Genomic DNA, 57,671 nt, shown 5'->3' with positions numbered 1-57,671 from the left:
CGCGATGAGCTCGACCGCGTAGGAGAGCAGGGTGCTGCTCTGCTCGAAGATGATGTTCTGCTGCGAGGGGGCCGCGTTCGGGTTCTCCAGGATCGCGGGGAGGGTGGAGTCGAGCGCGCTCGCCTGACCGATCGCGAGGGGGACCGCGGCCAGCGCGGCGACGATCGCCGACAGGCCCAGCACGCTCTTGGGGTTGGAGCGCATCAGCTTGATCGCGCCGTCGAGGATGTCGCCCAGGCCGAGCGGGCGCAGCGGGATGACGCCGGGACGCATCGCGGGCGGCGGCCCGCCCGCGCCGTAGGGACCCTGCGGGTAGGGGTACGGCTGCTGGTGGGGGCCCTGCTGGTACGGCTGCCGGTGCGGGGCCTGGCCGTGGGGCTGCCCCGGACCGGGCGGAGGACCCTGCGGGAACCCCTGAGTCGGGCCTTGCGGACCTTGCGGACCTTGCGGGCCTTCGGGGGCGCCGGACGCGGGGCCGGGCGCGGTCCACGGCGATCCCGGGGTGTTCCCGTACGGCGGGGGTTGGTTGGGCGCCCACCCAGGGGGCGTACCGGAAGCGCCGGGAGTGGAGCCGTGACCGTCTGACATATCCCAATCCTGACATGTGGACCCGCTCTCCGTGGTGATCGGGCGATCACACGGACGTTTCATCTCCCTCGGAGGGGCGGAGATGCCGGAGGGATGGCCGAGACGCCGTGGTTTACCGCAGACTGTGACCGTGGTCATCACCGCCCGGCGTCCGCAGTCGCCGGGGCCGGCGGCGGCTGTAGGGGGGCACCACTGCGCGTTTCACGTTGCGTGCGCCTAAAATTCGTCATTTGGACGCCCGGTCGTCGACCGGTGTCATCCAGTAGGCGGACAAGGGTAATCTTCGACGATCGAGCGGTTTATCCCAATAACTCCCGAACTGCGTAAACCGAATGAGGGGCCATGAAAGGACGCGTGCTGGTCGTCGACGACGACGCCGCTCTCGCCGAGATGCTCGGTATCGTGCTGCGCGGGGAGGGCTTCGAGCCCTCCTTCGTCTCCGACGGTGACAAGGCGCTGGACGCGTTCCGCGACACCCGTCCGGACCTGGTCCTGCTCGACCTGATGCTGCCCGGCGCCGACGGGATCGACGTCTGCCGCCGCATCCGGGCCGAGTCCGGGGTGCCGATCGTCATGCTGACGGCCAAGAGCGACACCATCGACGTGGTGCTCGGGCTGGAGTCGGGGGCCGACGACTACATCGTCAAGCCCTTCAAGCCCAAGGAGCTCGTCGCCAGGGTCCGCGCCCGGCTGCGCCGCACCGACGAGCCGACGCCGGAGATCCTGCAGATCGGCGACATCACGATCGACGTCGCCGGGCACTCGGTCAAGCGGGAGGAGGAGACCATCAACCTCACCCCGCTGGAGTTCGACCTGCTGGTCGCCCTCGCGAGGAAGCCGCGCCAGGTCTTCACCCGCGAGGTCCTGCTCGAACAGGTCTGGGGCTACCGCCACGCGGCCGACACCCGCCTGGTCAACGTGCACGTCCAGCGGCTCCGGGCGAAGATCGAGAAGGACCCCGAGCACCCCGAGATCGTCGTGACGGTCCGCGGGGTCGGCTACAAGGCCGGACCGGCCTAGCCGACGACCTCCCCCGGACCCCGAGATGCCTCCCGCACCGAAGAAACGCCGTCGCACCCCGCGCCAGCTGCTGCGGGGTGTGCGGCGCCGTACCCGGCGCGTGGCCGGCCGGGCGCGCCGCGTCTTCTGGCGCTCGCTCCAGCTGCGCGTGGTCACCAGCACGATGGTCATCTCCATCGTGGTCGTCGCCGTGCTCGGCGTCTTCCTCATGCAGCAGATCATCAGGACCACCCTGGAGACCAGGGAGAGCGCGGCCAAGAGCGAGGCGCAGGCCGACAGGAACGCGGTGCTCGGCTATCTCAGCCAGCCGACGGCGGAGGCCGCCAAGCAGCCCGTCGAGCCTGGCCAGGCGCCGCAGGCGGCGGGGGACAGCCCGCTCGGCCAGGCCACGGAGGCGCTCGCGCGGCGCGCGGGCTCGGCCAGCCGCTACTCGGTGATCATCCGCAACGAGTTCCTGCCCGGGGCGTTCTACGGGACCACGGACATCGACCCCCGCAGCATCCCCTCCAGGCAGCACGACGAGCTGTTCAAGAAGGCGGCGGGCGAGGACAGCACCTGGTACACCCCGCTGTACTACAAGGGACAGCCCGAGCAGGCGGTGCCCGGCATGATCATCGGTACCCGCCTCGACTCGTCGTACGAGATCTACCACCTGGTCCCGCTGGACAAGGAGGAGCGGACCCTCGCCTCGGTGCAGCAAATGATCATCCTTGTCGGCGCCGGTCTCGTGCTGCTGCTCGCCGCGATCTCCTCCCTGGTCACCCGCCAGGTCGTCACGCCGGTGCGGCTGGCCAGGCAGGCCGCCGAGCGGCTGGCCGCCGGGCGCCTGGACGAGCGGCTGAAGGTGCGCGGGGAGGACGACCTGGCCCGCCTGGCCACCTCCTTCAACGAGATGGCCGCCAACCTGGCGCTGAAGATCCACCAGCTGGAGGAGCTCTCCCAGGTGCAGCGCCAGTTCGTCTCGGACGTCTCGCACGAGCTGCGCACCCCGCTGACCACCGTGCGGATGGCCGCCGACCTGCTCTTCGACGCCCGCGAGGACTTCGACCCGATGGCCGCCAGGTCGGCCGAGCTGATGCAGAACCAGCTCAACCGGTTCGAGGCGATGCTCGCCGACCTCCTGGAGATCAGCCGCTACGACGCGGGCGCGGCCGACCTCGACGTCGACCCGGTGGACGTCAGGGACGTGGTGCTGCGCGCCGTCGCCGACTCCGAGGCGCTGGCCGAGCGCCACTCCACCCGCTTCGACCTGCGTCTCCCCGGCGAGCCGTGCATGGCGGAGATGGACAGCCGCCGGGTCGAGCGCATCCTGCGCAACCTGCTGTTCAACGCGATCGAGCACGGCGAGGGCCGCGACATCGTCGTCTCGGTCGCCGCCGACAGGGACGCGGTGGCGGTGGCCGTACGGGACCACGGGGTGGGACTGAAGCCCGGCGAGGAGAACCTGGTCTTCGACCGGTTCTGGCGGGCCGACCCGTCCAGGGCGCGCACGATCGGCGGCACGGGCCTGGGGCTGGCCATCTCCCGCGAGGACGCCATCCTGCACGGCGGCTGGCTGCAGGCGTGGGGCTCGCACGGCGAGGGGTCGCAGTTCCGGCTCTCGCTGCCCAGGGTGGCCGGGGCGGTGCTCAGGGGATCGCCCCTGCCGCTCGTACCCCCGGAGGTGGAGATGCGACGCACGTGGCGAGGGCACGTGACGCCGGTGCTGTCACCGGCGGCGGCCGACGGGGGACGCGATGCGGACTAGAACCGAGCGGACCGGTACTCGCGAGACGCGGTACGGGCGGACCGTGACCGAGCCGGCCGGAAGCGGGCGGGCCGTGACCGGGCGGATCGTGACCGAGCCGACCGGAAGCGGGCGGGTGCGACGACGGCCGGAGCCGGTGGGGGGCGCCGCGCGGGCCGGAACCCGCGAGACGCGGCACGAGCGCACGCGGCCCCCGGGCGGGGGGCGACGCGGGCCGGTGCCGCGCCGGGGCGTGCGGAACGCGGGAACGGTGCTCCTGGCGATCGCCCTGGTCTACGGGATGACCGCCTGCTCGGTCATCCCCACCGGCGGCAAGTCCGTCGTCGCCGTGGACAACGAGGGCAAGGGCAGCCCGCTGGGCGACCCGTACGCGCGCGTCATCGCGATGGCGCCGAAGGCGGAGTGGTCGCCGGAGGAGGTCGTCACCGGGTTCCGCGCGGCGATGGCGAGCCTCGACGACTCCGGGTTCCAGGTCGCCCGCAAATACCTCACCGGCGACTTCGCCGCCAAGTGGAACCCGAACAGCGGCGTCACGGTCTACCGGCAGGGCGGCTACGACAAGTTCGCTCCCCCCAGGGAAGAGGACAAGCAAGCTCAGGTTACTCTCAAGGGCACCAAAACCGCCATCATTGACCAGGATGGTCGATACCGCCCGAGTGGCGGGCCGCTGAACCAGCCCTTCACCCTCGCCAAGGGACCGAACGGCGAGTGGCGCATCAGCGCGGCCCCCGACGGCCTCCTGCTGTCCGAGGCCGACGTCGCCCGCGGCTACCTGCCCGTCGACCTGTACTTCCTCGACTCCCAGTGGAAGGGGCTCGTGGTCGACCAGGTGAGAGTGCCGATCGACCCGGGCGCCAACTTCGCCAAGACGACGGTCGAGCGGCTGCTGCGCGGGCCGAGCAGCTCCCTCAGGGACGCGGTGCGCACCGCCTTCACCGACACCGAGCTCATCGACGTCACCATCCAGAACAACAGGGTCGTCGTCGACCTCACCAGGCGGGTGGACCCCGACCTGATCGACCCGATGTCGGCCCAGCTCGCCGCGACCCTCGCCGCGCTCACCAAGGGCGGCTGGGGCTTCGAGGTCACGGTGAACGGCGAGCCGTACTATCCCGACGCGCCCCTCCAGATCGACGCCCAGGAGCAGTCGAACTTCGACCCCTGGACGACCCCCGACTCCGTCTACCCGTTCTATCTCGCCGACGGGACGCTGCGGCTGCTGGACAAGGAGAACGTCGGGCGGCCCGTGCCGGGCAGGGCCGGTCAGAAGGGGGTGGGGTTCACCCGACCCGCGATCAGCGGCCAGCCCGTGCAGCAGGTGGCGGCGCTCTCCGGGGGCGGCAGGAGCGTCTCCGTCGCGCCGCTCGGCGCGGGCGGCGAGTGGCGGGTGTGGGCCACCGGGGTCTCCCTCGCCCCACCGGCCTGGGACCGCTACCACACGCTGTGGACGGTCGACCGGCCCAACGACCACACCTCGGTCATCACCCGGCACGACGGCGACAACAAGCACCGGTACCGGGTGTCCGCCCCCGACCTGGAGACGTTCCACATCGAGTCGCTCAAGATCGCGCGGGACGGCGTGCACGTCGCGGTGGTCGTCAGGGACGGGCTGGGCGAGCAGGTCCAGGTCGGAACCGTCATCGGGGAGCGGGAGGGCACCCGCATCGCCAACCTCCAGACCGTGGTCGACACCGACGGCAACCGGACGATCAAGGACATCGCCTGGAAGGACGGCAAGACCCTGTACGCGCTCACCGGCAAGTCGGAGCTGCTGGAGGCCTCGGTCACCGCCGCGACCAAGTCCCTGCCGTTCGACTCGCGCATCGAGAGCATCACCGCCCTGGACGGCACCCTGCTCGCCGGGGCCGTGGACGAGCAGGGCGACCGGCAGGTCCTGTTCTGGAACTCCACCAAGTGGGAGCCACTGGTCAAGAACGAGACCGGGACCACGGACTTCACCGAGAACGGCCCGTCGTCCCCGGCCTTCCCTCTGGGGTGACCCGTGGGCCTTCCCCCTTGGCCGACCCGTCCTTAACTGTCCTGGCCTTCGTCCTGGGCGAGGCGTTCTTCCGGTACGGCCCGTCCGGCTCCGGACGGGGCAGGCCCAACGCCTCCCGGCGGGCACCGAACCCCCCTCCGGTACTCTGGGCTGGGCTTTTTGTCGGTGCCGTCTGAAACCTTGGATCCGTGACGATCGCCATGCTCGACCTGATCCTGCCGCCCCGCTGCGCCGGATGCGACGCGCCGGGCGCCCTCGTCTGTCCCCGATGCGCCGCCGAGCTCCACGGGGCGCCCGCGCTCCGGATGCCGGACCCCGTCCCGCCCGGCCTGCCCGAGTGCTGGTCGGCGGCCGAATACACCCCCGCCGTGCGGCGGGCGATCATCGCCTACAAGGAGCGCGGCCGCACGGCCCTCGCCCCTCCCCTGGCCGGGGCGCTGGCCCTCGCGGTCGCCACCGCGGCCGGTGAGCGGCCGGTGCTGCTGGTGCCGGTGCCCAGTGCGCGCCCGGCCCTGAGGCGCCGCGGGCACGACCCGGTGGCCCGGCTCGCGGGGCTCGCGGCCGGTTATCTCCGCGAGGCCGGATGGCCCGCGAGCGTGGCGAGGATTCTCGCCCAGCGCCGCCGCGTCGCCGATCAGGCGGGGCTGAGCTCCCTCCAGCGGGCCGCGAATCTGTCGACCGCCTTCACGGTCACGGTCGGTCGCAACGCGCCTGTGCCGCGCTCCTGGGGCGGCACGGAGGCGATCGTGCTGGTCGACGACATCGTGACCACCGGTGCGACGCTCGCGGAGGCCGCGAGGGCGCTGCGCGAGGCGGGGGTGACGCCGTCCCTCGCCGCCACGGTCGCCGCGACACGCCGAAGATCCAAAACCGGCGACCGTGACGGAGGGTGAGACGGGGTTCCGATCCTCGCCTCACCCGGGAGCCACACCTCGGTGTCCTGGCAGTGTCTTTTGGCTGTTCAACGAATGCGAAAAGCCTTCGTCTGTGACGCCGCTCACCCCCGGGTGCAGGGAGGGCGGGGTTGCTCGCCCGGCTGTGAATTACGCAAAGTGATCCTTTGGGCCGATCGTCAGGCTGACATTCGGCCGGGATGCGGATAGCGTCTGAGCCATGGCACCCGCTCGGGTCCGTGGTTGCACCGGACCGACCTCCGCGAGGAGGCCGGCCCGGCTAGCCGATGCCAGCCGCAGGCCAAACGGTCCACGTAAGACGACTTTTCGTCGATCGATCACGGTGCGGCTTAGAGGTAAGTCCTGCCTTCCCAAGGAGCCAGATGTTCCTTGCCAGAAGAGAAGGGCATGTAGTGGCAAAGAGCTGCGAAACCCTCAGCAGGCGGATGTGGGGACGAAGACCAGGTCGGCCGAGCGGGTGTCGCAATACCACCGTCGAGATTCGAAGGGGGGCTGTGCATGGAGATCATCGTCAAGGGTCGGCACACCGGAGTGAGTGACCGATTCCGTGACCACGTGAACACCAAGCTGGCCAGGATCGAGCGTTTGGACCACAAGCTCATTCGCGTTGACGTGGAGGTGTCCAAGGAAAGTAATCCCCGTATCGTCGACCAGCGAGAGCGAGTCGAGCTCACCATCCACTCACGTGGTCCCGCGGTCCGGGCGGAGGCTTCGGCCGACGACCGTTTCGCCGCCCTTGACATCGCACTCGGCAAACTCGAGGGACGACTGCGGCGGCTCGCCGACCGCAGGAAGATCCATCACGGGAACCACTGCCCTCCGTCGGTCGCGGAGCTGACCGCCACCGCGCTCGCCGAGTCGTTCGAGAGCGCCCCGGCCCACCTGCTCACCGAGCAGTCCCTGGTCGAACCCCAGGCCGAGGCCGAGGCCGACGTCGCGGAGGACAAGAGCATCATCCCGATCCAGATGGACGGGGACGGGCCGCTGATGGTCAGGGAGAAGTTCCACGAGGCCGATCCGATCACCATCGATCAGGCACTTCTCGAGATGGAACTGGTGGGACACGATTTCTATCTCTTCCGTGACAAGGAGAGCGGGCAGCCGAGCGTCGTATACCTCCGACAGGGGTACAACTACGGCGTGCTGCGGCTCGTTGAGCCCTGACGAACGCGTTCGAAGATCCTCTCCGACCAACCGAGGACCATGAAACCCGTGTAATCATGGCGGTCCACCGGCTCTGGCCCCCCGAGGAGGAGGCGTGACGGAACCCGACGACGCAACCGGCCCGACCGGACGCGGCGAACCGATTCGCGTGCTGATCGTTGACGATCACGCGCTGATCCGCCGCAGTCTGGAGATGGCGCTGGCCGCGGAGACGGACATCGAGGTTGTCGGCGAGGCGAGCGACGGACAGGAAGCGGTCGAACTCGCCGACCGCCTCACTCCGGATGTCATGCTCATGGACGTCCGGATGCCACGGAGGAGCGGCATCGAGGCCACACGTGAGATCAAGGCCTCGGTGCCGAGCACACGGATCATCATGTTGACGGTGAGCGACGAGGAGGAGGATCTCTTCGAGGCGATCAAGGCGGGTGCCACCGGCTACCTGCTGAAGAACGTCCAGCTCGACGAGGTCCCGGAGGCCGTACGCGGTGTCCACGAAGGACAGTCGCTGATCAACCCGGCGATGGCCGCCAAGCTGATCAGCGAGTTCGCCAACATGAGCCGTAAGGAGGCCGAGCGGCCCCCGCAACTCCCCGTTCCACGCCTGACCGAACGGGAGATGGAGGTGCTCCGCCTCGTCGCGAAGGGAATGAACAACCGCGAGATCGCCAAGCAGCTGTTCATCTCCGAGAACACCGTGAAGAACCACGTCAGAAACATCCTGGACAAGCTTCAGCTGCACTCCAGGATGGAGGCGGTGGTCTACGCGGTCCGCGAGCGGATGCTCGAGATCACCTGACACGCGCCGGTGCGGTGACCGTCCGACGGTCACCGCACTCCGGCCCGGGGCCCCCGGGTGCGGCCTTCCGCGCGATCTTCTGGCGCGGTCTTCCGCACGACCTTCTTGCGCGGCCTTCCGCCCCGAATTCCCGGCGCGGGTTCCGGAACGCGATGTCCATCACCCCCGGCACGCTCACCCGACGCGGCGGCGCGATGCGGCGTCCGACGGGGTGTTCCGAATCAGGGGCGGGCGGCCCGGTCCGGGCGTCCGGCAGGTTTTCCCCTTTCCCTTTCCCTTTCCCCTTTTCTCCGCTCAGGGAGCTTCCCTTTCAGAAACCCCCGGCAGGCGCCCAGCGGATTCCCACTCCCAGGTCTCAGGGGGCGTCCCTGTTCAGGGCGTCCTGGAGAGGGCCGGACAGCAGGGGATCGACGCGCTCGACCCGGACGGCCTCGCAGCCGACCCAGCTCGCGGCCTCCCAGAGGGCGTCGGCCAGTGAGGCGGCCCCCTTGCCCGGTGTGACGTCGGGTTCGAGGCTCACCTGTCGGGCCACCAGCGTCGCCCCCTCGCGGGCCGGGTCGATCCGCCCGATCAGTCTGCCCCCGGCCAGCACCGGCATCGTGAAGTAACCGTGGACGCGCTTCTCCTTGGGCACGTACGCCTCAAGACGGTGGTTGAAGCCGAACACGCGGGCGGTGCGGGCGCGGTCCCAGACGAGGGAGTCGAACGGGGAGAGCGGGGTCGTGCGGTGACGGCCCCTGGGCTCGGTCTCCAGCGCGGCCGGGTCGGCCCAGGCGTCGGCGGCCCGCTCGGGCCACCCGGCGACACGGACGGGCACCAGCCCGGTGGAACCGTCGAGCAGGTGCGCGTCGAGCAGCCGCGCCTCGGGCGCCTTCAGGCGCAGGAAGTCGACGAGGTCGGCTCGGGTGGCCACGCCGAGCGCGACCCCGGCCATCCCGGCGAGGCGGGTGACGCACTCGGCGTCGGTCAGGTCCTCGGCCAGCAGGTCCGCAGGGACCGCGCGCTCGGCCAGGTCGTAGACGCGTCGCCAGCCCACCCTGCGCGTGCAGACGACCTCGCCGGTGTCGAGCAGCCACTCGATGGCGATCTTGGAGTCGGACCAGTCCCACCAGGGGCCGCCCTTCTTGGCGCCGCCGATGTCGGCGGTGGTGACCGGGCCGCTCTCGCGGACCAGGTTCAGCACCTTGCCGACGCTGTCGGGCACCTCGTGCCAGCGGAACTTCCTGTCGCGGAAGTATCTCCGCCTGAAGGCGTACAGCGCCCAGTCGCCGATCGGGAGGATGCAGGCGGCGTGACACCAGTATTCGAAGGCCCGCGCGGGCTCGTCCCAGTAGGCGCGCTCGACCTCCTGCCTGCCGACGGCGCCGAGCCGGGCGTACGCGACCAGCTCGTGGGAGCGGGCCAGCACGGAGATCGTGTCCAGCTGGACGGCTCCGAGGCGGCGCAGGGTCGCGGGGGCGCCGCCTCGCCGCGCCTCGGCGCCCAGGAAACCCTGGGCGCGCAGGATGACACGGCGGGCCTCGTCGGATGAAAGTTCCATGACCGCCCCAGGGGGAGACAACACGTCGTGGACCGAGGCTAGCGCCTGACACCGACGAAAAGGCTACGCCGGTGTCAGGGTATCCGTGGCCGGGGTGAATCAGGGCAAGTCACGCCGAGCGCCGAGCCAGGGGTGAGGCCAGGGCCAGGGGTGAAGCCAGGGTCGAAGTCAGCCCAGGATGCCCCGGTCGAACGCCCTGCGCCCGGCCGCGAAGAAGATCCGCTGGTGAAGCCAGGGTCGAAGTCAGCCCAGGATGCCCCGGCCGCCTCCGTCGCCCATCGCGCGGGGGGCCTCGACGACGATGTCCTGGAAGACGCGGAAGACCAGCGTGAGGATGCCGCCCATGACGCAGACCGCCGTGCCCATCCATAGGAGGGGCCAGTTCGGGCCGAGGCAAAGGGCGACTCCCGCGATGGTGAAGCCCAGCAGGATCACGGTCACCGCGAGCCAGGACGACGCCCTGCCCCCGTGACCGCCGGAGCTCGGGTGGACGGCGGGACCGCCGTCGCCCCCCTGGCCCTCGTGGGTACCGCCATCCGCCATCACGGCTTCTCCTCCCAGGCACGGCGACGCGCCCGCGCGGGGGATCCATCGCGGGCGTGCCAAAGGGCGACATACCCTTTGAAGCTGGTCGTACTCTCTCAAAGAAGCGGGCAAGGAACTCCATGGGCCACAAGAGCGTCTTTCAGGGTGGCTGTGTCTGGTGGCGGAACCGCCTACGATGGCAGCGGAGAACCATGTCTCGTCCTCAGCCGGGCCGGTCCGGCCGCGGAAGACCTGCGAGGAGCTTTACCTAAAGTGCCAGCCTTTCTCGATAGAATTCTTCGCGCCGGCGAAGGCAAGCTTCTGCGCAAGCTCAAGCGGATCGCCGACCAGGTCAACTCCATTGAAGACGACTTCACGAGCCTGACCGACGCCGAGCTTCGCGCGCTCACCGACGACTACAAGCAGCGCTACGCCGAGGGCGAGTCCCTCGACGACCTGCTTCCCGAGGCCTTCGCCACCGTCCGTGAGGCGTCCCGGCGGGTGCTGGGCAAGCGCCACTTCGACGTGCAGATCATGGGCGGGGCCAACCTGCACATGGGCAACATCTCGGAGATGCGCACGGGTGAGGGCAAGACCCTCACCTGCACGCTGCCCACCTACCTCAACGCCATCTCCGGCAAGGGCGTCCACGTCATCACGGTCAACGACTACCTGGCCAAGCGTGACGGCGACGAGATGGGCCGGATCCACCGCTTCCTCGGTCTCGAGGTCGGCGTGATCCTGGCCAACATGCCGTCCGACGAGCGCCGCAAGCAGTACAACGCCGACATCACGTACGGCACGAACAACGAGTTCGGCTTCGACTACCTGCGCGACAACATGGCGTGGTCGCTGGAGGAGTGCGTCCAGCGCGGCCACCACTTCGCCGTCGTCGACGAGGTCGACTCGATCCTCATCGACGAGGCCAGGACGCCGCTGATCATCTCCGGCCCCGGCGAGCAGTCCGGCAAGTGGTACGCCGAGTTCGCCAAGATCGTCCCCCGGCTCCGCAGGGGCACCGAGGGCAAGGACGGCGAGGAGAACACCGGCGACTACGCCGTCGACGAGAAGAAGCGCACGGTCGGCATCTTCGAGTCCGGCGTGGAGAAGGTCGAGGACTGGCTCGGGATCGAGAACCTCTACAAGCCCGAGCACACCCACCTGGTCGGCTTCCTCAACAACGCGCTGAAGGCCAAGGAGCTCTACAAGAAGGACAAGGACTACATCGTCGTCGAGGGCGAGGTCCTGATCGTCGACGAGTTCACCGGTCGCGTCCTGCACGGCCGCCGCTACAACGAGGGCATGCACCAGGCCATCGAGGCGAAGGAAAGCGTCAAGATCAAGGACGAGAACCAGACGCTCGCCACGATCACGCTGCAGAACTACTTCCGCCTCTACGAGACGCTCTCCGGCATGACCGGCACCGCGGCGACCGAGGCCAACGAGTTCCACCAGACCTACAAGCTCGGCGTCGTCCCGATCCCGACGAACCGGCCGATGATCCGCAAGGACCAGGCCGACGTGGTCTACAAGACCGAGGACGCCAAGTTCATGGCGAGCGTCGAGGACATCAAGGAGCGCTACGAGCGGGGGCAGCCGGTCCTGGTCGGCACCACGAGCGTCGCCAAGTCCGAGCGCCTCGCCAAGGAGCTCAAGCGCAAGGGCGTCAAGCACGAGGTCCTCAACGCCAAGAACCACGCCCGTGAGGCGGCGATCATCGCCGAGGCGGGCCGCAAGCACGCCGTCACCGTGGCCACCAACATGGCCGGTCGAGGCACCGACATCATGCTCGGCGGCAACCCCGACTTCCGCGCCGACCTGGAGCTGCGCAGCCGCGGCCTCGACCCGGTCGAGACCCCGGAGGAGTACGACAAGGCCTGGGGCGAGGCGCTGGAGAAGGCCAGGGCGGCCGTGCAGGCCGAGCACGACGAGGTCACCGAGCTCGGCGGCCTCTACGTCCTGGGCACCGAGCGGCACGAGTCGCGCCGCATCGACAACCAGCTCCGCGGCCGTTCCGGCCGTCAGGGCGACCCGGGCGAGTCGCGCTTCTACCTCTCGCTAGAGGACGACCTCATGCGCCTGTTCAACTCGGCCAGGGTCGAGATGATCATGACGCGCCTCAACATCCCCGACGACGTCCCGATCGAGTCGGGCATCGTCTCCAAGGCGATCGCCTCCGCCCAGCACCAGGTCGAGCAGCAGAACTTCGAGATCCGCAAGAACGTTCTGAAGTACGACGAGGTCATGAACCGGCAGCGCAAGGTGATCTACGCCGAGCGCCACCGGGTGCTGGAGGGCGCGGACCTGCACGAGCAGATCCGCGGCTTCGTCAACGACGTGATCGACGAGTACATCGCGGGCGCCACCGCCGAGGGCTTCGCCGAGGAGTGGGACCTCGACAAGCTGTGGAAGGCGCTCGGCCAGCTGTACCCCATCAGCATCACCGCCGAGCAGCTCATCGAGGAGGCCGGGGGTCGCGAGGAGCTGACCGCCCAGTTCCTCGACGAGAAGATCAAGGCCGACGCGATGGCCGCCTACGACCGTCGCGAGGAGGAGATCAACGCCCAGGCCATGGACCCGGAGGGCATGCGGGTGCTGGAGCGCCGCGTCATCCTCTCGGTCCTCGACCGCAAGTGGCGCGAGCACCTCTACGAGATGGACTATCTCCAGGAGGGCATCGGCCTGCGCGCGATGGCCCAGCGCGACCCGCTGATCGAGTACCAGCGCGAGGGCTTCGAGATGTTCTCCCAGATGCTGGAGGGCATCAAGGAGGAGTCGGTCGGCTACCTGTTCAACCTCGAGGTCGAGGTGCAGAGCAACCCGATCGTCGAGGAGCACGACCACTCCGAGGACGCCGCGATCGCGGAGACCCGCTCGATCATCGCTCGCGGCCTGCGCGGCCCGCAGCGTCCCACCGAGCTGGAGTACACGGCTCCGGGCGAGAGCGGCGAGGTGGAGCACACCCGGATCAGCACCAAGGCCGAGCGTGACGCGTACGGCAACGTCGAGCGCAACGCCCCGTGCCCCTGCGGCTCCGGGAAGAAGTACAAGCGCTGCCACGGCGACCCCAAGCACGTCGAGGTCTGACCGCCACCAGGAGGGCCCGCACCACTCGTGGTGCGGGCCCTCCGGCATGTCCGGCCATGGTTGTCCGGCCGTGGTTCAAAGGCTTTCAGGGGGCCGGGGGTCTCGCCGCCTCCCGGGCCGGGGTGGGCCGGTGGCCGGTCGGTGTGTCACGCACGCCTCCCCGTACGGGACGCGGGTCGGGGGTCGTCTCGAACTCGGTGCACAGCCAGCGCACGCCTCTGCGTTCCAGCCTCAGCGCCAGGACGCGCGAGCGGTCGCCGCAGTCGACCACGGCGCACATCTCCACCACCCCGTCCTCCGGCTGGGAGACGTGGGCCCGGCCCACCCGGGGCGGGCGCACGCTGGTGATGACCTTCCCGCTCCGCACCAGCTCGGCGTGGGCCCTGCCGGTCATGTGGCAGGAGACGCTCGCCGGAGGGCGCCTGCCGGACAGGGTCTCGGCGACGGCCTGCGCGAGGGCCCGCAGCCGCCGCTCGTCGGGAACCGCGCCGGGCGGGCCCCAGACCGGCGGCTTCCCGGCCGGCGGGCCCGGCGCTCCGGGATCGAGGGCGAGGGCGAGGGTGCCCTGCACGTACGGCGGCATGGCCGGGGCGTCACCGGCGGGGCGGTCGTCGTCGTAGGGCGGCTCGGCGGTGGGGGAGGGCGCGATCCTGGGGAGCGATGCCGGACGTCGTGGGGGCGACATGGGAACTCCGTGTGCTCGGCGGGGGCGGAGGAACTGACACATCAGGGAGTTTCCGGCCCGCCGCCCAGATACGCCGCTCGCCAACTTCCGGTGAATCCCGGGCGCTTCGCCCTGTTGGGCGGAGAAGGTCACCCTGGGTTGGAGCGGTCGGCCCTCGTGAGGAAGCGGGTTGTGGCCAGAGCCGTGATCTCCGGCGGACGGCCGAAACCACTCGGCGCACCTTCTTGGACGTCTCACCGAGGTGGAGAGCGGTACGTCTTTCGGGCGGAGGTGACCCAGGTGTGGAGGTGATCCAGGTAGGGACGGTGCGCCGCTCAGGCGGGGACCTGTTCAGGCTGAGACCGGCTCAGGGGAGGGGGAGGGTGGCGCACCTCTAGACGGAGAAAGGCGTTCTCAGGCGGTGGGAGGGCCGGTGTCCGCCCTGCCCTGCGCCGGGGGCGAGGGGTCGCCGGGGCCGACCCGCTCGCCCCGCGCGGAGGTCGAGGGCTCGCCGGGGTCGACGTCCCTCTCCTGCGCCGGGGGTGAGGGTTCGCGGGAGTCGACGTCCCTGCTCTGCGCCGGGGATGAGGGTTCGCCGGAGTCCACGTCGGGTTCGGGTTCGCGGCCGGGGGTCATGATGTTCAGTTTCCTGATCAGGAAGCTGAACACGGTGTAGTAGATCACCGCGTAGACCAGCCCCATCACGATGATGATCGGCACTCCCCGGGCGTTGGGCGCGGTGCCGTACAGGCCGAGGTCGATCAGCCCGGAGGAGAAGCTGAAGGCGAGCTTGACGTCCAGCGCGGAGGCGAGGGCCATGGAGACGCCGGTCAGCAGGATGTGGATCACGAACAGGACCGGCGCCACGAAGATGAAGGCGAACTCGATCGGCTCGGTGATCCCGGTGAGGAACGCGGTGAGCGCCGCCGAGATCATGATCGAGCCGACCGCGGTACGGCGGTGCGGTGGCGCGGCCCGCCAGATGGCGATCGCGGCGGCGGGCAGGCCGAACATGAGGACCGGGTAGAAACCCGCCTCGAAGCCGCCGTAGCCGACGGCGCCGTTGTTGAAGCAGATCAGGTCTCCGGCGAGCTTCTTGCCGTCGACCACGCACTCGGGGACCTGGGTCCAGATCACGTTGTTGACGATGTGGTGCATGCCGAGCGGGAGCAGGGCGCGGTTGATCATGCCGTAGATCCCGGCGCCGAGCTCGCTGTTGGAGGCGAGCCAGGTCCCCGAGGCGCGGACCCAGCCGCCCAGCACCGGCCAGACGAAGCCGAGGAGCACGCCGATCACCAGCCCGGCGAAGGCGGTGAGGATCGGCACGAGGCGGCGCCCGCCGAAGAAGGCGAGCCAGGTCGGCAGCTTGGTGCGGTGGTAGCGCTGCCAGAGCAGCGCCGAGACCAGGCCCATGACGATGCCGCCGAGCACCCGGGTCGGGTTCTGCGCGCCGAGGTTCAGGACCGCGTCGGGGACGCCGGGATCGGCCCTGTCGAACACCTCCGTGGTGATGGACTCCCTCAGGTCGGCGTCGAAGAGGATGAAGAACATGTTCATGCTGACGGCGTGGAAGACCAGATAGCCGACGAGGGCGGCCAGCGCGGTGGAGCCGTCGGCCTTGCGGGCGAACCCGATGGCGACGCCGATCGCGAACAGGATGGGCAGGTTGTCGAACAGGGCGCCGCCCGCGGTGCCGACGACGCGGGCCACGTCGTCGAGCAGGGCGCTGTCGGTCCGGCCGAGGAGGTCGTCCTGCCCGAGCCTGAGCAGCAGGCCCGCGGTCGGCAGGACCGCGATCGGCAGCATCAGGGAACGTCCCAGGCGCTGGAGCACGCTCATCACGGCGGACCCGGGGCGGGTGGCGGGCGGGCCCGCGTCCGCCGGGAGAGGGCTCATCGGGCTTTCCTCCAAGGGCTGGAAGGGAGGAGGGCGGCGAAGGGGGCGGTCGCGCGGGACAGGGCGGGGTGTGACGGCGGCGGTGCGGGGTCGTAAGGCGGCCGAAAAGCGGCAGGAACGGGTGCGGCGGGTGGACCTGGTCCGAAGGTGACCGGAACGGGTGGACGTGGTGGAGATGATCGGGACGGGTAGGCGTGGTCCGGAGGTGGTCCGGGACGGGTGGAGGTGATCGAAACGGGTGGGCGTGGTCCGGAGGCGGTCCGGGACGGGTGGGCGTGGTGGAGGTGATCGGGACGGGTGGGCGTGGTCCGGAGGCGGTCCGGGACGGGTGGACGCGATGGAGGTGATCGAAACGGGTGTGGCAGGTGGGACGTGGTCGGGTGGGCGGGCGTCGGGTCAGGTGCGGCGGGCCGGTATCTCCAGGATCGTACGGAGCTGGTAGCGGTCGGCGCGATAGGTGGACACCCCGAGTTCGGCGCAGACGCCTCCCGCGAAGGAGCGCCGCTGGAGCAGCAGCACGGCCCCGCCGCGCGATAACTTCAGCAGGTCGGCGTCCCCGGGGTCGGCGATGCCGCCGTCGATGGTGAGCTCGCCGGCGTCGAGCACCAGGCCGTAGCGGGTCTCCAGGAGGGCGTAGAGGGAGCGGCCCGTCAGGTCGTGGGTGTCGAGGTCGGGCGCGAGGGAGACGGGGATGTGGGCCCGCTCGATGCACATGGGCTCGTCGGCCGCGGTCCGCAGCCGCTCGATGAAGTGAACCTCGTCACCCGGCTGGATGCCGAGCTCCCTGGCCAGGTGCGCGCTCGCCCTGACCACCCGCCGGTCCAGGTCGCGGGAGCCGGGTTCCATGCCCCTGGCGCGCATCTCGTCGCTGAAGGAGGTGAGCCGCAGGGACATCTCGATCTTGGGGCGGGCCACGAAGGTGCCCTTGCCCGCCACCCGCTGGAGCCTGCCCTCGGAGACCAGGTGGTCCACGGCCTGCCGTACGGTCATGCGGGAGAGGCCGAAGCGCTGGCAGAGCTCGCGTTCGGACGGGATCGCCGTGCCGATCGCGAGCTCGTTGTTCTCGATGAGATCGAGCAGGATCTCCCGGAGCTGGAAGTACTTGGGCACCGGGCTGTCCGGATCGATCTGGGCCACAGGATCCTCCCCCCTCGATCTGAGATGTCGCATGAGTTATGGTTCGTACTGGTCTAGTCCGGACTAGACCACAGGCCGGAAAAGGGTGTCAACGTACGGACCGGAGACGGATCGATAACGGCCCGGTCTCGTCCGTCCGAACCGAAGGATGAGCGCGAGATGACGACCAAGATGCGCAGCGAGATCGCCGAGCAGCCCGCCGCGCTGCGAGCCACGCTCGACGCCCTCCTCCCCAGGGTCGGGGAGGTGGAGCGGCTCGCGGGGGAGACCCGCCAGCTGCTGTTCGTCGCCCGTGGCACCTCCGACAACGCCGCAGTCTACGGTCGCTACCTGGCCGAGGCCCACACGGGCAGGCTCTCCACCCTCGCCGCCCCCTCGATCGCCACGACCTACCGGCGCAGGCTGGACCTCGACGGCGTGCTGGCCGTCGCCCTCTCCCAGTCGGGCAGGACCGAGGAGATCGTCGAGACCCTCGCCTGGGCGAAGGACTGCGGGGCCAGGACCGTGGCCATCACCAACGGCGGCGAGCAGAGCCCGCTGGCCCAGGCCGCGGACCTCGCCCTGTGCACGGTCGCGGGCGAGGAGAAGGCCGTCCCGGCCACCAAGACGTACACCACCCAGCTCGCCGCGCTCGCGGTGCTCGCCCTCGGCCTCGGCGCGGACGTCGACGCGGCCGACCTGCAGCGGGTGCCGGACGCGGTCGAGAAGCTGGTCGGCGACCCGGGTGACCTGGAGGCGATCGTCGAGGGCCTGGCCGACAAGCCGGGCGTCGTGGTCTCCGGCCGCGGGCTCGCGTTCTCCACCGCGCTGGAGCTGGCGCTCAAGCTCAAGGAGGCGTGCTACCTGCACGCCATGGGCCTGTCGTACGCCGACCTGCTGCACGGCCCGATCGCCGTGGTCGACGAGGACACCCCGGCCATCCTGGTCGCGGCGGGCGAGGGCCCGACCCTGGCCGGCACCGTGGCGCTCGCCGAGCGGGTGACCGGCGCGGGTGCCTCGGCCTACACGGTCGGCGGCGGCACCGCGCTCTCCTCGGTGTCCACCGCGGCGCTGAACGGCCCGGACCTGCCCGAGTGGGTCGCCCCGCTGGGCCTCATCGTCCCCGGTCAGCTGCTCACCGAGGCGCTCGCGCGCAGGCTGGGGATCGACCCCGACGCCCCCCGCGGTCTCAACAAGGTGACGCAGACCGACTGATCGCGGCCTGTCCTTTAGCCTGGTCATAGCCTTGGGGACAGGGTGATCACATCTGGAGGGCGACATGGCGGCCGACGCCGACGCGATCATCGCTGGACTCGGTGGTGCGGACAACATCATCGAGATCGAACCGTGCATCACCCGGCTCCGCACCGAGGTGCGCGACGCCTCCAAGGTCGACCAGGTGGCCCTGCGGGCGGCCGGCGCGCACGGTGTGATGGCGGCGGGCAACGTCGTCCAGGTCGTGGTGGGTCCCGAGGCCGACACGATCGCCAGCGACATCGAGGACATCATCGGCTGAGGGCGGGGCCGGGCAGCGGCTGATCAGGGCTGACAGGAGCCGGAGGGCTGACAGGGACGTTCTCGCGGGCGGGGCGCGTCGGACGGCACGCGTGGGCGGCCGGGGCGCGGATGGGCCGTCCTCGCGGGCGGCGGCATGCCGAGGGGGGTGCGGTGACCACAGTTCTGGCACCGGTCGCGGGGGTGGCCGTGAGGCTCGGCTCGGTGCCCGACCCTGTCTTCTCCGAGGGGCTGGTCGGGCCCGGCATGGCGATCGAGCCGGACAGGACGCCCGGACGGGTGCTCTCCCCCATCGCGGGCACCATCGTCAAGCTGCACCCGCACGCGTTCGTGGTCGTCGGCGACGACGGCCGGGGGGTTCTCGTCCACCTGGGCATCGACACGGTCGAGCTCAGGGGGGAGGGCTTCGAGCCGCTCGCCGCCGAGGGCGACCGGGTGAGCGCCGGGCAGCCGGTGGTGGCGTGGGACCCGGCCGGGATCGAGGCGGGCGGGCGCTACCCGATCTGCCCGGTCGTGGCGCTGGACGCCGCCGCGAACTCCGTCACCGGCCTCGCCACCGGGGCCGTCGGCGCCGGCGACGAGCTCTTCGAGTGGAGCGATCCGCCCGGGGTTTCGCGTGAGCCGAGGCGCTCGTGGTGAGCTCTTCGGTTGGAGCGATCCGCCCAGATTCTCGCGAGAACCGAGGCACCGACCATGAAACACCGGCCGCGAGGCCGGAAGTGAGGACGCAGGAGTGGGGAAGACGGTCAAGGCGGCGCTCTTCGATCTCGACGGGACGCTGATCAACAGCGAGCGGCGGAGCATGGCCGTGTGGGCGATGCTGCTCGACAGCCACGGGGTGGTCCACGACGAGGTCGTGCTGCGCGGGTTCATGGGGCGGCGCGGGCGCGACGTCCTGACGGAGCGCGCCCACCTCTTCCCCGGCAGGCGGATCGACGACCTGATCGAGGAGGCGTTCTCCTTCCAGAACCACCCCGACCTGCCCGACATCGTGCCGGTGCCCGGCGCGGCCGAGCTGGTCCGCAGGGTCGCGGCGTACGGTTCGCCGATCGCGGTCGTCACCTCTGCGGGCCGCGACTGGGCGGAGGAGCGGCTGGCGCAGGTCGGGATCCGCGACCTGCTGGAGACGGTCGTGTCGGCCCACGACGTGACCGTGGGCAAGCCCGACCCCGAGGGGTTCCTCCTCGCCGCCGCACGCCTGTCGGTCGATCCGGCACACTGTGTGGCGTTCGAGGACTCGATCGCCGGGATCGCGGCGGCCAAGGCGGCGGGCATGGCGTGCGTGGGAATAGCGACCACGCACCCGGGCACTGAGCTGACCGCGGCCGACCTCGTGGTCGCGGACCTGACGGGGGTCGACTGGCCCCTGTCGAGCATCAACGCCGAGCATCAATGATCCCGCGGTCTAGACCGCGGGCGGACCTCCGGGAGGAACACGTGGCCGAGCGCCAAGTCACCGTCAAGTCAGAGGTCGGCCTGCACGCCAGGCCCGCCGCGACGTTCGTCCAGACGGCGGCCAAGGCGTCCCTGGACGTCACCATCGCCAAGGTGGGCGGCCAGCCGGTGAACGCCAAGAGCATCCTGGCCGTCCTCTCGCTCGACGTCAGGGAGGGCGACACGGTGGTGATCAGGGCGGAGGGCGAGGGAGCCGACGAGCTTCTCGACCAGCTGGCCGGCATCGCGTCGGCGCCGTGAGCACCCTCACCGGGGTGGGGGTGAGCCCCGGGGTCGGCGTCGGTCCCGCCTACGTGCTCGCGTACGAGGCGACCGTCCCGGCCCCGGGCTCCCGGCACGGCGGGGACGCGCCCGCGGAGCTCGCCCTGGCCGGGCGGGCGCTGGAGCGGGTCGCCGCCGACCTGGAGGAGCGGGGGGCCCGCGCCGGTGGCGAGGCGAGGGAGATCCTGGAGGCGCAGGCCATGATGGCCCGCGACCCCGGCCTGGCGGACGGGGTGGCCACGCTGGTCGAGGCGGGCACCGCCGCGGCCCGCGCGGTCTACGAGGCGTTCGGCCACTACCGCGACCTGCTCGCCGCCGCCGGGGGATACCTCGGTGAACGCGTCGCCGACCTGGACGACGTCAGGGACCGCGCCATCGCGGTGATCGAGGGCCGGGCCGTGTCCGGTACGCCCGGGGTGCCCGGGGACATCGGGCGGCCGTACGTCCTCGTCGCCCGTGACCTGGCGCCCGCTGACACGGCGCTGCTGTCCCCGGACGCGGTGGCGGCCTTCGTCACCGAGCAGGGCGGCCCGACCAGCCACACCGCGATCCTCGCCCGCGCCATGGGGGTTCCGGCCGTGGTGGCCTGCCCGGGGGCGACCTCGATCGAGCCGGGGACGCCGGTGCTGGTCGACGGGACCTCCGGTCTCGTACGGCCCGCGCCCTCCGACGACGAGATCCTCGGGGCGCGCGACGCCGCCGCCGCGCGGGAGGCCGTGCTGGCCTCCGCCACGGGGCCGGGGGCGACCGCCGACGGGCACGCCGTGCCGCTGCTCGCCAACATCGGCGGGCCGCGCGACGTGGCCGCCGCGCTGGAGCACGGGGCCGAGGGGATCGGCCTCTACCGGACCGAGTTCCTCTTCCTCGACCGGGCCGAGGCGCCCTCCGCGGCGGAGCAGGAGGCCGCCTACCTGGAGGTGCTGGACGCCTTCCCGGGCGGCAGGGTGGTCGTGCGGACCCTCGACGCGGGGGCCGACAAGCCCCTCGCCTTCCTGCCGCCGGGCGCGCACGAGCCCAACCCCGCGCTGGGGGAGCGGGGGGTGCGGCTGTTCAGGACGCATCCGGAGATCATGGGAACCCAGCTCGCCGCGCTGGCCGCGGCGGCGGGGCGCTCGACGGCGAGACTCCAGGTGATGGCGCCGATGGTGGCGACCGCCGAGGAGGCCGCCTGGTTCGCCGACGCCTGCGACGCGGCGGGGCTGCCGTCGGCGGGGGTGATGGTCGAGATACCGTCGGCGGCCCTGCGCGCCTCCGACATCGCCGTCCGGGCGGCTTTCCTCTCCATCGGCACCAACGACCTGGCCCAGTACGCCCTCGCCGCCGACCGGCAGCTGGGCGCGCTGACCGGGCTCCAGGACGCCTGGCAGCCCGCCCTGCTCGACCTGGTCGCCCTCGCCGCGGTGGGCGCCGCCAAGCGCGGGAGGCCGTGCGGGGTCTGCGGTGAGGCCGCGGCCGACCCGGCCCTCGCCTGCGTGCTCGTCGGGCTCGGGGTCACCTCGCTGTCCATGTCGGCCCCGGCGCTGCCCGCCGTACGGGCCGCGCTGTCGCGCCACACGCGGCGGCAGTGCGGGCTCGCCGCCGAGGCCGCGCGGGCCGCGGCCTCCCCGGAGGACGCGCGCGCCGAGGCGCGCTCGCAGCTGCCCGGCCTGGCCGGTCTGGCCCTGTGACGTGGGCGGACCTCCCGTACGCGCCGGCACGCGCCGGTCGGTGAAAGGGGTGGGACCTGTGGTGACCGGGTGGATGCGCGGGCACCGGGGCGCGGGCACGGATAGCGTAAGCGGCATGCTTCGGTGGAGACGTGTGACGGGTATCGCGATGATCGCGACGATGGTGGCCGGATGCGCGGAGGCGGGCGGGGCGGCTCCGCCCGGGTCCGGCGCGACGCGGGCGGGCGGAAGCTCCGCGAGCGCCGACGCGGCACCTGCCGGGACCGAGGCCGCGACCCCCGCCCCCGAGGAGTCCGTTCCCGTCGCGGCCTCGGAGACGATGGAGGCCGCGGGGGTGGAGGGCATCCTCGCCTCGATGAGCGTGGAGGAGAAGGTCGGCCAGCTGTTCATGCCCGTGCTGTACGGCCCGTCGGCCGACACGGCGTCGGGGGAGAACCAGGCGCGGTTCGGGGTGGACAGCCCGGCGAAGATGGTCGCCCGCTACCGCCCCGGCGGGGTGATCCTCTTTCCCTGGGCGGGCAACATCAAGAACGTCCGGCAGGTCGTGGCGCTCACCAACGGGCTGCAGGAGGCGTCCCCCGAGATCCCGCTGCTGATCGGCACCGACCAGGAGAACGGCAAGGTCTCCCGCCTCGCCCCGCTGGTCACGCCCCTGCCGGGGGCGTCGGTGATCGGCGCGACCGGTGACCTCTCGCTGGCCCGCCGGGCGGCCGAGGTGACGGGCACCGAGCTGCGCGTCCTGGGCGTCAACCTCGACTTCGCGCCCGTCGCCGACGTCAACGTCAACCCGCGCAACCCGGTGATCGGCCCGCGGGCGTACGGCTCGGACCCGAAGAAGGTCGCGCCGATGGTCGCCGCCGCCGTCCAGGGCTTCCACGACGCGGGGATCGGGGCCACGGCCAAGCACTTCCCCGGCCACGGCGACACCGGCGTCGACAGCCACACCGGCCTGCCGGTGATCAAGCACTCCCGGTCCCAGTGGGACAGGCTGGACGCCCCGCCGTTCGCCGCCGCCATCGGCAAGGACGTCGACGCGATCATGAGCGCGCACGTCGTGATGCCGAAGCTCGATCCGTCGGGTGACCCCGCCACCCTCTCCAAGCCGATCCTGACCGGTCTGCTCCGCGAGAAGCTCGGCTTCGACGGGGTCGTCTCGACCGACGCGCTGGACATGGCGGGGGTGCGCAAGAAGTACGGGGACGGGGAGGTCGCGGTGCGGGCGATCCAGGCCGGGGTGGACCTGCTGCTCATGCCGCCGGACTACCGCGAGGCCCACCGGGCGCTGCTGGCGGCCGTGGCGTCCGGGAAGATCTCCAAAACGCGGCTCGACCAGTCGGTCCGGCGGTTGCTGAAGCTGAAGGCGGCCCGCGGCCTGCTGGACAGGGCGCCGGTCGCCGACCCGGCCGAGGCCGAGCGGGTGCTGCGTTCCGCCGAACACCTCAAGGTCGCCCGGCTCATCACCTCGAAGGCCCGCTGAGAAGCGGGCCTGTCACCTTGATGGCCCGCCGAGAAGCGGGCCCGTCACCTCGAACGCCTGCCGGAAGGGGGCCCGGGGGCGTGACGGCCGGTGATGATCGGCTCGGTCCGGCCCCCTCGAAGGCCCGCCGGGAAAGGGTCCGAGGGCTTCCGCCGCGCGGCGGGGTCAGGCGAGCTGGAGGTTGCCGGTCCTGGCCAGCGAGACGACGAGCGACTGGATGACGCGGGTGAGCAGGGCCTCGATCAGCATGACGACCGCCTTGGCGAGCACGGTGGAGATGAATCCGGACATATCAACCTCACAGGGAGAAGGAGTACTTAAGGTGATAATTCACATCAAGAGAGTGTAAGTCACCATTAACGAGGTTGCTGTTCGGTGAACGTTCGGTGACATCCCCAGCGTGATCCCCGTGCCGCCCCCGCGTCGCCTCTCGCGTCTCCCCGGTTCCGCCTCTTACGCCGGGCCTCCCGCGTCGTCCCCTACGCCTCCTCCTGCGTCTCCTCCTGGATCTCCCGCGCCTCCTCCTTCGTCTCCTCCCGCGTTTCCCCCTGTGCCTCTCCCCGCGTCGCCGCCTGGAAGGCCACCCCGGCGGCCGTCGTGGTCGCGGCGCTTCCCAGGGCGACCGTCCACCCCACGGGCCCCAGGAAGTGGCAGCCGAAGAACCGGCAGACCCCCGGGACCGAGACCGCCATGCCCAGGACGGCGAGGGACAGGAGCGAGGCCAGCACGACCAGGCGATCCCGGCTGCCCAGGGCGAGGGTCTGCAGCAGCTGCGAGGCCACCAGCGCGACCAGCCCCATCGTGTCCGCCCGCCCGCGCGTACCGGTCACCCGGCCGATCGCCCAGGCCAGGCCCGCCGCGCTCGCCGTGGTGGCGGCGCGCAGGTAGATGTCGCGGGTCAGGGAGGCGCCCAGCGAGGCCTCGGGGCCCTCGTCCAGCAGCTTCTCCGGGCTGGTGGCCGTAGGCGGCCGGGAGGCCACCGCCATCGCGGGCAGCATGTCGGTGAGGAGGTTGACCAGCAGCAGCTGCCGGGCGTTCAGCACGTTCCCGCCGCTGATCAGGCTGGATCCGACCGCGAAGACGATCTCCCCGATGTTGCCGCCGAGCAGGATGCTGAGGGCGTCGCGGACCGAGCCCCACATCGCCCTGCCCTCGATGATCGCGTCGACGATCGTCTCGATGCGGTCGTCGGTCACGACGATGTCGGCCGCCGCCCGTGCCGCCGGGGTGGCGCGGGACCCGAGGGCGATCCCCACGTCCGCGACCCGGATCGCGGGGGCGTCGTTGGCGCCGTCGCCGGTGACCGCGACGACCTTGCCGGTCCGGCGCAGGCAGCTCACGATCCGCGCCTTGTGCGCGGGGGTGGTCCTGGCGAAGACCGTCACGTCCGGAAGCGCCTCCACCAGGGTGTCGTCGTCCATCTCGTCCAGCTCGGGCCCGGTCATGATCCGCCCGCCGCCCAGAACGTTCAGCTCGGCGCCGATCGCCTCCGCCGTGCTCGGGTGGTCGCCAGTGATCATGACGATGCGTACGCCCGCCCGCGTGAGGCGGCCGACGCTCTCCGCGGCCGTGGGCCGCACGGGGTCGGCCAGGCCGAGGAACCCGAGGAAGCACAGGTCCTGGATCCGGGACTCGTCGAGGTCGCGGCGGTCGGAGGCGGAGCGCTCCGCGACCGCGAGCACCCGGTAGCCCTGCCGGGCGAGCTGGTCGAGCTCCTTCTCGATCTCCGCCACGAGGTGGTCCGCGAGCGGGACCACCTTGCCGTCGCGGAGGATGGACGTGCAGCGAGTGACCACGATCTCGGGGGCGCCCTTGACGCTCAGCAGCGGGCCGGAGTCGCCCTTGCCGAGTACGGCGTGGTAGCCGCGTCCCGGCTCGAAGGGCAGCTCGTCGACCCGCTCCCAGCTTCCGGTCCCCTTCTCGGTCACGCCCAGCCGCTCGGCCCCCTTCAGCACGGCGCGGTCGGTGGGATGCGGGACGGGGCGCCCCTCGTCGTGCCGGGGGCACGCGCGCATCCCCGCGGTCACGATGTGCCGCAGTTCGGGCGTCATGTCCTCCAGGGTGCGCTCGTCCTGCACGTCCGAGACGCACCGCAGGCTGATGCGCCCCTCGGTGAGGGTCCCCGTCTTGTCGAAGCACAGGACGTTGACCCGGCCGAGGGCCTCGATCGTGGAGGGGTTGGGCACCAGGGTGTTACGGGTCGACAGCCGCCGCGCGGAGGCGAGCTCCGCGACCGAGGCGACGAACGGCAGCCCCTCGGGCACGGCGGCGACGGCGAGGCTCACCGCCGGCGCGAGCGCCTGCGGCGCCGAGCTGCCGCGCAGCAGGTCGGCGGCGAGCAGGACGACGCCGGACCCGACCGCGACCGGGAGGACCCGCCGGCTCAGCTCCCGCAGTCGCAGCCGCACGCCCGAGACCGGGGGCTGCTCCGAGGCGAGCCTGGCGGTCCTGGACGCCTCGGTCGCCTCGCCCGCCGCGACCACCACCGCCAGCCCGCTGCCGGCCGCCACCGTCGTCCCCTGGTAGACCATCGAGGTCCGGTCGGCGATGGCGGGCGCGTTGACGGGCTCCGGCGACTTGGTGACGAGCTGCGACTCGCCGGTCAGGGCCGCCTCGTCGATCTCCAGGCCCACGGCCTTGAGCACGCGGCAGTCGGCGGGCACGGTGTCGCCCGCGCGCAGCTCGATCACGTCACCGGGTACGAGGTCCTCGATGGTCGCGTTCACCTGCTCGTGAGGGTGGGTGGCGCCCGCCTTCCTCCCGCGAGGTCCGGTGCCCGCCTTCTCGTCGACGGCCGCGTTCGCCCGCTCACCGGTGTGAGTCCCGCTCGCCTTCTCCTCGTGGGGCCCGCTGCCGTTCGCCCGCCCATCGGGGTGAGCCTCGCCCGCCTTCTGATGCGGGCGGCGCAGCCGTACGGGAACCGCGACCGCCTCGGTGAGGCGGTGCAGCGCCCGGTCGGCGCTGTAGCGCTGGCCCCCTCCGATGAGCGCGTTGGCGACCACGACCGTGCCTATCATCACCGAGTCGGAGACCGATCCGACCAGGGCCGACAGGCCCGCCCCGGCCGCCAGGACGGGGGTGAGCGGGTTGGCCAGTTCCTCGGCGGACACGCGGAGCAGCGAGGCGGGTCCCTCCGGCGCCCCCTGTCCCGTCGAGGCCCTGCGCCGCGCGGCCTCGGCCTCGCTTATCCCGCCGGCCGACGAACCCAGCAGGGTCAGGACCTCCTTGGTCGGCATCGCGTGCCAGGGAGTCCGGTCGACCCGGATCGGCGGGGTCTCCCGCCCGGCGTGCCAGCCGGCCCACCCGCCCGCGACGAGGGTCGCCATCGACGTGCAGCTGCTCGCGAGCTGGGCCTTGTGCTCCGACGTCCCCGCCGGCCCGAGGATCGTCAGCACGCCTCCGGCGGCGGTTCCCGCGGTGGTGAGCCACACGCACCGCTCGCTCGTCTTCCTCGCCGGCCCCAGGCAGCTCAGGAGCAGGTGGACCTCCTCCAGCTCGGCGATCACGTCCGCGTCCCAGGGCACCCGGCCCGAGGCGCGCAGCACGCCGATGCCCAGGTCGGCCTGGGCCAGCGCGGCCATGCGGCGCGCCGACACCACGGCGACCCCGTGGCCGTCCGCCTGGAGCGCGCGGACCGACCGGGCCAGCCGGGAACCGCCCGGCACGATCTCGTCGATGCCGAGCCGCAGGGCGAGTTCCGTGCCGCCCCCCGCGAGCGCCACGGCGCACGCGTCCTTGGCCGCGGCGACGATCGCGTCGGCCAGCGGGTCGACCCGCGGCGCCATGCCGACCAGCGCGGCCGGAACGCCCCTCCTCGTCACGCGGACGGCCCGGATCCCCCGGGACTCCCAGTCCTCGGCGTCCTCCGTGACGAGCCCGGCCGGGCCCGCGAGGGGCTCCGCCTTCCACCCGCCGTCCTCCCGCCGCGCGCCGGGGTCGTCGGCGTCGATCAGGGTGAGGAGCCGCGCGCGCAGCCCGTCGAGGCCCTCGCCGTTCGCGGAGTCCGGCTCGCCGAGGGGAACGATGCGGTCGATCTCCCACGAACCCGTACCGAGCGTGTCGGCGTCGAGGATGACGCTGTCGATCCCGTCCATGTGGCGCAGGGCGCGGTTGTTGAGAACGACCGCCCCGCGCTTCGCCATGGCGCGCCCGATCGCGGAGGCGAAGGACTCGCGGCCCAGCTTCGCGGCCTTGGGGGTCGTCGCGGTGAGCATGGAGACGGTGCGATCCCGGTTGCCGCTGAGCAGGTACGTCAGCCCGCTGGCGCCCATCGCGGCCGGGACCCCGATGCGCTCGAACCGCTCCACGGGGCTGTGGGCCATGGGCGCGGGGCGCGGTTTCCTCGCCGCGCGGGTGTGGCGGTAGGAGCCCTTTCGCGACGCCAGGTCGTGCTGGTGCGCCTCCCAGGCCCGTCGTGTCTCGCGCGCCTCCAGGTAGCGGTCGGTGGCGGTGACCGACTGGACGAGCGTCTCCAACCGGCGCAGCGCCAGGGTCTGGGTGACGATGTTCGCCGTCGCGAACAGGGCGACGGTGGCCGGGCCGCCGATGCGGCGTTCCAGCTCGTGGCGGACCCTCGGGGTGGACTCCGCCACTCCCAGCAGGGCGGGAACGATCGGGGAGATCGGCGGCGCGTGCACCGCCCGCCCGGCGAACGCCATGCCCGCCCCGATCAGGCTCGCGCCGAGCCGGATGCCGGCACGGGTGTGCCGTTCCACCACCCTGGCGGTGTAGTGCTCCGCCAGCTTGGAGGAGAGGAGTCCCGGCTCCGGAGATGAGACTTTGTCGTCTTCGGCTTCGGTGTCCCCGTCCTCCGTGTCCCCGTCCTCCGTGTCCTCGTCCTCCGTGTCCTCGTCCAGGTCGTCGTCGCCGTCGTAGCCGTCGGTCAGGTCGTCGTCGTAGTCGTCGTCCCCGCCGCCCTCGCCGTCGAGCGCCTCGACGATCTCCAAGAGCCTTTCCAGGTCGATCGAGCCCGGGTCACCCCCCACGAAGACGGAGCCGAGGACCCCGTTGACCTCCGCCCGCTCGACCCCCTCCAGTCTCAGCAGCGCGTCCTCCAGCCGCCGGGCCCTCGACTCGCCGCCCGGCGAGCCGATCGCGCGCAGATCGACATGGAGCCCTCCGGGACAGACCCGTTTCCCGCGCGAACGCGGCAGGGCGTTCACGACCGCGGCGGGCACGACCTTGATCGCACCGGGTACGACGTTCCAGAGGGTTTCCGCGGGCACGGACAGCAGGCGGGGCACGAACATTCAGATCTCCGGCGGGCAAAGTGACGGGGCCGACCAGGCCGTGGTCACGCGCGGCCTGGTCGGTCCCATCGCTGCGATTACTTGGACGATCTCCCGCGGGCGGAACTCCTCGCCCGGGAGGCGGATCCCGCGGTGCGGGACGTGGACGCCGAAGTCCGTGACGTGGACGCCGTGGCCCGTCGCGACGCGGGCTTCGTGGCCCGTGACGCCGGTTTCGTGGTCCGCGAGGCGGGCTTGGCCGCCCGTGACGCGGGTTTCGTGGCCCGCGAACGCGAGGTGGCCGTACGCGAGCCGGTGCTCGTGGCCCGTGAGGTGGGCGTGGTGGTCCGGGAGCCGGTGCCCGCGGTGCGCGAGGTGGCCGCCGATGCCCGTGACGCGGGTCTCGTGGTGCGTGAGGTGGAGCCTCCCGTGCGGGATGTGGTGCTCCGGGTGCGTGAGGTGGGGCTCTTGGCCCGGGACGTCGTACCTGCCGCCCGGGTGGCAGAGCTCCTGGTGCGGGACGCGGCGCCGGTCGCCCGTGAGGCGGCGGTGCCGGCCGCGCGGGTGGCGGCGCTCGCGGTGCGCGACGCGGTGCGTGACGCGGTCCCGGCGGCCCTGGTCACGGCGCTCGCGGCGCGTGACGCGGGTCTCGTGGTGCGTGAGGTGGAGCTTCCCGTGCGGGATGTGGTGCTCCGGGTGCGTGAGGTGGGGCTCTTGGCCCGGGACGTCGTACCTGCCGCCCGGGTGGCAGAGCTCCTGGTGCGCGACGTGGCGCCGGTCGCCCGTGAGGCGGCGGTGCCCGTGGTGCGTGACGCGGTCCCGGCGGCCCGGGTCGCGGCACTCGTGGTGCGTGACGTGGGTCTCGTGGTGCGTGAGGTGGAGCCTCCCGTGCGGGATGTGGTGCTCCGGGTCCGCGAAGTAGGGCTCTTCGCCCGGGACGTCGTACCCGTCGCCCGGGTGGTGGAGCTCGCGGTGCGCGACGCGGCGCCGGTCGCCCGTGAGGCGGCACCCGTGGTGCGCGACGTGGGCTTCGTGGTGCGTGAGGTGGAGCTTCCCGTGCGGGATGTGGTGCTCCGGGTGCGTGAGGTGGGGCTCTTGGCCCGGGACGTCGTACCGGTCGACCGGGAGGTCGTGCCGGCTGTCCTGGACGTGGAGCTCCTGGTGCGGGACGCGGCGCCGGTCGCCCGTGAGGCGGCGGTGCCGGCCGCGCGGGTGGCGGCGCTCGCGGTGCGTGACGCGGTCCCGGCGGCCCGGGTCGCGGCGCTCGCGGTGCGTGACGCGGCGGTGCCCGCCGCCCGGGACACGGTGCTCGCGGCCCTGGAGGCGGTGCGTGACGCGGAAGCCGCCGTACGGGACGCGGGTGTGGTCCGGGACGTGGAGCCTCCCGTCCTGGACCTGGACGCCGAACCCGTCGTCCGGGAGGCGGAGCCCCCGGACGCGGAGGTGCCCGTCGAAGATCCGGACGCCGAGCTCGCGGGCCTGGAGACCGGGCTCGATGACCGGTTCTTCCCGCGCGCACGCTGCGCGATCAGCGTCCCGACCCCGATGGCCGCCGCTACCGGCCATTCGAGCAACCCCGCCACCGCGAGCGCGCCGAGCCCTCCGTAGTAGACGATGCGCTCGGTCGGAGGCAGGAACGACTTGGCCGTGTCGACGGCCTGTCCCGCCTCCTGCCTGCTGACGTGCGGCATGTGAACATGCGGCGGTCGCAGCTGCACGGTCATCATCGGAAGTTTGAGCGTTAGCGAGTTGCCGTCCTTTTTCCTGCTTGCCTGGGCATGCGCGGTGGACGTTGCGGGTGTGGTCGATCTCTGCGCCGTACGGGCGCGTGACCGGCTCGTCTGAGCTACTGCCATGATCCCTCCTCATGGGAACCGAGGGAAGGTGCAAATGGAGCCCGCAGGAGGTCGATCATGCCTTCTACGTGCGGTTATATGGCCCGAGTGCCATTCTCGTAATCTTCCTCGTATTGGGGCCGCGAAACGCGTAACGCTCGCTGAATCGGATGTTAGGGGATGAATCTCCGGACAATCTGTCCCTCAGTGTCCGTTTCGCGGCGGTTTAGGAGAGGTACGGCTTGAGCTCGCGACGGGCCACGGTGCGGATGTGGACCTCGTCCGGGCCGTCGAAGATGCGCATCGCGCGCGCCTGCGCGTACATCGTCGCGAGCGGTACGTCGTCGGACAGCCCCATGCCGCCGTGGACCTGGATGGCGCGGTCGATGACGTCGCACGCCATCCGCGGCGCGACCACCTTGATGGCGGATATCTCGGACGCGGCCGCCTTCACGCCGACCGTGTCGATCATCCACGCGGCCTTCAGGGTGAGCAGCCTGGCCTGCTCGATGGCGAGCCGCGACTCGGCGATCTGCTGCTGCACCACACCCTGCTGCGCCAGCGTCTGGCCGAAGGCCACCCGGTTGGCCGCGCGGGCGCACATCAGCTCCAGGGCGCGCTCGGCCATCCCGATGGCGCGCATGCAGTGGTGGATGCGGCCGGGGCCGAGCCGGGCCTGCGCGATGCGGAAGCCGTCCCCCTCCTCCGCGACGAGGTTCGCGGCGGGCACCCGGACGTCGGTGAAGACGATTTCCGAATGGCCGTGCTGCTCCTGGTAGCCGAAGAGCGGCAGGTGGCGCACGACCTCGACGCCCGGCGTGTCCGTCGGGACCAGGATCATCGACTGCTGGCGGTGCGGCGGCCCGTCGGGGTCGGTCTTGCCCATCACGATCAGGATCTCGCAGCGCGGGTCGGCCACCCCGGTGATGAACCACTTGCGGCCGTTGACGACGTACTCGGAGCCGTCGCGCCTGATGGAGGTGGCGATGTTGGTGGCGTCGCTGGAGGCCACCGCGGGCTCGGTCATCGCGAACGCCGAACGGATCTCCCCGGCGAGCAGGGGCTTGAGCCACCGGTCCCGCTGCTCGGGCGACCCGAACATGTGCAGGACCTCCATGTTCCCGGTGTCGGGGGCCGCGCAGTTGAGCGCCTCGGGGGCGAGGTCGATGGAGCGGCCGGTGACCTCGGCCAGGCTCGCGTAGTCGAGCACCGACATCCCCGACTCGGCGGGCAAGAACAGGTTCCACAGGCCGCGCGAGCGCGCCTCGGACTTGAGCTCCTCCACCACCGGCGGCAACTCGTGGCTGTCGTGCCCTCTGGTCTGGCGCCACGCGTGGTAGACCGGCTCCGCCGGATAGACATGGGTAGCCATAAAATCGGTCAGATTGGCGAGGTATTCCTGCGCCGTGTCGCTGAGCGCGAAGTCCATGGCGGCCAGTTTGGCACCACCCCTTCTTCGGCCGTCCAGTGGTCCACGCCTAGCCTGGAACCCGTTTCATCGAGGAGGACAGATGCTCAAGGGCGTGCTGATCGACTGGGGTGGCGTGCTCACCGTGGGTCTCACCGAGGCGATCGCCGAGTGGATCGTCGCCGAGGGGCTCGACGAGGCCCACTACCGGAAGGTGATGCGCGAGCTCATCGTGCGCGCGTACGAGAACTCGTCGGAGGGCGGCGAGAACACGATCCACGCCCTGGAGCGCGGGGAGATCTCCGGCCTGGACTTCGAACGGGATCTGGCGGCCAGGCTGGTCACGACGGACGGCGTGCCGCCGGTCGCCGAGGGGCTGCTGACCAGGATGTTCTCCCGCTTCCACCGGGTCGAGCCGATGTACGAGATGCTCCGCGAGGCCCGTGCCGCGGGGCTGCGCACCTGCCTGCTCTCCAACTCCTGGGCGAACGAGTACCCCCGCGAGGGCTGGGAGGACTACTTCGACGAGGTCGTCATCTCGGGGGAGATCGGCATGCGCAAGCCCGAGCCGAGGATCTTCGAGCACGCGCTCGGCAGGATCGGCCTGGCCGGGGAGGAGTGCGTGTTCGTCGACGACATCGAGGCCAACATCGAGGCCGCCCGGCGGCTCGGCATCGTCGGCGTGCACCACCGCGACCCCGACCTGACCATCGCCGAACTGGAGACCCTGTTCCAGATCACCCTCCGCTGACCGGTCCGCCCGGCGGGGCGCGGCCCGGCCCGGCCCGGCCCCGGATCGTGTCGCTCCGCGCGGGCGGTACCACCGGGGGGCGCCGGTACTGGCACACTCGATGCGTGAATCGGCGCCGGAGCGGCGCCGATGTCGGAGAGACAGATCGAGGCATGGATGCGCGTCTACCTGCCGTGTACGCTCCCGGCGCTGGCCCGCGTGGCCACCGTGGGGGAGCTCGGCCCGGCCCCGCTGACCGGCTACGCGGTGACCCCCGCGTTGATCGAGTGGTACGTCTCGGGTGACACCGAGGAACTGGAGTACGTCGCCCTGACCGAGGCGGCCAGGGATTCCCTGCGGATGCTGGCCGCGGACCGCGCCGACGGGGTGGAGGTCGTCGCGCGCCGGGTGGTCGTCGCCGTCGACGTACCGGAGGGTGGCGTGAGCGCGAGCGCCGACCTGGAGGAGCGCGCCCGGGTGCGGCTCGCCGCGGCGGTCCCGCTGGCGCTGGTCGCCGCGGTCCACGTGGACGACCTGTCGGCGGTGAAGGACGTCGAGGCCGCTCTCGCCGCCCTGCCCGCGGCCGACCGCGGCGACGACGACGCCCGCTTCACCGTGGACGGCGCCGAGGCCAACGAGCTCCTGTGGTACGCCACCCAGGAGATCCCCGACCTGGTCGGCTGACCTCCGCGCCGCCGTCCGGAGCCCGGCCTCCTCCGGGAGCGCCGGGGCGGGATCCCCGCGCCGCGTCCGGGGCCCGGTGTCCGATGTCCGGGGCCCGGTGTCCGGTGTCCGGGGCCCGGTGTCCGGTGTCCGGTGTCCGCCCCCGGGATCCCGTACCGCCTCCGGAACCCGGTGCTCCCCATCCCCGGAGGCCGGGGCGGGATCCCCGTGCCGCGCCGGATCCCCTGTCGAGGCGGGCGCTCCGGCGGGGATTTTCGCTATTCTGGACGGCAATATGAGACACATTGTTTGGGATTGGAACGGCACGCTGTTTCACGACATCGACGCCGTCGTCGGTGCGACGAACGCGGTGTTCGAGCCGTACGGACTGGGTTCCTACGACGCCGACCGCTTCCGCGCGGTCTACACGCGCCCGATCTGGACCGCCTACGAGCGCATGCTCGGCCGTGCCCTTGAGGACGGCGAGTGGGAGAGGCTCGACCTCGGTTTCCACGAGAGCTACCACCAGCTGATGCTGGAGTGCGGGCTGGCCGCCGACGCCCTCTCCACCCTGCGGAGCTGGGAGCGCGCGGGCGGCAAGCAGTCGCTGCTGTCCATGTGGGCGCACGAACGGCTGGTTCCCAAGATCGCGGAATTCGGCATCGACCACCACTTCGTCCGGATCGACGGCCTGCGCAGCGCGGCCGGCGGGCACAAGGCCGAGTCGATGGTGGCCCACCTTGCCGCGCTCGGCGTCGACCCGGCCGACGTCCTGGTGATCGGCGACAGCCTGGACGACGCGCACGCGGCCCAGCACGTCGGGGCACGCGCGGTCCTCTACACCGGCGGCATGACCAGCCGGGCCGACCTGATGGCCTGCGGCGTCCCCGTCGTCGACACCCTGGAGAACGCGCTCGACCACGCCTGACGGCCGTCACGCGACCTCACGGAAACCGGCGGCCCGCGGCAACGGGGTCATCGGCCGGCGGGTCACCGACCCCGGAATTCCCGCCGCGTCCGCCGGGAGGCGACTCAGGCAGGTCACCGATGGACAGGCCGCCGCCCCGGGGTCCCCGGGAGGCGACTCCGTTGGGTCGCCGGTGAACGGGCCGCCGATTCGAAAGTCATCTCAAACCGGATCCTTTCGGTATCGAAGGCGGTCGCTGTGCGCCCAGGGCCTTACCCTGGGCATCCGCACCCATTCCGGGAGGCCCCCGATCAACCGCCTCGTCCTCTGGAACATCGACCTCACGCTGGTCGACGTGTCGATCGTCACCCGGGAGGCGTACGCGGAGGCCTTCCGCAGCGTCACCGGAAGGCCCCTGGTCAAGCTGACCCAGGCCAACGGGCGTCCCGACTCGGAGATCGTCTTCGAGATGCTCGCCATCAACGGGATCGTCGCCGGGGACGACCACCTTCCCCGGTTCCTCGACGCGCTGGCCGGGTCCTTCGGGGCGCGGCGCAGGCGCCTGGCCAAGGACGGCCGGATGATGCCCGGGGCCCGCGACGCGCTGAAGGCCGTGGCGAGGCTCGACGGCGTGGTCCAGTCGGTGCTCACCGGCACGATCAAGAGCAACGCGGTGCACAAACTCACCGCGTTCAGCCTCGACAAGCACATCGACTTCGAGATCGGCGGCTACGGCGAGGAGGTCTACCCCAAGGCCACCCTCCTGCAGGTCGCGCAGGGCCGCGCCAAGCGGAAGTACGGGGCGACCTTCGACGGGCGCAACACCGTGCTGATCGGCGACTCGGCCAGGGACGTCCAGGCCGCCAGGATCGCCGGGGCCGCGATCATCGGGGTCGCCTCGGGCCGCTCCCTCCCGGCCGAGCTGCACGAGGCGGGAGCCGACGTGGTCCTGCCCGACCTCTCCAACCCCTCCGAGGTCGTCGCCGCCGTCGCCGGCCTCACCTCCCCGGCCCGCCGCGCGGAGGCCGGGCCCGGTAGAAGTCGTTGATCGAGCTACCTGAATCGGAAATCCCGGCCCGTATGAGTGCACGAGCGGCATCACAGGCTCCGGACCCGGAAGCCTGAAGCCACACCGCCGGTGTCCCGTCCTGCGGGAAGAAGCTTCAACCGGGCAGGGTGGGAAGGTTCGGCCATTCGAGGTCGTGTCAGTGGCCGGTCGGAGGGTCGAGGAGTTCGATTTTGATGGCCAGCACGCCGAGGGCCTCCTTCTCGGGCCCGTAGATGCGGCGGATATTGGCGAGTTGCTGCTCGCGGGGGCTGTCCGGATTGACGTTGGCGGGGCCCTCGACGTCGAGCATCTCCTCGAAGCTCCTGTACCGGGCGACGCGCTTGACCTTGGTGAGGGCGTCGTCGCGACCGCACACGAAGCGGATGTGGTCGCCTGCCTTCAAGGTACGGAGGTTGGGATACTGGACGCGGACCTCGATGGTCTTGCGCCCGGCGGCGACCAGGTCGAAGTATCGGCGGTAAAGGTTCATCTCACGGGCGCGCACACCCGCAGGTGCCACGGTCCTGCTGTTCATGATGCGGTCCAGTTCCTGGGTGGTGTAGCTGCGATAGAAGTGTTTGGGGTCGGAGAGCATCCGGCCGACGAGCCAGACCATGGCATCGACGTAGGAATCGGTGTCGCCGACCCATTCGGTGACGTCGAGCATCCAGTCCCGAGCTCCGGGCGGCGGTGGGACCTTCCCGTCCCGGATCAGTGACTTCGACAGCTTCGCGCCTGTGTCGGTCAGCACCATCGGTGTGAAGACACGGGGTGGGGGGACAAGCCCGGGGAGCTGAGCGAATGCCTCGTCCACCAGCTGGCAGCCGTACGCCCAATCGCCGCCCTTCACCATCACCGACAACGTGACGTGATCGCGGGCGGCCATCCGCTCCTTGACCAGGTTCCGGTACAAGGTGGCCAGGTCCAGGTAGGCGCTGGTGTCGGCGGTGACGGCGATCTCGTAGCCGCCGTGATCGGTGCACACCGCGGCGAAATCCGCTCCACCGGATCCAATGCGTAGCAGCTTCGTCCGCTCGGAGCGTTTCTCGGCCCATCCGCACCGCGGGCACGGCAGGCGCAGGTGAACCTCACCGTGTGAAGGCGCGAGCGGCCAGCGAATCTGGTCCAAGCGGCCGAGGGTGGCCAGGAACTCATGCCGGAAGGCGGGGTCGGCCTGCTGGGCGGAGTAGGTCTCGATTTCGTAGTCAACGCCGGTGGCGTCGGCAAGGGAGTCGAACATGCCCCGGTAGTACTTGTCGATCAGTTCGGTGACGCCGTCGCCGCCGAGGGCGTGGACGTAGGTCTGCTGGTAGGCATGATGGGTCTCAGGGTCCAGACGGATGTCGTAGGGCGCGTTGTCGAGTGCGCCGAACCGGACGACGGAATCCACGTTGAAGGTGCGCTTGGTGGCCTTGGCGAGGAGAAACGCCGCTGTCTGAACCAGCGAGGTGCCCAAATGGGGTGCGCCGTTGATCTGGGTGCCGACGCAGAAGGCGACCCGGTCGGGATTGGTGGCCTGCAGACGGGGTCGGACCATGTCGACACTACGAAGCATCGCGTTGGCCAGCACGTTGTTCGGGCTGATGATCTCCACGGAATCGGTACGGCCGCGCATAGGATGAGGCCCTTCCGTCAAGTCGTTGGCACGGGGAGTTGCGCGAGGATGAAGTCGACCCGGCGGCCCGGCTCGTCGGCAGGGACGAAGATCGGCCGGTATCCGGCGTCGTAGTAGCCCTGGATGATCAGTTCGTGGACGCGGCGGATCTCTCGCTCCTTGGCCCACACCAGATCGTCCTCGGAATCGAAGTCATCAAGAGGATCAAGCACGAACACCGCGTCGTAGCGGTAGACGCGGGAGGCTTCCTCAAGTTCTGGATACGGGCCCAGCCCAAAGAAGGCATCCCACCCGTACCCGTCGGGAATGGCGCGGTTGTAGAACCGCAGGCCGGACGTGTGTCCACAGAACTCGGCGACGAAAGCGTCCAGCACATCGCGGGAGTAGGCGCGCCGATCACCAACCTGCAGATGACGGCCGAGGCGCTCGCGGTGCTCGCGGTAGATCTCCCGGGCTGGTTCCCCCTCGGTACACGGGATATCTCGCTTCTGGATTTCGGTGATCACGGCCTCCTTGCCCGCGGAAGGGCCCCCGGTCACGACGTACCGGCGGGGGGCGGTGTTTGGATTGAGCAGCTGGTCAAGACTCATGCGTGGTGTCCTTGCTTTTTGTGGGAACCGTCTTGGCGGCCGATCAGCGCTTGCCGCCAGGCGGCAACCAGCTCGGTGCTGCCCTCAGCGAAAGCCAAGCGGGCAGCGAAGGCGTCTCGGCCCTCCTCCGGGTCGGCGAGTTCGGTCAGCAATAACTCCTGGGCGGCAGTGAGGGGCGGTGTCCAACCGGCGGATGCGGCGATCTCCTCGGGGCCGAGCTTGGTCGCCGCGTGCAGCAACACCGCGCCGTAGGCGGACCGGTAGGCATGGGCGGCACGCAGTACCAGGGCATGCCGCCACAGCGCCACCGCAGCTGCCAAGTCCTGCCCGGTAGCGTCCATGCTCGCCAGCCGCGCCACGGTCAGCAACTGCGCGCGTAGCAGGTAGACCGCCCCCCACAAGGAGGCCAGGGCATGCTGGTGTTCGGCGGCCTCCCAGGCGAAGACGTCAGCTGGCAGCACGAGCCGTCCAGAGGCGGCGTGCAGCTCGGGCGGTTCGGCGTGCCGGGTAGTGAAGGCTTCACTGTCGCGGCGCAACTGCCAGGCCAGCAGCTCCAGGAGCCTTGGTTCGATCCGCTTGCGGAAGTGGTGCACCTCATATCCGGACGCGGCTGCGGCCATCACCCGCCGGGCGGTCAGCGTCGCCCCCGATGTCGAGACCTGCGCGCCGAACAACAACCGGGCGGCCTCGGCCAGCTCACCGTTCTCCAGCCGGTCCAGCTGCTCACGCAGCAGGCCATCCAGTGCCCGCGCTCGGCTGCCTGGGACATCTGGATTCGATGACCGCGCTTTTACTCCCTGTAGCCCCAAGAGATTCGGCCCGCACCGTTCCAATCGAACCGGAAGTCCGACGCGCAGCAGCACCTTCACCTCCTCGGCCAGGACGTCGGCTGTCGTCGCGTTCGCCGCCGCTGTTCCAGATCTGGGCATGACTTCAGCATCCCAGACCTGTCCAGAAAAAGCCCAGTCGTATGCCCAGAAAATGCCCACAATTATTCTCCGGAAAGGTACGTTAAGATCCTCAGCGGTCTGCGCTCGCGTGCGATGACTGACCTGCGCGAATGGGCTTGACGTACGTTTTCGGTCTGTCAACTTCGCCCACGACACCGGCCGCCTTCCCGTAGGCCGTTGATCCCACTTCTGACGAGTAAGCGGCGCCGATTCGGACTCTGCCTCCCCTCACCTATGGGTTAGAACGCCTGACGCGGTCGTGACCGCCTCTCCAGTCGGGTCTCCTCCTCCAGGTTGCGGGCCAGCTCCTCCACGGTCGCTCCGCAGCGGACGTTGCACAGGCCACGCTCAAGTCCGTGCGCCCACAGGCTCACGCGCCGTACGGCATAGCAGCCGCCTCCGGATCCCTCCGCGATGATCCAGGTTCGCCCGTGGCGAGCCATCAGGTCTCTCAACATCCCTTTCCTCCCCGCCGAGGTCGGCGCGTCAGGCCACACATATGTTCAGGGCGAGATCGGCCCACACGACGCGTCCAGCCTTGATCTCATACGACCCCCACTTCAGAGCCATCTCCTCGATCAGCTCCAGGCCGCGTCCCCCGTCGCTGTCGGCGCCCACCCGCTGGATTCGCGGGGCGCTGTCCAGTGCGCCCTCGTCGACGACGGCCAGCCGCAGCACCGGCCCCTTCGCCCGCAGTTTCACCGTGACCAGGCCGCCCCGGCGCCTGCCGGAGTTGGAGTGGCGCACCGAGTTGGCCACCAACTCGCTGACGACCAGCAGCACCACGTACTCGTCATCCTCGTCGCCCGCGAGTTCACGCAGTCGCAGGGCCGCCCTGACGAACGCTCGGGCCAGCGGAACCGACACCAGTTCTCCCGGGAGAACGACCCCGCCCAGAAACCGTGACATCACTGGTGGACCGCTTTCCGGATGATTTGGGCCGCTTCCTCGCCCAGAGCCCGTACCCGCTGCTCAGGACCCTGGCCCCAGGTGAAGACCCAGACGCCCCGCTCCTTCGTCGCCCGGACCTTCACGGCAGTGCTCTCCACACCCAGGAGCAGGGCGGGTTCCTCGTTCTTGGGAAGTTCGACCAACGATGCCATGTGCAACCCGCGCAGATCCCACGCCAGCCGCACCAGGTGAATGAACTGCTGTTCCGTATACGGCGCTGTCACCGGTCCTGCCCTTCGTCGGTTTGGTGAGCCCGAGTGGGGAGAGGCGGCGAGGCTTTTGGTCTCTTGTTGCCGCAACCGCCTCACCCGGAGATCAGATGGCAAGAGCTTGATCCCTCGACTGTGTGTCGATTCGGGTGCCTGCCTCGGGAGGGCGCGACAGACTGGTCACACAACATGATGCATACGAGACGATGTTTACGCAACATGTTGCGTAAACATCGGTCGCGATGATTCCGCTACCCTTTGCCGCATGACTCAACGGGGGCAGGCTCCAACCGCTCGCCTGCGACGGCTCGCGATGGAGCTGCGGCAGCTCAGGGAGCGTGCAGGTCTATCCCGCGAACAGGTGGCCGAAGCCACCGAGATCAACCGCACCACCCTGTATCGCATCGAGATGGCACAGGCGAAACCGCAGGTGCGGACGCTACGCGCTTTGCTTGACGTCTACGACGTGTCGAAGGATCACCGGAATGACCTGATTGCGATCTTGAAGTTGGCCGGGGAGGAGAGTTGGCTGCAAACCGCCTCGGAAGACCTGCCTGGCCATTACCCCACCTACATTGGGTTCGAGCGAGAGGCAACGGCGGTTCTCAACTACCAGTTGTCGTTCATCCCTGGCTTGCTTCAAACTGAAGCGTACGCACGTACGGTGATCCCCGGTGGCGCTCCCGAATTGTCGGCGGCGGAGGTTGAAAGCCGGGTGGCGGTGCGTATGGCTCGCCAGGTCGATCGTGATCCGTCGCCGATCATTGAGGTGATCATCGATGAAGTGGCATTGTGCCGTCGTACCGGCGGCCCAAAGATCATGCGTGAGCAACTACAGCATTTACTTAACAAGAGTGAAAAATCGAACGTAACGTTGCGGGTGATCCCACTAAGCGTCGGCGTCCATCCGGGCATGCATGGATCGTTCGTCATTCTCCGATTCGCGCACGGCGTTCGCGATGTCGTCTACATTGAGGTCAGCACGACGGATTTATTCCTGGACAACGAGAATGAAATCAGGCGATATAACCTGATGTTCGACCAGCTTCGAGCTGTATCGGCCAATCAAGGTGAGAGTCGTGACCTCATAGCTCGCGCACTCGCAGGCATACAATAAAAGGAGACGGCAGTGATGAAAAAGGAGCTTGATCTGTCCTGTGCCGAGTGGCGGACCAGCAGTCTTAGCGGCTCGAACGGTGAATGCGTCCAGGTCGCTTTCCCGGACAAGCAGGTGGCCGTCCGCGACAGCAAGGACATCCAAGGGCCCGCGTTGACCTTCGAGTCGCGTCAGTGGAGCGCCTTCGTCTCCGGCGTCAAGCGTGGCGAGTTCGACCTGGCCTGACTCGTCCAGCCTGGAGGCATCGCTGTCGAGTCATCTCGGATGAATCAGAAAGCGCCCGGTCGCTCTGGTGATCGGGCGCTTTCTGTTACTCGGACAGAGCTACGGCCGGTGAGATGACGATTCCCGGCCGACGCGTTTTCGGCTGGCGGGCCGGTACGACGTGACCGGTGCCACATCCTCTCGTCGGGGACCCGTGGCCGGACTCCACCTGTTTCGGCGGGATCCCGGGGAACGGGGTGTCTTGTGCGTGGTGGCCCCACATGGTGTGACCGGAGGTTGTATGGATCCCGGGGATGACATTCGGGTGGGGCGCCGAGAGGATGGGGCCATGGTTGAGGAAGGTGCGCCGCTCTGGGAGCCGTCCCCGGAGATCGTGAGGAACGCCAAGGTCACCCGTTACGCGGAGTGGCTGGGCCGGGCCGGTGACTACGAGTCCCTGTGGCAGTGGTCGGTCGACGCCCCCGAGGAGTTCTGGACGTCGATCTGGGACTACTTCGGGGTGGTGGGGGAGCGCGGCGACGGGCCCGTCATGTCGGGGGAGATGCCCGGCACGGAGTGGTTCGCCGGGTCGACGCTGAACTACGCGGCCAACGCGCTGCGCCGGGCCGCCTCCGATCCCGGGCGGCTCGCGGTGATCTCCCGCGACGAGGCGGGCGGGCGCCGGACGCTCACCCTGGGGGAGCTGGCCGAGGAGGTGGCGCGGGTCCGCGCGGGGCTGGCCGCGCTGGGCGTCGGGCGCGGCGACCGGGTCGCGGCCTACGTGCCGAACGTCCCCGAGGCGCTGGTCGCCTTCCTGGCGACCGCCTCCCTGGGCGCCGTCTGGTCCTCCTGCTCGCCCGACTTCGGCGCGCCCAGCGTGATCGACCGTTTCACCCAGATCGAGCCGAAGGTGCTCGTCGCGGTCGACGGCTACGACTACAACGGCAAACACTTCGACCGGAGCGAGGTCGTCCGGGACATCGCGGCCAAGCTGCCGACCCTGGTGGCGCGGGTGCGCGTCCCGGCCCGGGAGACTACCGGCGCCCCGGAGACCCGGGACGCGGACGCGGCCGGTGACGGGGTCCGTACGGTGAGCTGGGCGGAGGTGCGCGCCGTCGCGGGGCCGCTCGCCTTCGAGCCGGTGCCGTTCGGGCACCCGCTCTGGATCGTCTACTCCTCGGGGACGACCGGGCTGCCCAAGCCGATCGTGCACGGCCACGGCGGCGTGGTGCTCGAACACCTCAAGGCGCTCTCCTTCCACCAGGACCTGGGCGAGGACGACGTCTTCTTCTGGTACACCACCACCGGCTGGATGATGTGGAACTACCTCGTCGGCGGCCTGCTGGTCGGCTCGGCGGTGGTGCTCCACGACGGGGCGGCGACCTACCCGGAGACCGGCGCGCTCTGGCGGCTCGCCGCCGAGGAGGGGGTCACCTACTTCGGCACGGGGGCCCCGTACGTGATCGCGTCCATGAAGGCCGGTCTCGAACCCTCCGGCCTCGACCGGCTGCGGGGGCTCGGCTCCACCGGCTCGCCGCTGCCGCCCGAGGGGTTCGCCTGGGTGCACGACGCGCTGCCGGAGGTCCAGCTCGGCTCGTTCTCCGGCGGCACCGACGTGTGCACCGGTTTCGTGGGCGCCGTGCCGCTGCTCCCGGTCCGGGCGGGGGTGATCCCGTGCCGCTGCCTGGGGGCGCGGGTCGAGTCCTTCGACCCGTCGGGCACCCCGGTGGTCGGCGAGGTGGGCGAGCTGGTGCTGACCCTGCCGATGCCGTCGATGCCGGTGATGTTCTGGAACGACCCCGACGGGTCCCGCTACCGCGACAGCTACTTCTCCGAGTACCCCGGCGTCTGGCGGCACGGCGACTGGATCAAGATCCTCCCCGACGGCGGCTGCGTGATCTACGGCCGCTCCGACTCGACCCTGAACCGGGGCGGGGTCCGGATGGGCACCAGCGAGTTCTACCGGGTGGTGGAGCGCTTCGAGGAGATCACCGACAGCCTGGTGATCGACACCGGCCGGCTCGGGGAGGAGGGCCGCCTGCTGCTGTACGTCACCATGGCCGAGAAGACGCCCCTGGACGACGACCTCGTCGCGCGCCTGCGCCGGGAGCTGCGGGAGGGGCTCTCCCCGCGCCACGTGCCGAACGAGATCATCGAGGTACCCGGCATCCCCCGCACCCTCAGCGGCAAGAAGCTGGAGGTCCCCATCCGCAAGATCCTCCTCGGGGTCGCCCCGGAGAAGGCCGCCAACCTCGACGCCATGGCCAACCCCGAGGTCCTCTCCCACTTCGTCCCGGGAGCCGTGGCCCCCGAGGTCAGATCCCCTGGGGGAGCCTGAACAGGCGGCCCGGGTCGCGGGCGGCCTTGATCTGGGCGAGCCTCGCGGCGTTGCCCCCGTAGTAGGCCGCGCGCCAGCCGCCGAGCTCCGGGTCGATGTAGTTGACGTACGCGTGGTCGCCGAAGTGGGGCCGCATCGCCGCGTGCGCGCTCCTGGCCCACCCGGCCGCCCCGGAGCGGTGGGCGTAGTACTGCACGCTGTAGAGGGCGGCCCGGTGCGGGAAGGCCGTGGCCTCGGGGCGGACCCTGGCGACGGCGCCGCCAAGGGCGTCCAGCAGCACGGTGTGCTCGCCGGGCCTGGCGACCTGGGCGACCAGCGCCTTCGCCCCGGCCTCGGAGAGCGGGCGGTAGGCCATGTGCGACTTGGCCTTGAAGGTGTCCCTGGACAGCCGCCCGCCCCGGGTCTGCCCCGGCAGGGAGCCGCCCAGGTGGCACTGGGAGACCGAGAGCGAGCCGCAGCCCGCCATGGTCAGCATGGCCTGGCGGTAGGAGGTCTGCCGGACCCAGCTCGACGACGGCGACCCGGCCGCGTCGGCCAGCCTGTCGAGCAGCCGCTCGCACCCGGCCCTGCCGCCGAGGTAGAGGCCGACGACCTCCACGTCCGTCCCGCCGTTGCGGCTCAGGTGCATGCCCGACCACATGGCGTCGGGAGCCGAGGGGCCCCACGCCTGCCAGGCGCGCAGCGCCCTGGCCGCCCTCGACCACGGCCAGTGCAGGAAGAACACCGTGACCTCACGGACGGGGTGGGTCCGGAACCCGAAGGAGACCGCCACGCCGAGGTTGCCCCCGCCGCCGCCCCGCGAGGCCCAGTACAGGTCGGCGTTGTGGTTCGCGTCGCAGGTCAGCAGCCGCCCGTCGGCCGTGACGATCTGGACCGACTCCATCACGTCGCAGGTCAGGCCGTACTTCCTGGAGACCACGCCGATCCCGCCGCCCAGCGCGAGCCCGCTCACCCCGACCGTGGCGCAGGTCCCGGCGGGGATGCTGACCCCGTTCGCGGCCAGCCTGTCGTAGACGTCGATCAGCTTGGCCCCCGCCCCGACGGTCGCCCGCCCCGAGGCGTGGCTCACCTTGCTCATCCGGGACACGTCGAGGACCAGGCCGGTCCCGGTGGACCAGCCCGCGTAGGAGTGGCCGCCGGACCGTACGGCCAGCGGCAGGTTCAGCCGGCGCGCGAAGCCGACGCACTCGGCGACGTCGGAGGGGTTGGCGCAGTAGGCCACCCCCGAGGGCCGGACCGCGTCGAAGGCGGGGTTGAACAGCTTCCTCGCGCCGTCGTACGCGGCGTCGCCCGGCCGGACGAGTCTTCCCTCCAGCCCGCCGGCGAGGGCCCGCCAGTCGGCGGGCCGTGGCGCGCCCGCGGCGCCCCGGCCGGTCGTACCGGTCACAGTCATGCCGGTGGCGCCCAGGGCGGGGGTGCCCTGGGCGCCCAGTGCGAGGGCGACCAGGCCGCCGGTCCGAAGGAATGCCCGCCTGTCCGGAGGGGTCCGCATGTCGTTACTCCCCGAGGTTCAGTGTCATCTGCCCGATTGGACGACCGCACTGTCCTTCTGGTTGGTCACATTCACATCACCTCTTGATCGGAGAAGAGACGGGAAAACAGCTCATGTCCCCTGTGCCACGCGCAGCGCGAGGGCCGGGCACATCTCCACGGCCCTGCGGGCCATCCGCCGGAACTGGGCGGGCACGGTGTCGCGGCCGAACACCGGGTAGCCGTGCTCGTCGAGGTGGACGAGGTCGGGGGCGAGCTGCGCGCACAGCCCGTGGCCCTGGCAGCGGGTCCAGTCCACGGTGAGCTTCACCTCGGGCTCGTTCTCCTGCGGGGGCAGGGGGAGCACGCCGAGCACCGGGCGCCCGCAGTTGCCGCGCAGCAGGTGTTCCTCGATGTCCTCGGGGAAGGCGTCCAGCGCCGACAGCACGAACCTGGACGTCCCGTCGGGGTGGAAGCACGCGCCCCTGCCCTTGACGCTCGCGGCCCTGCTGCGCAGCTCGTCCAGGGCGGAGGCCGACCCGTTCACGAGCTCGGCCATCGACTGCGCGACGTCCGGGAGGCCGAGACGGCAGGGGCCGCACTGCCCGGACGACTGGGCGGCCAGATACTTCGCGACCCTGACCGTCTCGCCCAGCGGGCAGGTCTCCCCGCCGAGCGGCACGATGATCCCGGCGCCGAGCTGGCCGCCCGCCTCCGCGATGCCCTGGCGGGAGACGGTCGCCACGGCCGCCGCGTCCGCGTGCAGCCACGCGCCGTGGTAGCCGCCGACCAGCACCCCGTCGCCGGTGGAGGCCTGGCAGGCGTCCAGGACGGCGTACAGCGGGGTGCCGGTCGCGACCTCGACCACGGCCGGCGCCTTGGCGGAGCCTCCCACGGTGAGCAGGACCGTCCCCGGCTCGCGCGCCGTGCCGACGTCGGCGTACCGCTCGGCGCCCAGGGTCGCGAGGACCGCGAGCTGGGCGTACGTCTCGGCGTTGGACAGCAGGGTGGGCAGCCCGTTCACGCCGCTCTCCACGGCCCTGACCTTGCGGCCCGGGGGCTCCCCGACGAGGCCGTTCACCGAACGGACCAGCGCGCCGCCCTCGCCGGAGATGAACCTCTCGACGATGCCGACCACCCGGACCTGGGCGCTGATGCCGCGCTCCTCGACCGCGGCGGCCACGGACGCCTGGCCCATGCCGCCCTCGACGGTCGCGATCACGACCTGCTTGGCGCCGATCGCGCCCGCCGCGAGCAGCGCGCCCTCGATGACGAGGTGGGGGGTCCTGGTGAGCAGCATCGTGTCCTTGCTGCTCGCGGGCTCGCCCTCGGCCGCGTTGACCAGGACGATCTTGTCCGCCTTCTTGTCCATCACCGCGCGGACCTTGCGGGCGAAGGGGAACGCGGCCCCGCCCCGGCCGCGCATGTCCACCTCGTCGGCGAGCGCGGCCAGCTCCTCGCCGGACATGCCCGGCGCCGTGCCGTGCATGTCGCGGTGTTCCGCGAGGTCCATCCTGCGGCAGTCCTCCAGCCCGGCGGTCAGCCGGGCGGGCCCCAACTGGCGGACGGGGGGTACGCGGTAGGGAATCATCCGACATCTCCGATACGACGAAGCTCCGGCGGGTCCTCGCGCACCAGGCGCGGGATGCGGCCGACGATGCTCGTGGGCGGCGTGATGCTCGTGGGCGGGGTCAGGTCGGCGGCGACGGGCACCTCCACCGGCGTCTCCTCGCGTACGAGGACCGGCTTGGGCTGCAGCTCGGAGATGACCCTGATCAGCAGGGCGGCTCCCACCGCGACCAGGCAGACCACGTAGCTCCAGGTCACCCACTCGGCGGGCGCGCGGCCCGCGGTGAGCCCGTGCAGGACCGCCATCGGCCACGCCAGGTAGGCGGAGCCGTGCAGCATGCGCCAGAGCCACGGCCTGCGGTTCTCCGCGAACCTGGCCCTGGCGACCCCGGTGAGGAAGACGAGGATCATCAGGTCGGAGGCGATGGCGCCGAAGCCGACGTACAGGCTCTGGCCGCTCGCGCCCAGCGGGACCACGACGGACGCGAGGGAGGTCCGGCTTTCGATGATCTTCATGATGACGTGGATGGCGAGGAAGCCCATGCCGAGCATGGCGGCGGCCCGGTGGACGAGTTGCGAGCGGATCCTGCCCAGGACCGGCAGCACGATCCGGTCGGCGGAGAGCAGACCGAGTGCCACGGTCGCGGTGAGCGACACGAGGGCGATCACGCCCGCGAAGAACGAGAAGATGCCGCGGACGGCCGCCGCCGCCTCCATGCCGGGCGCTGTCCGCCCGAGCATGAGGAGGCCGACCACGGAGACCGTGATCGTGACGCCGAGGCCGATCCTGGCGGGCCTCTGGTCGAGACTGATCCCGGCTTCGGCCCGGGTGTGTCTCGGAGTCCGTCTGTTACCCACCTATGGCTCCTGTCTGCGAAGCGGCTCGGACGGCTTCTGCGCCCGAGGGTGATGGACTCTGATATCGCGAGATGCCGCCCCCCGTCTCCGCGGGGTGTGGAAGAGGCGCGGAGACGGAGAGCGGCGGTCCCGGGAGGGTGACCGTCAGCAGCGACGGTTCCTGTTGATGCAGTCGACCGCGAGCCTCATGAGCCGGTCGGGCATCAGGTTGGCGAAGTCGGCGTGGTCGGTGACGGGGTTGTGCCGCTGTTCGGGGAAGGAGTCCAGCGCGAAGGACGCCGTACGCGGCGTGGCGTAGGTCAGGGTCATCCGCAGCTGCGGGATCGCCTTGGTGCCGGACGGGCAGGCGCCGTTCGCGTCGGGGAACAGCACGTGCGTGCGGTGGTTGGCGCTGTCGTTGTTCTGGCCGTCCCAGCAGCTGGGGAAGTCCAGGATCCGGACGAGCTGGCTGCCGCGGGGGCAGAGCGGGTACTTGGTGGTGATCCGGTTGGTGAACCCGGTGCAGGTCCACTTGGCGAGGGCGTTCGCGCCGCCGTTGGTGGCGGCCTTGGCGTCACCGGTGATCATCCTGATGAAGCGCGGCATCGGGCTCACCCTGGAGACCGCGTTCCCGCGGAACTGCAGGCTCACCTGGCGGGCCTGCATGATGGTGCCGACGTTGCCGTCCGGGTCGTCGACGTTGGCGTCGGTCGTACGGTCGCGGAGGACCGGCCAGAAGTAGGTCGAGCGGTCGTTGAGCGCGCACGTGGTGCCCGCGGCGGCCAGGGACTGGTCCGTGGAGAACCCGTCGGTCGACAGGTTGCCGACGTAGTCGTGGATGTGGTGGGCGCCGTTGGTCACGCCGGGGGCCACGATGAAGTTGTCGGAGTTGCGGTGGCCGTTCCTGTTCGTGCCGCACCGGGAGGTGAAGATGCCGGCGGAGCCGCTGCGCCGCGGCCGGATCTCCTGGACGTTCCGCTGGACCTGCCGGATGTCGATGAAGTCCTCGGGGAAGGGCCCGAGGTCGGCGCACTCGGCCTCCTCGTCGTCCCCCGGAGCGGGGGTCTCGCTGGGAGCGGGGGTCTCACCGGGGGCCGGGGTCTCGGCGGGCGGGTTGTCCGGGGCGTCGGTCGGGGTGTCGGCCGGGGGAGCGTCGGTGGGGCTCTGCGAGGGAGCCTGGGTGGGCCTGCGGCGGGCGTTGCCGTTGTCGGCGTTCTCCTGGGCCGGGGCCTGCTGCTGGTCGGCCGACTCGTCGGGGGCGGCCGGCTCCGTGGGAGACGCCTGGATGAGGCTTCCGCCCGCGGCGGGCGCGTCGGCGGGCTGGTCCTGGCTCTGCTGGTCCTGGGCGGGCTGGTCCTGCGGGGCCTGATCCTGCGCCGGAGCGTCCTGGGCCGGCTGGTCCTGCGCCGGAGCGTCCTGCGCGGGGGGTGCCTGGTCCTGGTTCTGGCCCTGCTGGCCCTGCTGGTCCTGCTGGCCCTGCTGGTTCTGGTCCTGTGCGGGCTGGTCCTGCTGGCCGCGCTGGTTCTGCTGGTTCTGCTGGTTCTGGCCCTGCTCGGCGGGGTCGCAGTGGTCACCGTAGGCGGGGGTCGTGGCCGCCACCGTGAACGTGACGGTGGTGAGCGTGCTGGCGGCGAGGGCCAGCGCGGACAGGGAGACGAGCGAGCGTTTCATGATTCTCAAGCGTTTTCTCTCCTCACAGGTGTGTCGAGAGCGGAGACGGGCGGCGCGGGGGAGGGCATCGGAGGCTCGGGCAGGTCCGAGTAGTCGACCAGCCCCGTGCTCTCCAGCAGGGTCATGTGCTTCATGACCACCTCGACCGCCCGCTGGGCGAATGTCCTGACCAGGTCGTTCCGGGTGCCGGACCGTACGCCGGCGACCACCCCGAAGACCTTTCCGTGGGCCGCGCGCAGCAGCTGGGCGAACAGGAGGTCGTACTCGGCGCCAGGCTGCACCGCGGCCAGCTGCGCCATCCAGCCCTGCTGGTCGGCGTTGGGCTGGTCGGGCAGCGGCACGTTCAGCTGCGCCGCGAGGGCGCGGACCTCCTTGTCGAGCTTGAGGTGGTCGGTCATCAGGTGCATGCCGACCTCCTTGACCCGCTTGCTCGCGGCCTTCTGCTGGGCCTGCTGACCGCTGGGAATCTCCCAGAGACCGGCCAGCCGGACTTTGACCAGCAGGTCGCGGTCGGCCGCGCCCAGGGGCCCCTGCGGGGTCTGGACCCAGCCCTGCGCGGCCGAGGCCCCGCCGCCGGGCGGGGTGATCAGGACGACCGCCACGGCGGCGATCGCGATGAAGACCCCGAACAGCAGGGGTTCGCCGTTCTTGAAGCGGCGGAACAGTGATCTGAACATGGCCCGGTTCCGCTCTCAGAGACTGGCCGCTACCAGGGCCTTCTCGGCGCCCGGCGCGGTGGCGAACGTGCCGCCCGGCCCGTGGGGGGCCGGGTGCGTGAGGAGGAGGACAGCTCCGACCGGCCACGGAATGTGCCGCACTGCCATGTCGTTTCCTTTCCCCGAGGCCCGCCGGTGCGGGCGCACTTGGTGGGAGGTACGCGGCGCCGCCCGGGGTGGTTCAGAAGAAGTGATGAGATAGTTAGAAATGACTGGAGTTGCCAGAGTTGCAGACGGGACTCATAACGAAGGTGTAAAGATGTGCCCGTGCGTCAACTCGACAGTCGGTTCGAGAGCGCGGACACCGATGTCCTCTTGGTAGAAGATCTGTACCGGGAGTTCGGTGTACCCCTGCTCCGCCACGTGCGTAAGGCCACCGGTAACGATCTGCAATGGGCGGAGGACGTCGTCCAGGAGACGCTCGTCCGTGCCTGGCGCAACGCAGGAAGGTTGCAACGAGAGCCCGGCCTGTTATGGGCCTGGCTCCTGACCGTCGCCCGACGTATCGTCATCGACGGTCGTCGCAGGCGAGGCACTAGACCACAGGAGGTCGAACCCGCCGACGCGAACGCTGTGCCCGTTCCCGACGGGGCCGATCGCGCGCTGGAGGCGATGATCGTCGCCGAGGCGTTGCGAGAACTGTCCCCAGAACACCGCGAAGTCATCGAGCAGACTTACCTACGGGACCGTACGATTAACGAAGCGGCGGAAATCCTCGGGATCCCGCCGGGTACGGTCAAGTCCCGGCTCTACTACGGGATCCGGGCTCTCCGAAAGGTCCTGAAGGAGAGAGGTGTCGCGAGCTGATGGTCCCCTCCCCGCATCATGACGTGGCGGCGTACGCGCTCGGGGTTCTCGACGAAGAGGACCACGAGGCGTTCCAAAGCCATCTCATGGCCTGCGAGGAGTGCCAGGTCGAGCTCCGGGAACTCAGCGAGGTTCCCGGATTACTCGATGTGGTGAAGCGGGACCGCTCCAATGCCCTGGACGACGACCGCACATCACATTGACGTTTAGCCGGTTTTGGGGTGATATCAGGAACGGTGGTGCGTCCCGGTCAACGAGGACCGGGACAGACGGCCACTGGAGGTGTCGTGCCGCGGGCCATGCCCGAGGGGCGGGCCGCGGGCCGGACGGCCCCGGCCGCCCGGCGAGGCGCCGGGAGCGTGCCCAGACTCGCCCGGCGGCGCCGTAGCCGTTCCGAGGCGACCCTGTGGGATGATTCTCCTACCGCCACCTCGCAGGGAGAACCCGCCGTCTCCGACCAGGAGCCCTTCCGTTCCCCGCCGGCAGCGGCGAGAGACCGTGGCTCCCATGACGAGCCGTGGCGCCTGGCCGACATACCGATCACCCGTGACGAGACGACCGCCCCGCGGCGGGTGTCTCACGCCCGGATCCCCCGGGTTCTCTGGAAGCGCGGCCGGATCCCCCGGGAGCGCGTCCGGGTTCCCCGGGAGCGGGCTCGGGTTCGCCGGGAGCGGGCCCGGACTTTCCGGGAGCGGGGTCGGTGGCCGGGCGAGGGTCCCGCATCCCGGCGGGCGCGCGCGACATCACTTCCGCTCCGCTGGGCACCATCTCCCCGGGAATCATGACTTTGAGCATGGATTCCCATCCAACTATGCACAATCCCTCACAAAGGAGTGAGAGCGACATGCCGCTCGACGAGGCCAAGGACGAGCTGCTGAGGAGTGCCGCGGAGACGTACGCGCGCACACCGGGCGGCGACCACGTGAGCGTGGAGGAGGCGCTCGCCTTCCTGCGGCTCTACCACCGGCATGTCGCCCCGGAGGACCTGCTCGGCCGCGACCTGACGGACGTCTACGGCCCGGCGATGGCCCAGCGGCGGCTCGCCGAGCGGCGTCCCCAGGGCCGCGCCCTGGTGCGGGCCTACACCCCCACCACGGAGGAGCACGGCTGGGACCCCGGGTTCTCCGTCGTGGAGATCGTCACCGACGACATGCCCTTCCTCGTCGACTCGGTGACGATGGAGCTCAACCGGCACGACATCGGCACCCACCTGGTCATCCACCCGCAGATGCGGATTCGCAGGGACCTGACCGGCAAGCTGCTCGGGTCCGGCGAGGAGGACGTCACCGGGCAGGTGCTGGCCGAGTCCTGGATGCACTTCGAGATCGACCGGCAGAAGGACCCGGCCGTGCTCAAGACGATCGAGAGCGACCTGCAGCGCGTCCTGGAGGACGTGCGCGGCGCCGTCGAGGACTTCGTCAAGATGCGGGCCCTCGCCCTGCGCACCGCCGAGGACGTCTCGTCCAACCCGCCGCCCCTCGACCCCGCCGGGGTGGAGGACAGCCTGGAGCTGCTGCGCTGGCTGGCCGACGGGCACTTCACCTTCCTCGGCTACCGCGAGTACCGCCTGGAGGAGGGCGAGGGAGGCGACAGGCTGCACCCGATACCCGGGACCGGGCTGGGCATCCTGCGCAGCGACAGCGCCGACTCCGGCAGCTTCGCCGCGCTCCCCCGGGAGCTGCGGGCCAAGGCCCGCGAGAAGCAGCAGATGCTGATCATCACCAAGGCCAACACCCGGGCCACCGTCCACCGCCCCGCCTACCTCGACTATGTGGGCGTCAAGCTCTTCGACGCCTCGGGCGAGGTCGTCGGCGAGCGGCGCTTCCTCGGCCTCTTCACCCACGTCGCCTACAGCGAGTCGATCTCCCGCGTCCCGGTGCTCAGGCGGAAGCTGGCCGAGGTGATCACGCTCGCCGGGCTGACCGCCGACAGCCACGACGGCGGGGACCTCATCGAGATCCTGGAGACCTTCCCGCGCGACGAGCTCTTCCAGACCTCCGTGGACCAGCTGCTGCCGATCGCCCTCGGCGTGCTCAGGCTCCGCGAGCGCAAGCAGGTCAAGGTCTTCCTGCGCCCGGACGACTACGGCCGCTACGTCTCGTGCCTGGTCTACCTCCCGCGCGACCGCTACACCACCAAGATCCGCATCAAGATGCAGGAGATCCTGCTCAAGGCGCTCGGCGGCACCTCCTTCGACTACAGCGCGATGATCGGCGAGACGGCCCTCGCCAGGCTGCACGTGGTCGTGCGCGGCGAGCGCGGCAGGCCGCTGCGCGCCGACGCGGTGAACGTCGAGGAGCTGGAGGCGAGGCTCGCCGCCGCCACCAGGTCCTGGGAGGACGACCTGGCCTCCGCGATCACCGAGCTGAGCCCCGAGGAGGAGGCGCCCCTGCTCGTCCGCCGCTACGCCCCGGCCTTCCCCGAGGGGTACAAGGCCGACTTCCCCGCCCGGATGGCGGTCGCCGACCTGCGCCGCCTGGAGGTGCTGGCCGCCTCCACCGACGAGATCGGGATGAACCTCTACGAGCCGTACGACGCCTCGGAGGGCGAGCGCCGCTTCAAGCTCTACCGCCTCGGCGCGCCCGTCTCCCTGTCGCGCGTGCTGCCGCTGCTCCAGCGGATGGGCGTGGAGGTGGTCGACGAGCGGCCGTACGAGATCGACCGCGACAACGACCCGGCCACCAAGGACGCCTGGATCTACGACTTCGGGCTGCGCTACACGCCCTCGCCCGAGGTCGACAGGGACGAGTTCAAGCGGCTCTTCCAGGACGCGTTCGGCGCCCTGTGGGCCGGGCGGGTGGAGAGCGACGGGTTCAACGGGCTCGTCCTGGCCGCCGGGCTGACCTGGGAGCAGGCCGAGATCCTGCGCGTCTACGCCAAGTACCTGCGCCAGGCGGGCACCACCTTCAGCCAGGAGTACATCGAGCGGGTGCTGATGGGCAACGTGCGGCTCGCCCGGCTGCTGGTGCGCCTGTTCGAGGCCAGGCTCAACCCCCGCCGCCCGGCCGAGGTCCGCTCCGACCTGTCCGACGCGCTGCACGAGGAGATCCTCGCCGCCCTGGACGACGTGGCCTCGCTGGACGAGGACCGGATCCTGCGGGCCTACCTGGAGATGATCGGCGCCACCCTGCGGACCAACTACTTCCAGCGGGTCGACGGCGAGCGCAAGCCGTACGTCAGCCTGAAGCTCGACTCGCCCTCGATCAGCGTGCTGCCGCTGCCCCGGCCCAAGTTCGAGGTGTTCGTCTACTCGCCCCGGGTCGAGGGCGTGCACCTGCGCTTCGGCAAGGTCGCGCGGGGCGGGCTGCGCTGGTCGGACCGGATGGAGGACTTCCGTACGGAGGTCCTCGGGCTGGTGAAGGCACAGATGGTGAAAAACACCGTCATCGTGCCCACCGGTTCCAAGGGCGGCTTTGTAGTGAAAAATCCGCCGAAGTCGGGGTCGCGGGAGGACACCCTGGTCGAGGGCATCGCCTGCTACCGGATGTTCATCTCCGGCCTGCTCGACCTCACCGACAACCTCGTCGACGGCGAGGTGATCCCGCCCGCCGACGTGGTCAGGCACGACGGCGACGACACCTACCTGGTGGTCGCCGCCGACAAGGGCACCGCGACGTTCTCCGACATCGCCAACGCCGTGGCCAAGGAGTACGGCTTCTGGCTGGGCGACGCCTTCGCCTCCGGCGGCTCGATCGGCTACGACCACAAGGCCATGGGCATCACCGCCCGGGGCGCCTGGGAGTCGGTCAAATACCACTTCCGCACGACCGGGATCGACATCCAGACCACCGACTTCACCGTGGCCGGGATCGGCGACATGTCCGGCGACGTGTTCGGCAACGGCATGCTGCTCTCCCAGCACATCCGGCTGGTCGCGGCGTTCGACCACCGGCACGTCTTCGTCGACCCCCAGCCCGACGTCGCCACGAGCTACGCCGAGCGCGCCCGCCTGTTCGCGCTGCCCCGAAGCTCCTGGGAGGACTACGACGCCTCGCTCATCTCCAAGGGAGGCGGCGTCTGGCCCCGTACGGCCAAGTCGATCCCCGTCTCCGCGCAGACGCGCGCCGCGCTCGGCATCGACGGCGACGTGACGTCGCTGGCCCCCGGCGACCTGATCAGCGCCATCCTGCGGGCCCCGGTCGACCTGCTGTGGAACGGCGGCATCGGCACCTACGTCAGGGCGTCGAGCGAGTCCAACGCCGACGTCGGGGACAAGGCCAACGACGGCCTGCGGGTCACCGCGGCCGAGCTGCGCTGCAAGGTGATCGGCGAGGGCGGCAACCTGGGCTTCACCCAGCTCGCCCGGATAGAGTTCGCGCTCAACGGCGGCCTGGTCAACACCGACTTCATCGACAACTCCGCCGGGGTCGACACCTCCGACCACGAGGTCAACATCAAGATCCTGCTGGACCGGGCCGTCCGCGACGGGGAGCTCACCGACAAGCAGCGCAACCAGCTCTTCCTCGACATGACCGACGAGGTGGCCGGGCTGGTCCTGCGCGACAACTACGACCAGAACGTGGTGCTGGCCGCCGCCCGCGCGCAGGCCCCCGAGATGCTGCACATCCACTCGCGCCAGCTGCGCAAGCTGGAGCGGGCCGGGCTGCTCAACCGGCAGCTGGAGTTCCTGCCCTCGGACAAGATGCTCGCCGAGCGGCGCCAGGCACGGCTCGGGCTGACCGCGCCGGAGTTCTCGGTGCTGCTCGCCTACACCAAGCTGGTGACCGACGCCGAGATCCTCGCCTCCGACCTGCCCGACGACCCCTACCTGGAGTCCTGGCTGGTGTCCTACTTCCCGTCGGCGCTGCGCGGCCCCGGGCTCCGCGCCTACATGGACGCCCACCCGCTGCGCAGGGAGATCATCACCACCGGCGTGGTGAACGACCTGGTCAACTCCAGCGGGACCACCTTCATGTTCCGCCTCGGCGAGGAGAGCGGCGCGTCCAGCCCCGACATCGCCCGCGCCTACCTGGTCACGCGCGAGGTCTTCGACATGCCCAGCCTCTGGCAGCAGATCGAGGAGCTGGACAACAAGGTCGACACCTCCACCCAGATCGCGATGGAGCTGGAGGCCCGCAAGCTCGTCGAGCGGGGCACCCGCTGGCTGCTGGGCAACCGGCGCCCGCCGCTCGACCTGGCCTCCACCGTCGGCTTCTTCGCCAAGGGCATGAACGGCCTGCTGCCGCACCTGCCCAAGCTGCTGACCGGGTCCGACCTGTCGGCGTTCGAGGAGCGGCGCGACGGCTTCGTCTCCCGGGGCGTCCCGTCCGAGCTCGCCGAGCGCGTCGCCGCGATGGTGCCCGCCTACTCCACGTTCGACCTGGTCGAGGTGGCCTCACGCACCGGCCGTCCCGTGCACGACGTCGCCGAGGTCTACTTCGACCTCGCCGACCGGCTCCAGCTCTCCAGGCTGCGCGAGCGCGTCGTCGCGCTGCCCAGGGACAGCCGCTGGAACTCCATGGCGCGGGCCGCGCTCCGCGACGACCTCTACGCCGCGCACGCCGCGCTCACCCACGACGTCCTGACGCACAGCACGCCCGGGCTGTCGCCCGAGGAGCGCCTGGCGCGCTGGACCGAGGCCAACTCGGCGGCGGTCTCGCGGGCGCGGCAGACCCTGTCGGAGATCTGGGAGAGCGACAACTTCGACCTCGCGACGCTGTCGGTGGCCCTGCGCGCGATCCGCACGCTGGTGGCCACCATCAACCTCCCGCACGCCGAAGCCTGACCCGCCTGACCTGCCTGACCCGCCCGGCCGGGCCCCTCACCGGGGCCCGGCCGCGCGGCCCGGCGCGTTCCCTCGATCGAGTACGGCTCGCGGACGGGGGGCGGCTCACGGGGGGCAGGCTGTCCCGTCTATCCCGTGGTGACCTTGGTGAGGCCGCCGAGATAGCCGATCACCCTGGCCGGACGGCCGCTGCCCTTGGCCGGGACCGTGCTCACGTACAGCTGCGTCTCCACCGTGCGCAGCTCCTTGAGGATGAACCGCTCCTTGGCCAGCTTCTTGGCCTCGGGCGGGATCGGGATGTCCGACCCGCACGGCGTGACCCTGACCGTCCGTGTCGTCGTCCTGATCAGCGAGTAGAGGACCAGCGCGCCGCCGTCGGCGGTGCGCAGCGCGTGCACCGGGTAGTCGCTCGCGGCGAAGATCGAGTCGTAGTTCAGGCAGTCGTACTTCTTCTCGGCCGCGCGGCTCCTGGTGATCTCGTCGGCGAAGCCGGTGGTGTGCGGGCCCTCCTCGATCAGCCCCGCCGCGAACCCCTTCTCGCCCTCCTCCGCCGAGGTCGCGTGCAGCGGGGCCATCAGCCGCGGGCTGATGGCCAGCGTGGCGTCCTCCTCGCCCAGCGCCGTGGCGTATCCCTCCGCGTCGGTGGCGACCTCGGGGGGCCGGACGCCCTCGTCGAGCAGCGAGGTCGAGCTGACCCGCCACTCCTCCCCGTCCTGCCGCATCAGGGTCAGCACGGCGGTGCGGACCCGGCCGGAGGGCTCCTCGCGGTCGACGACCGCGGCGAACCAGAGCGGGCCCCGCTGGTTGCGCGGGACCAGCAGCCGGGGCGTGCCCCACGTGTAGTGGGGGAGGGCCTCGGCGGAGCCGTTGAAGGCCGCCGCGGTGAGGGCCTCCTGCCCGTCGCGGGTCTGCGCCTGCAGGAGCCTGCGGTCGGCGTCCAGGTGCGGCACCGCCGCTCCCAGCACCCCGTCGGCGCCCACGACGCCCGCCAGCGCCTTCTCCGCCTCGGCGAGCGTGACCGGGGGCGGCGCGGGGGCGGACGCGGGAGAGACGGCCGGGGTGGCGCCGCCGGACGAGGGGCCCCGCTCGGGCGGCGCCTCGCCGGGGCCGGAGCACGCGCCGGCCGCCGCGGTCGCGGTGACCAACGCCAGCGCGAGTGCGAGCACACCCCGTCGCCCGTGTTCGCGCACGTCCACCTCCCGATGCTCCCCGATGCGGGCCATGCTAGCCATGGTGGGGGAGCGCGCCGTACACGATGGGGTTCGGAGGTCGCGTACCCTTTACAGACGTGGCACTCATCGATCCGGCAGAACAGATCAACGAGCTTACCGGGACGCTGAACAGCATCCAGGACGTGCTCGACCTCGGCGCGATGCGCAAGCAGATCGAGGAGCTGGAGGATCAGGCCGCCGCGCCCGATCTGTGGAACGACCAGGATCGCGCCCAGAAGGTCACCAGCAGGCTCTCCTACCTCCAGGGCGAGGTCAACAGGATCGAGTCCCTGGGGCAGCGGCTGGACGACCTCTCCGTCCTGTACGAGCTCGCCGCCGACGAGGCGGACGACGACACGCTGCAGGAGGCCGACCGCGAGCTGGAGTCCCTGAAGAGCGACATCGGCGCCCTGGAGGTCCGCACCCTCCTGTCCGGCG

At 70.8% G+C, this 57,671-nt stretch carries 47 protein-coding genes (2 of these 47 cut by a window edge); 26 read left to right on the top strand and 21 right to left on the bottom strand.

Features of this window, described 5'->3' with window-relative positions; translation table 11 throughout:
* Window positions 1–588, bottom strand: the 5' portion of a protein-coding gene (locus ABT053_RS28930) for a DUF7847 domain-containing protein (protein ID WP_350973073.1). The gene continues 768 nt to the left of window position 1, outside the view; 588 of the gene's 1,356 nt are visible here — the first part of the coding sequence; the start codon lies at window positions 586–588; its stop codon lies off the left edge, out of view.
* A 342-nt stretch (window positions 589–930) separates the two neighbouring features.
* On the opposite strand from ABT053_RS28930, the gene mtrA reads away from it, so the two are divergent.
* From mtrA to ABT053_RS28900, 6 genes are all read left to right on the top strand, one after another.
* A complete protein-coding gene (mtrA, locus tag ABT053_RS28925) occupies window positions 931–1,608 on the top strand; it encodes an MtrAB system response regulator MtrA (RefSeq protein ID WP_030907316.1) in 678 nt (225 codons plus the stop codon).
* 25 nt (window positions 1,609–1,633) lie between these two features.
* The gene (gene mtrB, locus ABT053_RS28920; protein WP_350973072.1) at window positions 1,634–3,355 is read left to right on the top strand and encodes an MtrAB system histidine kinase MtrB; all 1,722 of its coding nucleotides are present in this window, start codon (window positions 1,634–1,636) and stop codon (window positions 3,353–3,355) included.
* On the top strand, window positions 3,345–5,354 hold the full coding sequence (locus tag ABT053_RS28915; RefSeq protein ID WP_350973070.1) for an LpqB family beta-propeller domain-containing protein: 2,010 nt from the start codon (window positions 3,345–3,347) through the stop codon (window positions 5,352–5,354). The genes mtrB and ABT053_RS28915 overlap by 11 nt, the downstream gene beginning before the upstream one ends.
* Window positions 5,355–5,542: 188 nt before the next feature.
* Complete coding sequence (locus ABT053_RS28910) at window positions 5,543–6,247, top strand: ComF family protein (protein WP_350973068.1); 705 nt, start codon at window positions 5,543–5,545, stop codon at window positions 6,245–6,247.
* A 519-nt stretch (window positions 6,248–6,766) separates the two neighbouring features.
* A complete protein-coding gene (hpf, locus tag ABT053_RS28905; RefSeq protein ID WP_350973066.1) occupies window positions 6,767–7,432 on the top strand; it encodes a ribosome hibernation-promoting factor, HPF/YfiA family in 666 nt (221 codons plus the stop codon).
* 94 nt (window positions 7,433–7,526) lie between these two features.
* Entirely contained in the window at window positions 7,527–8,231 is a 705-nt protein-coding gene (locus ABT053_RS28900) for a response regulator (protein ID WP_329090540.1), read from the top strand.
* Window positions 8,232–8,586: 355 nt separating this feature from the next.
* Here ABT053_RS28900 and ABT053_RS28895 read toward each other — a convergent pair whose 3' ends face one another.
* Together ABT053_RS28895 and ABT053_RS28890 are read right to left on the bottom strand one after the other, a co-directional pair.
* Window positions 8,587–9,771 carry a winged helix-turn-helix domain-containing protein gene (locus tag ABT053_RS28895; RefSeq protein WP_350973064.1) on the bottom strand — a complete coding sequence of 395 codons (1,185 nt, stop codon included), beginning with the start codon at window positions 9,769–9,771 and terminating at the stop codon, window positions 8,587–8,589.
* 243 nt (window positions 9,772–10,014) lie between these two features.
* Window positions 10,015–10,314, bottom strand: a complete 300-nt coding sequence (locus tag ABT053_RS28890) for an HGxxPAAW family protein (protein WP_350973062.1) — start codon at window positions 10,312–10,314, stop codon at window positions 10,015–10,017.
* Window positions 10,315–10,569: 255 nt separating this feature from the next.
* Here ABT053_RS28890 and secA point away from each other — a divergent pair, with 255 nt between their 5' ends.
* On the top strand, window positions 10,570–13,383 hold the full coding sequence (gene secA / locus ABT053_RS28885; RefSeq protein ID WP_350973059.1) for a preprotein translocase subunit SecA: 2,814 nt from the start codon (window positions 10,570–10,572) through the stop codon (window positions 13,381–13,383).
* 85 nt (window positions 13,384–13,468) lie between these two features.
* On the opposite strand, the gene ABT053_RS28880 is transcribed toward secA, so the two are convergent.
* From ABT053_RS28880 to ABT053_RS28870, 3 genes are all read right to left on the bottom strand, one after another.
* Window positions 13,469–14,068: an Rv3235 family protein gene (locus ABT053_RS28880; protein WP_350973057.1), complete on the bottom strand. Its 600-nt coding sequence runs from the start codon at window positions 14,066–14,068 to the stop codon at window positions 13,469–13,471.
* Window positions 14,069–14,461: 393 nt separating this feature from the next.
* A complete protein-coding gene (locus ABT053_RS28875; RefSeq protein WP_350973056.1) occupies window positions 14,462–15,943 on the bottom strand; it encodes a PTS transporter subunit EIIC in 1,482 nt (493 codons plus the stop codon).
* 396 nt (window positions 15,944–16,339) lie between these two features.
* Window positions 16,340–17,080 carry a GntR family transcriptional regulator gene (locus tag ABT053_RS28870; RefSeq protein ID WP_350973055.1) on the bottom strand — a complete coding sequence of 247 codons (741 nt, stop codon included), beginning with the start codon at window positions 17,078–17,080 and terminating at the stop codon, window positions 16,340–16,342.
* Window positions 17,081–17,239: 159 nt separating this feature from the next.
* Between ABT053_RS28870 and ABT053_RS28865 the strand changes: the two genes are divergently transcribed.
* The 7 genes from ABT053_RS28865 (at window position 17,240) to ABT053_RS28835 (ending at window position 23,434) form a co-directional block, all read left to right on the top strand.
* On the top strand, window positions 17,240–18,274 hold the full coding sequence (locus ABT053_RS28865) for an SIS domain-containing protein (RefSeq protein WP_350973053.1): 1,035 nt from the start codon (window positions 17,240–17,242) through the stop codon (window positions 18,272–18,274).
* A 64-nt stretch (window positions 18,275–18,338) separates the two neighbouring features.
* Window positions 18,339–18,575, top strand: a complete 237-nt coding sequence (locus ABT053_RS28860) for a PTS sugar transporter subunit IIB (RefSeq protein ID WP_350973052.1) — start codon at window positions 18,339–18,341, stop codon at window positions 18,573–18,575.
* Between the two features lie 152 nt (window positions 18,576–18,727).
* Entirely contained in the window at window positions 18,728–19,213 is a 486-nt protein-coding gene (locus ABT053_RS28855; RefSeq protein ID WP_350973050.1) for a PTS sugar transporter subunit IIA, read from the top strand.
* 94 nt (window positions 19,214–19,307) lie between these two features.
* On the top strand, window positions 19,308–19,970 hold the full coding sequence (locus ABT053_RS28850; RefSeq protein WP_350973049.1) for an HAD family hydrolase: 663 nt from the start codon (window positions 19,308–19,310) through the stop codon (window positions 19,968–19,970).
* A 41-nt stretch (window positions 19,971–20,011) separates the two neighbouring features.
* On the top strand, window positions 20,012–20,269 hold the full coding sequence (locus ABT053_RS28845; RefSeq protein WP_350973047.1) for an HPr family phosphocarrier protein: 258 nt from the start codon (window positions 20,012–20,014) through the stop codon (window positions 20,267–20,269).
* Window positions 20,266–21,957, top strand: coding sequence for a phosphoenolpyruvate--protein phosphotransferase (gene ptsP / locus ABT053_RS28840; RefSeq protein ID WP_350973045.1), 1,692 nt, complete (start codon window positions 20,266–20,268; stop codon window positions 21,955–21,957). The genes ABT053_RS28845 and ptsP overlap by 4 nt, the downstream gene beginning before the upstream one ends.
* Before the next feature lie 133 nt (window positions 21,958–22,090).
* A complete protein-coding gene (locus tag ABT053_RS28835) occupies window positions 22,091–23,434 on the top strand; it encodes a glycoside hydrolase family 3 protein (protein WP_350973044.1) in 1,344 nt (447 codons plus the stop codon).
* A gap of 165 nt (window positions 23,435–23,599) precedes the next feature.
* Here the strand turns inward: ABT053_RS28835 and ABT053_RS28830 are convergent, their stop codons facing one another.
* The gene (locus ABT053_RS28830) at window positions 23,600–23,725 is read right to left on the bottom strand and encodes a hypothetical protein (RefSeq protein WP_350973042.1); all 126 of its coding nucleotides are present in this window, start codon (window positions 23,723–23,725) and stop codon (window positions 23,600–23,602) included.
* A 188-nt stretch (window positions 23,726–23,913) separates the two neighbouring features.
* Window positions 23,914–28,683, bottom strand: coding sequence for an HAD-IC family P-type ATPase (locus ABT053_RS28825; protein WP_350973041.1), 4,770 nt, complete (start codon window positions 28,681–28,683; stop codon window positions 23,914–23,916).
* Between the two features lie 81 nt (window positions 28,684–28,764).
* On the opposite strand from ABT053_RS28825, the gene ABT053_RS28820 reads away from it, so the two are divergent.
* A complete protein-coding gene (locus ABT053_RS28820) occupies window positions 28,765–30,270 on the top strand; it encodes an amino acid adenylation domain-containing protein (protein WP_350973039.1) in 1,506 nt (501 codons plus the stop codon).
* Between the two features lie 453 nt (window positions 30,271–30,723).
* Here ABT053_RS28820 and ABT053_RS28815 read toward each other — a convergent pair whose 3' ends face one another.
* Window positions 30,724–31,926 carry an acyl-CoA dehydrogenase family protein gene (locus tag ABT053_RS28815; protein WP_350973037.1) on the bottom strand — a complete coding sequence of 401 codons (1,203 nt, stop codon included), beginning with the start codon at window positions 31,924–31,926 and terminating at the stop codon, window positions 30,724–30,726.
* Between the two features lie 82 nt (window positions 31,927–32,008).
* Here ABT053_RS28815 and ABT053_RS28810 point away from each other — a divergent pair, with 82 nt between their 5' ends.
* From ABT053_RS28810 to ABT053_RS28795, 4 genes are all read left to right on the top strand, one after another.
* Complete coding sequence (locus tag ABT053_RS28810; RefSeq protein WP_350973035.1) at window positions 32,009–32,656, top strand: HAD family hydrolase; 648 nt, start codon at window positions 32,009–32,011, stop codon at window positions 32,654–32,656.
* A 156-nt stretch (window positions 32,657–32,812) separates the two neighbouring features.
* Complete coding sequence (locus tag ABT053_RS28805) at window positions 32,813–33,319, top strand: DUF6912 family protein (protein WP_350973190.1); 507 nt, start codon at window positions 32,813–32,815, stop codon at window positions 33,317–33,319.
* Window positions 33,320–33,593: 274 nt separating this feature from the next.
* The gene (locus ABT053_RS28800) at window positions 33,594–34,226 is read left to right on the top strand and encodes an HAD family hydrolase (RefSeq protein WP_350973033.1); all 633 of its coding nucleotides are present in this window, start codon (window positions 33,594–33,596) and stop codon (window positions 34,224–34,226) included.
* Window positions 34,227–34,515: 289 nt separating this feature from the next.
* Complete coding sequence (locus ABT053_RS28795; RefSeq protein ID WP_350973189.1) at window positions 34,516–35,253, top strand: HAD family hydrolase; 738 nt, start codon at window positions 34,516–34,518, stop codon at window positions 35,251–35,253.
* 157 nt (window positions 35,254–35,410) lie between these two features.
* Here ABT053_RS28795 and ABT053_RS28790 read toward each other — a convergent pair whose 3' ends face one another.
* The 6 genes from ABT053_RS28790 to ABT053_RS28765 form a co-directional block, all read right to left on the bottom strand.
* Entirely contained in the window at window positions 35,411–36,868 is a 1,458-nt protein-coding gene (locus ABT053_RS28790) for an ASCH domain-containing protein (protein ID WP_350973031.1), read from the bottom strand.
* A gap of 17 nt (window positions 36,869–36,885) precedes the next feature.
* Window positions 36,886–37,458: an AAA family ATPase gene (locus tag ABT053_RS28785; RefSeq protein WP_350973030.1), complete on the bottom strand. Its 573-nt coding sequence runs from the start codon at window positions 37,456–37,458 to the stop codon at window positions 36,886–36,888.
* Window positions 37,455–38,447, bottom strand: coding sequence for a hypothetical protein (locus tag ABT053_RS28780; protein WP_350973028.1), 993 nt, complete (start codon window positions 38,445–38,447; stop codon window positions 37,455–37,457). Before ABT053_RS28780 ends, ABT053_RS28785 begins: the two co-directional genes overlap by 4 nt.
* A 200-nt stretch (window positions 38,448–38,647) precedes the next feature.
* Entirely contained in the window at window positions 38,648–38,866 is a 219-nt protein-coding gene (locus tag ABT053_RS28775; RefSeq protein ID WP_350973026.1) for a hypothetical protein, read from the bottom strand.
* A gap of 28 nt (window positions 38,867–38,894) precedes the next feature.
* Window positions 38,895–39,275: an ATP-binding protein gene (locus ABT053_RS28770; protein WP_350973024.1), complete on the bottom strand. Its 381-nt coding sequence runs from the start codon at window positions 39,273–39,275 to the stop codon at window positions 38,895–38,897.
* A 41-nt stretch (window positions 39,276–39,316) separates the two neighbouring features.
* Complete coding sequence (locus tag ABT053_RS28765) at window positions 39,317–39,583, bottom strand: hypothetical protein (RefSeq protein ID WP_350973022.1); 267 nt, start codon at window positions 39,581–39,583, stop codon at window positions 39,317–39,319.
* A 250-nt stretch (window positions 39,584–39,833) separates the two neighbouring features.
* Between ABT053_RS28765 and ABT053_RS28760 the strand changes: the two genes are divergently transcribed.
* From ABT053_RS28760 to ABT053_RS28750, 3 genes are all read left to right on the top strand, one after another.
* The gene (locus tag ABT053_RS28760) at window positions 39,834–40,685 is read left to right on the top strand and encodes a helix-turn-helix domain-containing protein (protein ID WP_350973021.1); all 852 of its coding nucleotides are present in this window, start codon (window positions 39,834–39,836) and stop codon (window positions 40,683–40,685) included.
* Window positions 40,686–40,700: 15 nt separating this feature from the next.
* Window positions 40,701–40,910 carry a DUF397 domain-containing protein gene (locus ABT053_RS28755; protein ID WP_350973020.1) on the top strand — a complete coding sequence of 70 codons (210 nt, stop codon included), beginning with the start codon at window positions 40,701–40,703 and terminating at the stop codon, window positions 40,908–40,910.
* Between the two features lie 328 nt (window positions 40,911–41,238).
* Window positions 41,239–43,227, top strand: a complete 1,989-nt coding sequence (locus ABT053_RS28750; RefSeq protein ID WP_350973017.1) for an acetoacetate--CoA ligase — start codon at window positions 41,239–41,241, stop codon at window positions 43,225–43,227.
* Here ABT053_RS28750 and ABT053_RS28745 read toward each other — a convergent pair.
* From ABT053_RS28745 to ABT053_RS28725, 5 genes are all read right to left on the bottom strand, one after another.
* On the bottom strand, window positions 43,205–44,719 hold the full coding sequence (locus tag ABT053_RS28745) for an FAD-binding oxidoreductase (protein ID WP_350973016.1): 1,515 nt from the start codon (window positions 44,717–44,719) through the stop codon (window positions 43,205–43,207). The genes ABT053_RS28750 and ABT053_RS28745 overlap by 23 nt on opposite strands.
* A 111-nt stretch (window positions 44,720–44,830) precedes the next feature.
* Window positions 44,831–46,288, bottom strand: coding sequence for an NADH-ubiquinone oxidoreductase-F iron-sulfur binding region domain-containing protein (locus tag ABT053_RS28740; RefSeq protein ID WP_350973015.1), 1,458 nt, complete (start codon window positions 46,286–46,288; stop codon window positions 44,831–44,833).
* A complete protein-coding gene (locus ABT053_RS28735; RefSeq protein ID WP_350973013.1) occupies window positions 46,285–47,124 on the bottom strand; it encodes a ferric reductase-like transmembrane domain-containing protein in 840 nt (279 codons plus the stop codon). Before ABT053_RS28735 ends, ABT053_RS28740 begins: the two co-directional genes overlap by 4 nt.
* Before the next feature lie 144 nt (window positions 47,125–47,268).
* On the bottom strand, window positions 47,269–48,774 hold the full coding sequence (locus ABT053_RS28730; protein WP_350973187.1) for a DUF1996 domain-containing protein: 1,506 nt from the start codon (window positions 48,772–48,774) through the stop codon (window positions 47,269–47,271).
* Between the two features lie 5 nt (window positions 48,775–48,779).
* Window positions 48,780–49,451 carry a DUF4142 domain-containing protein gene (locus ABT053_RS28725; protein ID WP_350973011.1) on the bottom strand — a complete coding sequence of 224 codons (672 nt, stop codon included), beginning with the start codon at window positions 49,449–49,451 and terminating at the stop codon, window positions 48,780–48,782.
* 306 nt (window positions 49,452–49,757) lie between these two features.
* On the opposite strand from ABT053_RS28725, the gene ABT053_RS28720 reads away from it, so the two are divergent.
* The 3 genes from ABT053_RS28720 to ABT053_RS28710 all read left to right on the top strand — a co-directional run bounded on the left by ABT053_RS28720 (window position 49,758) and on the right by ABT053_RS28710 (window position 56,022).
* The gene (locus tag ABT053_RS28720) at window positions 49,758–50,297 is read left to right on the top strand and encodes a sigma-70 family RNA polymerase sigma factor (protein WP_329090583.1); all 540 of its coding nucleotides are present in this window, start codon (window positions 49,758–49,760) and stop codon (window positions 50,295–50,297) included.
* Window positions 50,298–50,320: 23 nt separating this feature from the next.
* Entirely contained in the window at window positions 50,321–50,500 is a 180-nt protein-coding gene (locus ABT053_RS28715) for a zf-HC2 domain-containing protein (RefSeq protein WP_350973010.1), read from the top strand.
* Between the two features lie 641 nt (window positions 50,501–51,141).
* Complete coding sequence (locus tag ABT053_RS28710; protein ID WP_350973008.1) at window positions 51,142–56,022, top strand: NAD-glutamate dehydrogenase; 4,881 nt, start codon at window positions 51,142–51,144, stop codon at window positions 56,020–56,022.
* A 128-nt stretch (window positions 56,023–56,150) separates the two neighbouring features.
* Here ABT053_RS28710 and ABT053_RS28705 read toward each other — a convergent pair whose 3' ends face one another.
* Window positions 56,151–57,245 carry a DUF8094 domain-containing protein gene (locus tag ABT053_RS28705; RefSeq protein WP_350973007.1) on the bottom strand — a complete coding sequence of 365 codons (1,095 nt, stop codon included), beginning with the start codon at window positions 57,243–57,245 and terminating at the stop codon, window positions 56,151–56,153.
* A 65-nt stretch (window positions 57,246–57,310) separates the two neighbouring features.
* Between ABT053_RS28705 and prfB the strand changes: the two genes are divergently transcribed.
* On the top strand, window positions 57,311–57,671 hold the start of the coding sequence (prfB, locus tag ABT053_RS28700; protein WP_350973005.1) for a peptide chain release factor 2. It continues 758 nt past the right edge of the window; 361 of the gene's 1,119 nt are visible here — the first part of the coding sequence; the start codon lies at window positions 57,311–57,313; the stop codon falls past the right edge of the window.

It is taken from the genome of Streptosporangium sp. NPDC002524 (genome assembly GCF_040295985.1).
In the GTDB taxonomy this organism is placed as follows: Bacteria; Actinomycetota; Actinomycetes; order Streptosporangiales; family Streptosporangiaceae; genus Streptosporangium.
The sequence above is the reverse complement of the archived record's forward strand: the minus strand, read 5'-3'. Positions and strand labels throughout refer to the sequence as shown.

Bases quoted from the DNA above. Each gene is read 5' to 3' on its own strand.
- mtrA (WP_030907316.1), top strand. From the start codon at position 931: ATGAAAGGACGCGTGCTGGTCGTCGACGACGACGCCGCTCTCGCCGAG.
- mtrB (WP_350973072.1), top strand. From the start codon at position 1,634: ATGCCTCCCGCACCGAAGAAACGCCGTCGCACCCCGCGCCAGCTGCTG.
- ABT053_RS28915 (WP_350973070.1), top strand. From the start codon at position 3,345: ATGCGGACTAGAACCGAGCGGACCGGTACTCGCGAGACGCGGTACGGG.
- hpf (WP_350973066.1), top strand. From the start codon at position 6,767: ATGGAGATCATCGTCAAGGGTCGGCACACCGGAGTGAGTGACCGATTC.
- ABT053_RS28895 (WP_350973064.1), bottom strand. From the start codon at position 9,771: ATGGAACTTTCATCCGACGAGGCCCGCCGTGTCATCCTGCGCGCCCAG.
- ABT053_RS28890 (WP_350973062.1), bottom strand. From the start codon at position 10,314: ATGGCGGATGGCGGTACCCACGAGGGCCAGGGGGGCGACGGCGGTCCC.
- ABT053_RS28880 (WP_350973057.1), bottom strand. From the start codon at position 14,068: ATGTCGCCCCCACGACGTCCGGCATCGCTCCCCAGGATCGCGCCCTCC.
- ABT053_RS28875 (WP_350973056.1), bottom strand. From the start codon at position 15,943: ATGAGCCCTCTCCCGGCGGACGCGGGCCCGCCCGCCACCCGCCCCGGG.
- ABT053_RS28865 (WP_350973053.1), top strand. From the start codon at position 17,240: ATGACGACCAAGATGCGCAGCGAGATCGCCGAGCAGCCCGCCGCGCTG.
- ABT053_RS28860 (WP_350973052.1), top strand. From the start codon at position 18,339: ATGGCGGCCGACGCCGACGCGATCATCGCTGGACTCGGTGGTGCGGAC.
- ABT053_RS28830 (WP_350973042.1), bottom strand. From the start codon at position 23,725: ATGTCCGGATTCATCTCCACCGTGCTCGCCAAGGCGGTCGTCATGCTG.
- ABT053_RS28825 (WP_350973041.1), bottom strand. From the start codon at position 28,683: ATGTTCGTGCCCCGCCTGCTGTCCGTGCCCGCGGAAACCCTCTGGAAC.
- ABT053_RS28815 (WP_350973037.1), bottom strand. From the start codon at position 31,926: ATGGACTTCGCGCTCAGCGACACGGCGCAGGAATACCTCGCCAATCTG.
- ABT053_RS28810 (WP_350973035.1), top strand. From the start codon at position 32,009: ATGCTCAAGGGCGTGCTGATCGACTGGGGTGGCGTGCTCACCGTGGGT.
- ABT053_RS28805 (WP_350973190.1), top strand. From the start codon at position 32,813: ATGCGCGTCTACCTGCCGTGTACGCTCCCGGCGCTGGCCCGCGTGGCC.
- ABT053_RS28800 (WP_350973033.1), top strand. From the start codon at position 33,594: ATGAGACACATTGTTTGGGATTGGAACGGCACGCTGTTTCACGACATC.
- ABT053_RS28790 (WP_350973031.1), bottom strand. From the start codon at position 36,868: ATGCGCGGCCGTACCGATTCCGTGGAGATCATCAGCCCGAACAACGTG.
- ABT053_RS28785 (WP_350973030.1), bottom strand. From the start codon at position 37,458: ATGAGTCTTGACCAGCTGCTCAATCCAAACACCGCCCCCCGCCGGTAC.
- ABT053_RS28775 (WP_350973026.1), bottom strand. From the start codon at position 38,866: ATGTTGAGAGACCTGATGGCTCGCCACGGGCGAACCTGGATCATCGCG.
- ABT053_RS28760 (WP_350973021.1), top strand. From the start codon at position 39,834: ATGACTCAACGGGGGCAGGCTCCAACCGCTCGCCTGCGACGGCTCGCG.
- ABT053_RS28755 (WP_350973020.1), top strand. From the start codon at position 40,701: ATGAAAAAGGAGCTTGATCTGTCCTGTGCCGAGTGGCGGACCAGCAGT.
- ABT053_RS28750 (WP_350973017.1), top strand. From the start codon at position 41,239: ATGGTTGAGGAAGGTGCGCCGCTCTGGGAGCCGTCCCCGGAGATCGTG.
- ABT053_RS28745 (WP_350973016.1), bottom strand. From the start codon at position 44,719: ATGCGGACCCCTCCGGACAGGCGGGCATTCCTTCGGACCGGCGGCCTG.
- ABT053_RS28740 (WP_350973015.1), bottom strand. From the start codon at position 46,288: ATGATTCCCTACCGCGTACCCCCCGTCCGCCAGTTGGGGCCCGCCCGG.
- ABT053_RS28730 (WP_350973187.1), bottom strand. From the start codon at position 48,774: ATGAAACGCTCGCTCGTCTCCCTGTCCGCGCTGGCCCTCGCCGCCAGC.
- ABT053_RS28725 (WP_350973011.1), bottom strand. From the start codon at position 49,451: ATGTTCAGATCACTGTTCCGCCGCTTCAAGAACGGCGAACCCCTGCTG.
- ABT053_RS28710 (WP_350973008.1), top strand. From the start codon at position 51,142: ATGCCGCTCGACGAGGCCAAGGACGAGCTGCTGAGGAGTGCCGCGGAG.
- ABT053_RS28705 (WP_350973007.1), bottom strand. From the start codon at position 57,245: ATGGCCCGCATCGGGGAGCATCGGGAGGTGGACGTGCGCGAACACGGG.